52 protein-coding genes and 4 pseudogenes (2 of these 56 cut by a window edge) are annotated in these 56,667 nt (G+C 65.2%); 26 read left to right on the top strand and 30 right to left on the bottom strand.

The features are described 5' to 3' along the window. The 6 genes from BJF89_RS12500 to BJF89_RS12470 form a co-directional block, all read left to right on the top strand. A protein-coding gene (locus tag BJF89_RS12500) for a hypothetical protein (protein WP_139312031.1) crosses the window boundary here: on the top strand, positions 1-149 show its final stretch. Its footprint begins 322 nt before the window's first position; only the last 149 of its 471 coding nucleotides appear in the window; the start codon falls outside the window, past its left edge; it ends in the stop codon at positions 147-149. A 29-nt stretch (positions 150-178) separates the two neighbouring features. Next, positions 179-3,145 (top strand): AAA family ATPase, encoded by a 2,967-nt coding sequence (locus tag BJF89_RS12495; RefSeq protein ID WP_075815275.1) that lies wholly within the window; start codon positions 179-181, stop codon positions 3,143-3,145. Beyond that, positions 3,129-4,313, top strand: a complete 1,185-nt coding sequence (locus BJF89_RS12490; RefSeq protein WP_075815274.1) for an McrC family protein — start codon at positions 3,129-3,131, stop codon at positions 4,311-4,313. The genes BJF89_RS12495 and BJF89_RS12490 overlap by 17 nt, the downstream gene beginning before the upstream one ends. Before the next feature lie 5 nt (positions 4,314-4,318). Then, entirely contained in the window at positions 4,319-4,717 is a 399-nt protein-coding gene (locus BJF89_RS12485) for a (deoxy)nucleoside triphosphate pyrophosphohydrolase (protein WP_075815273.1), read from the top strand. Further along, positions 4,714-7,599 (top strand): DEAD/DEAH box helicase, encoded by a 2,886-nt coding sequence (locus BJF89_RS12480; RefSeq protein ID WP_075815272.1) that lies wholly within the window; start codon positions 4,714-4,716, stop codon positions 7,597-7,599. Before BJF89_RS12485 ends, BJF89_RS12480 begins: the two co-directional genes overlap by 4 nt. A gap of 362 nt (positions 7,600-7,961) precedes the next feature. Next, positions 7,962-9,410: a lamin tail domain-containing protein gene (locus BJF89_RS12470; RefSeq protein ID WP_075815270.1), complete on the top strand. Its 1,449-nt coding sequence runs from the start codon at positions 7,962-7,964 to the stop codon at positions 9,408-9,410. A 132-nt stretch (positions 9,411-9,542) separates the two neighbouring features. Here the strand turns inward: BJF89_RS12470 and BJF89_RS12465 are convergent, their stop codons facing one another. Next, a complete protein-coding gene (locus BJF89_RS12465; RefSeq protein ID WP_255372637.1) occupies positions 9,543-10,358 on the bottom strand; it encodes an NAD(P)-binding domain-containing protein in 816 nt (271 codons plus the stop codon). A gap of 264 nt (positions 10,359-10,622) precedes the next feature. Between BJF89_RS12465 and BJF89_RS12460 the strand changes: the two genes are divergently transcribed. The 3 genes from BJF89_RS12460 (at position 10,623) to BJF89_RS12450 (ending at position 14,273) form a co-directional block, all read left to right on the top strand. Next, complete coding sequence (locus BJF89_RS12460; protein ID WP_083650731.1) at positions 10,623-11,849, top strand: aromatic ring-hydroxylating dioxygenase subunit alpha; 1,227 nt, start codon at positions 10,623-10,625, stop codon at positions 11,847-11,849. Between the two features lie 12 nt (positions 11,850-11,861). After that, positions 11,862-12,815: a PDR/VanB family oxidoreductase gene (locus BJF89_RS12455; RefSeq protein ID WP_075815269.1), complete on the top strand. Its 954-nt coding sequence runs from the start codon at positions 11,862-11,864 to the stop codon at positions 12,813-12,815. A gap of 96 nt (positions 12,816-12,911) precedes the next feature. After that, positions 12,912-14,273: an MFS transporter gene (locus tag BJF89_RS12450; protein WP_222843844.1), complete on the top strand. Its 1,362-nt coding sequence runs from the start codon at positions 12,912-12,914 to the stop codon at positions 14,271-14,273. Between the two features lie 82 nt (positions 14,274-14,355). Here BJF89_RS12450 and BJF89_RS12445 read toward each other — a convergent pair whose 3' ends face one another. From BJF89_RS12445 to BJF89_RS12400, 10 genes and pseudogenes are all read right to left on the bottom strand, one after another. Next, positions 14,356-15,534, bottom strand: a complete 1,179-nt coding sequence (locus BJF89_RS12445; RefSeq protein ID WP_255372636.1) for a hypothetical protein — start codon at positions 15,532-15,534, stop codon at positions 14,356-14,358. A gap of 59 nt (positions 15,535-15,593) precedes the next feature. Beyond that, positions 15,594-16,598 (bottom strand): FAD-dependent oxidoreductase, encoded by a 1,005-nt coding sequence (locus tag BJF89_RS12440; protein WP_075815381.1) that lies wholly within the window; start codon positions 16,596-16,598, stop codon positions 15,594-15,596. A 112-nt stretch (positions 16,599-16,710) separates the two neighbouring features. After that, a complete protein-coding gene (locus BJF89_RS12435; RefSeq protein WP_075815268.1) occupies positions 16,711-18,108 on the bottom strand; it encodes an amidohydrolase family protein in 1,398 nt (465 codons plus the stop codon). Next, positions 18,105-18,677, bottom strand: a complete 573-nt coding sequence (locus BJF89_RS12430) for a pyridoxamine 5'-phosphate oxidase family protein (RefSeq protein WP_075815267.1) — start codon at positions 18,675-18,677, stop codon at positions 18,105-18,107. The genes BJF89_RS12435 and BJF89_RS12430 overlap by 4 nt, the downstream gene beginning before the upstream one ends. A gap of 5 nt (positions 18,678-18,682) precedes the next feature. Beyond that, a complete protein-coding gene (locus tag BJF89_RS12425; protein ID WP_075815266.1) occupies positions 18,683-19,471 on the bottom strand; it encodes a creatininase family protein in 789 nt (262 codons plus the stop codon). Further along, positions 19,468-20,893 (bottom strand): annotated as a pseudogene (locus tag BJF89_RS12420) (FAD-binding oxidoreductase). Before BJF89_RS12420 ends, BJF89_RS12425 begins: the two are co-directional and overlap by 4 nt. Beyond that, positions 20,890-22,098 carry a nitrate ABC transporter substrate-binding protein gene (locus tag BJF89_RS12415; protein WP_075815265.1) on the bottom strand — a complete coding sequence of 403 codons (1,209 nt, stop codon included), beginning with the start codon at positions 22,096-22,098 and terminating at the stop codon, positions 20,890-20,892. Before BJF89_RS12415 ends, BJF89_RS12420 begins: the two are co-directional and overlap by 4 nt. Positions 22,099-22,139: 41 nt before the next feature. Then, positions 22,140-22,916, bottom strand: coding sequence for an ABC transporter permease (locus tag BJF89_RS12410; RefSeq protein WP_255372644.1), 777 nt, complete (start codon positions 22,914-22,916; stop codon positions 22,140-22,142). A 144-nt stretch (positions 22,917-23,060) separates the two neighbouring features. Beyond that, on the bottom strand, positions 23,061-23,789 hold the full coding sequence (locus BJF89_RS12405; RefSeq protein WP_083650767.1) for an ABC transporter ATP-binding protein: 729 nt from the start codon (positions 23,787-23,789) through the stop codon (positions 23,061-23,063). 151 nt (positions 23,790-23,940) lie between these two features. Further along, a complete protein-coding gene (locus tag BJF89_RS12400; RefSeq protein WP_139312027.1) occupies positions 23,941-25,227 on the bottom strand; it encodes an amidohydrolase family protein in 1,287 nt (428 codons plus the stop codon). A gap of 493 nt (positions 25,228-25,720) precedes the next feature. Here BJF89_RS12400 and BJF89_RS12395 point away from each other — a divergent pair, with 493 nt between their 5' ends. Genes BJF89_RS12395 through BJF89_RS12385 form a run of 3 tightly spaced genes read left to right on the top strand, consistent with a single transcriptional unit; the run spans position 25,721 to position 28,988 of the window. Then, complete coding sequence (locus tag BJF89_RS12395) at positions 25,721-26,674, top strand: PDR/VanB family oxidoreductase (RefSeq protein ID WP_083650729.1); 954 nt, start codon at positions 25,721-25,723, stop codon at positions 26,672-26,674. Next, positions 26,671-27,927: an amidohydrolase family protein gene (locus tag BJF89_RS12390; protein ID WP_369803718.1), complete on the top strand. Its 1,257-nt coding sequence runs from the start codon at positions 26,671-26,673 to the stop codon at positions 27,925-27,927. The genes BJF89_RS12395 and BJF89_RS12390 overlap by 4 nt, the downstream gene beginning before the upstream one ends. Further along, positions 27,924-28,988, top strand: a complete 1,065-nt coding sequence (locus tag BJF89_RS12385) for an isopenicillin N synthase family oxygenase (protein WP_075815261.1) — start codon at positions 27,924-27,926, stop codon at positions 28,986-28,988. The genes BJF89_RS12390 and BJF89_RS12385 overlap by 4 nt, the downstream gene beginning before the upstream one ends. Before the next feature lie 68 nt (positions 28,989-29,056). Here the strand turns inward: BJF89_RS12385 and BJF89_RS12380 are convergent, their stop codons facing one another. Continuing rightward, positions 29,057-29,617 (bottom strand): pyridoxamine 5'-phosphate oxidase family protein, encoded by a 561-nt coding sequence (locus BJF89_RS12380; protein ID WP_075815260.1) that lies wholly within the window; start codon positions 29,615-29,617, stop codon positions 29,057-29,059. Beyond that, positions 29,610-30,206 (bottom strand): dihydrofolate reductase family protein, encoded by a 597-nt coding sequence (locus tag BJF89_RS12375; RefSeq protein ID WP_075815258.1) that lies wholly within the window; start codon positions 30,204-30,206, stop codon positions 29,610-29,612. Before BJF89_RS12375 ends, BJF89_RS12380 begins: the two co-directional genes overlap by 8 nt. 156 nt (positions 30,207-30,362) lie before the next feature. Here BJF89_RS12375 and BJF89_RS12370 point away from each other — a divergent pair, with 156 nt between their 5' ends. Continuing rightward, positions 30,363-30,704: a helix-turn-helix domain-containing protein gene (locus BJF89_RS12370; RefSeq protein WP_083650727.1), complete on the top strand. Its 342-nt coding sequence runs from the start codon at positions 30,363-30,365 to the stop codon at positions 30,702-30,704. On the opposite strand, the gene BJF89_RS12365 is transcribed toward BJF89_RS12370, so the two are convergent. From BJF89_RS12365 to BJF89_RS12355, 3 genes are all read right to left on the bottom strand, one after another. After that, positions 30,676-31,281 carry a ClpP family protease gene (locus BJF89_RS12365; RefSeq protein ID WP_075815257.1) on the bottom strand — a complete coding sequence of 202 codons (606 nt, stop codon included), beginning with the start codon at positions 31,279-31,281 and terminating at the stop codon, positions 30,676-30,678. The genes BJF89_RS12370 and BJF89_RS12365 overlap by 29 nt on opposite strands. A 1-nt stretch (position 31,282) precedes the next feature. Next, positions 31,283-31,915, bottom strand: a complete 633-nt coding sequence (locus BJF89_RS12360) for a ClpP family protease (protein ID WP_083650763.1) — start codon at positions 31,913-31,915, stop codon at positions 31,283-31,285. A 76-nt stretch (positions 31,916-31,991) separates the two neighbouring features. Then, on the bottom strand, positions 31,992-32,462 hold the full coding sequence (locus BJF89_RS12355; protein ID WP_369803723.1) for a TetR/AcrR family transcriptional regulator: 471 nt from the start codon (positions 32,460-32,462) through the stop codon (positions 31,992-31,994). Between BJF89_RS12355 and BJF89_RS19670 the strand changes: the two genes are divergently transcribed. Further along, positions 32,364-32,621 (top strand): hypothetical protein, encoded by a 258-nt coding sequence (locus BJF89_RS19670; protein WP_255372634.1) that lies wholly within the window; start codon positions 32,364-32,366, stop codon positions 32,619-32,621. The genes BJF89_RS12355 and BJF89_RS19670 overlap by 99 nt on opposite strands. Before the next feature lie 52 nt (positions 32,622-32,673). Further along, a complete protein-coding gene (locus tag BJF89_RS12350) occupies positions 32,674-33,966 on the top strand; it encodes an MFS transporter (RefSeq protein ID WP_075815256.1) in 1,293 nt (430 codons plus the stop codon). A gap of 5 nt (positions 33,967-33,971) precedes the next feature. Here the strand turns inward: BJF89_RS12350 and BJF89_RS12345 are convergent, their stop codons facing one another. Then, positions 33,972-35,138 carry an MFS transporter gene (locus tag BJF89_RS12345; RefSeq protein ID WP_083650723.1) on the bottom strand — a complete coding sequence of 389 codons (1,167 nt, stop codon included), beginning with the start codon at positions 35,136-35,138 and terminating at the stop codon, positions 33,972-33,974. 244 nt (positions 35,139-35,382) lie between these two features. Here BJF89_RS12345 and BJF89_RS12340 point away from each other — a divergent pair, with 244 nt between their 5' ends. The 4 genes from BJF89_RS12340 to BJF89_RS12325 all read left to right on the top strand — a co-directional run bounded on the left by BJF89_RS12340 (position 35,383) and on the right by BJF89_RS12325 (position 40,346). After that, the gene (locus tag BJF89_RS12340; RefSeq protein WP_075815255.1) at positions 35,383-36,582 is read left to right on the top strand and encodes a TAXI family TRAP transporter solute-binding subunit; all 1,200 of its coding nucleotides are present in this window, start codon (positions 35,383-35,385) and stop codon (positions 36,580-36,582) included. Positions 36,583-36,838: 256 nt separating this feature from the next. Then, positions 36,839-38,641, top strand: a complete 1,803-nt coding sequence (locus tag BJF89_RS12335; protein WP_255372633.1) for a TRAP transporter permease — start codon at positions 36,839-36,841, stop codon at positions 38,639-38,641. Next, positions 38,638-39,477: an enoyl-CoA hydratase/isomerase family protein gene (locus tag BJF89_RS12330; protein WP_075815254.1), complete on the top strand. Its 840-nt coding sequence runs from the start codon at positions 38,638-38,640 to the stop codon at positions 39,475-39,477. Before BJF89_RS12335 ends, BJF89_RS12330 begins: the two co-directional genes overlap by 4 nt. Next, complete coding sequence (locus tag BJF89_RS12325) at positions 39,474-40,346, top strand: 3-hydroxyacyl-CoA dehydrogenase family protein (RefSeq protein WP_255372632.1); 873 nt, start codon at positions 39,474-39,476, stop codon at positions 40,344-40,346. Before BJF89_RS12330 ends, BJF89_RS12325 begins: the two co-directional genes overlap by 4 nt. Here BJF89_RS12325 and BJF89_RS12320 read toward each other — a convergent pair. After that, positions 40,337-41,242 carry a LysR family transcriptional regulator gene (locus BJF89_RS12320; protein ID WP_075815252.1) on the bottom strand — a complete coding sequence of 302 codons (906 nt, stop codon included), beginning with the start codon at positions 41,240-41,242 and terminating at the stop codon, positions 40,337-40,339. The genes BJF89_RS12325 and BJF89_RS12320 overlap by 10 nt on opposite strands. A gap of 134 nt (positions 41,243-41,376) precedes the next feature. Here BJF89_RS12320 and BJF89_RS12315 point away from each other — a divergent pair, with 134 nt between their 5' ends. The 3 genes from BJF89_RS12315 to BJF89_RS12305 are packed head-to-tail and all read left to right on the top strand — an operon-like array spanning position 41,377 to position 44,203. Then, on the top strand, positions 41,377-42,594 hold the full coding sequence (locus BJF89_RS12315; RefSeq protein WP_083650761.1) for a CaiB/BaiF CoA-transferase family protein: 1,218 nt from the start codon (positions 41,377-41,379) through the stop codon (positions 42,592-42,594). Next, positions 42,587-43,015: a thioesterase family protein gene (locus BJF89_RS12310; RefSeq protein WP_075815250.1), complete on the top strand. Its 429-nt coding sequence runs from the start codon at positions 42,587-42,589 to the stop codon at positions 43,013-43,015. Before BJF89_RS12315 ends, BJF89_RS12310 begins: the two co-directional genes overlap by 8 nt. A 30-nt stretch (positions 43,016-43,045) precedes the next feature. Continuing rightward, on the top strand, positions 43,046-44,203 hold the full coding sequence (locus BJF89_RS12305) for an acyl-CoA dehydrogenase family protein (RefSeq protein WP_075815249.1): 1,158 nt from the start codon (positions 43,046-43,048) through the stop codon (positions 44,201-44,203). On the opposite strand, the gene BJF89_RS12300 is transcribed toward BJF89_RS12305, so the two are convergent. From BJF89_RS12300 to BJF89_RS18655, 3 genes and pseudogenes are all read right to left on the bottom strand, one after another. Then, positions 44,184-45,344, bottom strand: coding sequence for an N-acetylglucosamine-6-phosphate deacetylase (locus tag BJF89_RS12300; protein WP_075815248.1), 1,161 nt, complete (start codon positions 45,342-45,344; stop codon positions 44,184-44,186). The genes BJF89_RS12305 and BJF89_RS12300 overlap by 20 nt on opposite strands. Positions 45,345-45,373: 29 nt before the next feature. Beyond that, positions 45,374-45,568, bottom strand: a pseudogene (locus tag BJF89_RS19170) (glucosamine-6-phosphate deaminase); the annotation flags it as partial. Beyond that, a pseudogene (locus BJF89_RS18655) lies at positions 45,553-45,856 on the bottom strand (PTS transporter subunit EIIC); the annotation flags it as partial. The pseudogenes BJF89_RS19170 and BJF89_RS18655, both read right to left, overlap by 16 nt. Positions 45,857-46,124: 268 nt before the next feature. Between BJF89_RS18655 and BJF89_RS12290 the strand changes: the two are divergent. Continuing rightward, positions 46,125-46,820: a GntR family transcriptional regulator gene (locus BJF89_RS12290; RefSeq protein WP_075815247.1), complete on the top strand. Its 696-nt coding sequence runs from the start codon at positions 46,125-46,127 to the stop codon at positions 46,818-46,820. Positions 46,821-46,833: 13 nt separating this feature from the next. Here the strand turns inward: BJF89_RS12290 and BJF89_RS18900 are convergent, their stop codons facing one another. Together BJF89_RS18900 and BJF89_RS12285 are read right to left on the bottom strand one after the other, a co-directional pair. Next, a complete protein-coding gene (locus BJF89_RS18900) occupies positions 46,834-47,010 on the bottom strand; it encodes a hypothetical protein (RefSeq protein WP_158026063.1) in 177 nt (58 codons plus the stop codon). Between the two features lie 34 nt (positions 47,011-47,044). Continuing rightward, positions 47,045-47,722 (bottom strand): TetR/AcrR family transcriptional regulator, encoded by a 678-nt coding sequence (locus BJF89_RS12285; RefSeq protein WP_255372631.1) that lies wholly within the window; start codon positions 47,720-47,722, stop codon positions 47,045-47,047. 83 nt (positions 47,723-47,805) lie between these two features. Between BJF89_RS12285 and BJF89_RS12280 the strand changes: the two genes are divergently transcribed. Both BJF89_RS12280 and BJF89_RS12275 read left to right on the top strand, forming a co-directional pair. Then, complete coding sequence (locus BJF89_RS12280) at positions 47,806-48,561, top strand: SDR family oxidoreductase (protein WP_075815246.1); 756 nt, start codon at positions 47,806-47,808, stop codon at positions 48,559-48,561. Between the two features lie 88 nt (positions 48,562-48,649). Continuing rightward, a complete protein-coding gene (locus BJF89_RS12275) occupies positions 48,650-49,582 on the top strand; it encodes a hypothetical protein (protein ID WP_139312025.1) in 933 nt (310 codons plus the stop codon). 26 nt (positions 49,583-49,608) lie between these two features. On the opposite strand, the gene BJF89_RS19165 is transcribed toward BJF89_RS12275, so the two are convergent. From BJF89_RS19165 to BJF89_RS12255, 5 genes are all read right to left on the bottom strand, one after another. Then, entirely contained in the window at positions 49,609-50,097 is a 489-nt protein-coding gene (locus BJF89_RS19165; protein ID WP_222843843.1) for a hypothetical protein, read from the bottom strand. Beyond that, positions 50,007-51,239, bottom strand: a complete 1,233-nt coding sequence (locus BJF89_RS12270; protein WP_222843842.1) for an OPT/YSL family transporter — start codon at positions 51,237-51,239, stop codon at positions 50,007-50,009. The genes BJF89_RS19165 and BJF89_RS12270 overlap by 91 nt, the downstream gene beginning before the upstream one ends. Positions 51,240-51,303: 64 nt before the next feature. Then, complete coding sequence (locus tag BJF89_RS12265) at positions 51,304-52,248, bottom strand: DUF1177 domain-containing protein (RefSeq protein WP_075815244.1); 945 nt, start codon at positions 52,246-52,248, stop codon at positions 51,304-51,306. Further along, on the bottom strand, positions 52,248-52,976 hold the full coding sequence (pepE, locus tag BJF89_RS12260; RefSeq protein WP_075815243.1) for a dipeptidase PepE: 729 nt from the start codon (positions 52,974-52,976) through the stop codon (positions 52,248-52,250). Before pepE ends, BJF89_RS12265 begins: the two co-directional genes overlap by 1 nt. An 11-nt stretch (positions 52,977-52,987) precedes the next feature. Continuing rightward, positions 52,988-54,184 (bottom strand): aminotransferase class V-fold PLP-dependent enzyme, encoded by a 1,197-nt coding sequence (locus tag BJF89_RS12255; protein ID WP_075815242.1) that lies wholly within the window; start codon positions 54,182-54,184, stop codon positions 52,988-52,990. A gap of 109 nt (positions 54,185-54,293) precedes the next feature. Here BJF89_RS12255 and BJF89_RS12250 point away from each other — a divergent pair, with 109 nt between their 5' ends. After that, positions 54,294-55,046: an IclR family transcriptional regulator gene (locus BJF89_RS12250; RefSeq protein WP_075815241.1), complete on the top strand. Its 753-nt coding sequence runs from the start codon at positions 54,294-54,296 to the stop codon at positions 55,044-55,046. Positions 55,047-55,089: 43 nt separating this feature from the next. Here the strand turns inward: BJF89_RS12250 and BJF89_RS12245 are convergent. After that, positions 55,090-56,495: pseudogene (locus BJF89_RS12245) on the bottom strand (NAD-dependent succinate-semialdehyde dehydrogenase). 27 nt (positions 56,496-56,522) lie between these two features. Beyond that, positions 56,523-56,667: the 3' portion of an amidohydrolase gene (locus BJF89_RS12240; protein WP_075815240.1), read on the bottom strand. 1,517 nt of this gene lie beyond the right edge of the window; the window shows 145 of its 1,662 coding nt (coding positions 1,518-1,662); the start codon falls outside the window, past its right edge — the gene reads right to left on this strand; its stop codon occupies positions 56,523-56,525.

Genomic DNA, 56,667 nt, shown 5'->3' with positions numbered 1-56,667 from the left:
ACAGCTGGCGACGCTCGGCGTTCGAGCAGGGCAATGTGGACACGTTCCTCTCGCGCATCGGCGGTGACGGTTCAGGTGAGGACGCTGACCTTCCAGCCGGGCCAGTGGGTTCCGCCCTGGAAGGGTCGGGGTCGTCGGTGGGGTCGTAGCATCGCCGGATTCTGGCACACTCGACGGCATGTCCACAGTTTGGCTGCTTCGTAATGACAAGCTTGATGATGATCTGGAAAGGCTGGGTATCGTCTCCATCGGATGGGACGGGACACCAGACCTTTCCAGTGTCAACAAGGATGAGCTGAAGTCGATCCTCCGGAAAACCGAGCCGGGGAAGACGCCGAACAGCTATGCGTCAGACGCGGGGGTTCTCCTGCGTTTCTACGGGGAGCTCGCGGTCGGCGACATTGTTGTTGCGCCACGCCAGGACGGAAAGCACCTGAGGATCGGGACCGTCACAGGGCAGTACCGGTTCGATGAGAACGCAGCCACACACCGGCACCGACGTGCGGTGACGTGGAATCGACAGGGGGTTGCACGCCACGACCTGCCGGAGGAAGTCCGACGTGGCCTGAAGAATATCCGGACATTGTCGCTGGTAAATCATGGTGTCGATGAGTTCCGGAAGATGGCGGCCGACCCCGGGTACACGCCGCCGCTCGACGATGTGGCGGCCGAAGATTCTGACACTCCTGCCGTTGACACCGGGATTCACTCTGACCGGCAGCGCGGCTGGGTTGCAGGTCTTCTTCACCGGCGGGAGGAACCGACGACCTTCAGAAACCCGTTGCCCTCCGTGCAGCCGGTATATGCCGCGGCAGAGGCCTGGCGGCAGGCACTGGTCGAGGGGGTTTCACTGTTCAGCGGGCAGCCGATGAACTATGCGGATGCTGCCGCGACCCTGACCCACGATTTCATCGACAGCCCGGACACCGGGACGGATGATTTCCTGACGAAGTGGCAGCGGCAGTTGGAGAACTCCTCCGATGATGCTGTTCAGCTCGCGGCAGAGCTGTTCTTCATCTACTACCTGCCCATGAGTACGTCTTCTTCTTCAGGGAAGCTGAAGGCATCGAGCATCGCGACGGTCGTGAACTGGAGAGAAGCCGTGCGGCCGGTTCCCGAGGAATACAGTGAGGCTCTTCGCGCCGGGATCGCCCGAACCGGCACGGCCTATATGACGCTTCGGTACAAAGTGATCGCCTACCTTGTGAGGATCATCGCCAAATTCTTCACGCTGGAGGGGGGCGAGCGACGTACAGCGCTGACTGACTGGGACTCTTTCCAGAAAGCCCTCGAAGACGTTGATGACCAGGGTGTATGGTCAATGAGAATGCTTCTGGAACACCTGCTGTTTCCGGCCGTCGCCGTTGACACATCCAGTAGGGGAGATAAACCTGAGATGGCTGTACGGCTCGGGGCCGGGGAGCAGGACGCTGCTGAGGCGAATGACCTGCGGTTCTGCTTGGAACCGAACCTGAAATACGGTGATCAGGAGTCTCTGGCCCTGTACCGTCCGCCGTACCGCAATGCCTGGAAGGAACCCACCGAACAGGCTCAACGCTGGGCGAAGTGGGCTGTTCTCGCTTTTGGCGACCTTGCCTCGGATGGCTCGGAAGACGGCATCGAACAGGCTTCCGGTGCGTTCTCGACAACGACGGAAAAGCTTCCCCGTCTACTCGCAGACCTGCTCGGTGAGGATGCGCTGCTGACCCGTCGTGCCGGTGATGATGCGGCAGGGCTGAACAGGCTGCTGCAGGACATTGATGATCTGGGCGTAGCGCTGTTCATTGACAAGGTGGCGGAGTGGAGTGGAGTTTCTGACCTGTCACGAATGTCGGATGCAGATCGCGACGCACTCCTCGAGGACCTGTCCACCCTTCTTCTGGGAAGGCTGCAGGATCTGCCGATCAGGGTCGCCGGGACAGTAAGCCGACTTGAGCGGCTGACGTCGAGGGACAGTCCGTCGGAATCGGCTACCCCGGGTGAGTACTATCTCGCGTACCTGGACCGGATCGATATTCTCCGGGCGGCACTGGAATTGGTGTCCGGCGTGACACCTTCGCGGGTTGAGGTAGCTCAGGCTGCTGATCAGCTGCTCGACATGGATGATGCTGCAATGGTGGCGCTGGGGTGGAGCGATGAGACCAGGAAATCCTTTGTCGCCTGGCGGTCGAACAAGAAGGTCGACCCACCGTCAGAGACGGATGCGCTGGAAGGCTCTGTCGATGAGTCTGACGTGGATGCTGACGACTCATCGGTCATGATGAAGGAAGGTCCGTCGACTCTGGACTTCGAGGAGCTTGCTGAGCGACTCTCTATCGACAGTGACAGAGGTAAAGAGTGGCTAGATGACCTTGTGGCGATGCTGGACGAAAAGAAGCAGGTGATCCTCCAGGGGCCGCCGGGCACAGGAAAGACCTTCATAGCCCGAGCCCTGGCAGAGCATTTCGCTACACCGGATCGCGTCGACGTAGTGCAGTTTCACCCTGGAACAGCGTACGAAGACTTCGTTCAGGGGTTACGCCCTGACCCGGGGAAACCGGGAGCGTTCCACCTCAGTGACGGGCCGCTGGTGCGACTGGCTAACCGTGCCCGCGAGGATCGGGAGAATGTCTATATCCTGATCATCGATGAGATCAACCGGGCAAACCTCCCGGTGGTCTTCGGAGAGCTGTACTTCCTTCTGGAGTACCGCGGGGACGAAGTCACCATGACATACGGTGACCGCTTCGGGCTGCCGGAGAACGTCCTGATCGTCGGCACGATGAATACGGCAGACCGGTCGATTACGGCTGTGGACGCTGCCCTGCGACGACGGTTCTATGTCATTGATGTGCGTCCGGACGATACCCCACTGGATGAGATTCTTCCGGCATGGTTGGAGGTCAATGCCCCGAACCTCACGTGGTTGACGGACCTGTTGATCAGGGCGAACGAAAAGATCGGTGATCCTGACCGGGCTATCGGTCCGAGTCACTTCATGCAGCACCCGTTGACTGAGGAGAAAGCGAAACGGGCCTGGGCCTTCTCGGTGGTGCCCACCTTGCGTGAACTTTTCTACGGGCAGCCGGAACGGGTGGACGACCTCCGATTTGACCAGCTCAAGGCGGTAGTCACGAAGGTTACGGTCGATGCTGACGCTGAATGAGCATCAGCAGAGTGCTCCGGTACAACTCACCGTTGGACAGCAGGAGATGCTCCGGGAGCTGTTTCGTGCGAGCATCTCGCCGGCAGTCGACGGCAATGTTCGGGTGACTCCCGGGGCCAGGGTTGGTGCCGTGGTGCTCGGTGGCGACCACATCGTAGTGGAACCCAAGGTTTCTCTTCCTCGAATCGTCCACATGCTCACCGTCGCTGCTCACCCGATGGACTGGCGGACAGCGGAGGTGAGCGGTCTGCGGGCAAACACCATTGAAGACGCCGTAGTACAGCTTTTCGCCCGGTCGTGCCAGCGGGCTTTTGCCGCTGGTGTGTACCGCTCTTACCGGACCGAGGAGCAACGGTTGTCTTTTGTTCGGGGGCGTATCCGGATGAGTGACTACATCCGGGATCCACGCCCTCTGCCGATTCCGGTGACCGCGACTGTGCACGACGAGGATGTTGCAGAGAATCAGGTGCTTGCTGCGGCAGTGCGGAAGCTACGACTGCTCCCGGGGCTGCCCAGCGGAACACGGTCAGAACTGACCCGGATCTGGCAGGTCGTCGGAGAGACGACTCCGTTGGGGGCAGAAGCTGCGCTGGAACGGTGCCGGCGCATCGTGTGGAGCAGACACAACTCCCACTACCGAGCAGCCGTGCGGTTAGCGGAACTGATTTTGAGCTCTTTGTCGCTGGAGGTGGCTGCGGGGCAGGTGCAGGTGCCGGGGTTCATCCTGGACATGCCGGGCATCGTGGAGCAGTACATCCGGGTGTTGGTACGGGAGGCGTTGGGCGCTTCTGACCAGGACATGCGGGATTCATGGAAAGGTGCGCTGTGGCTCGATGAGGGACACGCAGTGCAGCTGATTCCAGACCTGGGATTGCGTCGTGCAGGACGATGGCACTTCGTCGGAGACGTGAAGTACAAGGTGAATGCCGGAGCAGAGGAAGATGCAGGCTCAGGGCGGCGCGATGACCTATACCAGTTGCTGGCCTATGTGACGGAAACTGGTCTCGACGAAGGCACGTTGATTTACGCAGGGGATCGGGCTGGTGAGGTAGTGCACACGGTGCGGGGGACAGGCGCTCGGTTACGCGTGGTGACCGTCGATTTGAGCTCGGCAGACTGCGACGGTCAGGTGAAGCGGGCGGTCGCGACCTCCCAGTTGTTAGGCTGAACAGCATGAAAAAGCGGATCAACGTCGTCGGTGCTGTCCTTACGCAGGGCACGAAGGTACTTGCAGCACAGCGGGGTGAGGGGATGTCACTCGCAGGAATGTGGGAGTTCCCCGGCGGCAAGATCGAACAGGGGGAGACCCCTCAGGAAGCACTGCGGCGGGAACTCCAAGAGGAGTTGCTCTGCACCGCCGATATTGGCAGGAAGGTTGAGACGACCGAGCACGAGTACGACTTTGGCATCGTCACCCTGACCACCTATTACGGCACGATCGTCGACAAGGAGCCGACGCTCACGGAACACTCTGAAGTGCGCTGGGTTGAGGCGAAAGATCTGGGCAGTCTGACCTGGGCGCCGGCCGATATTCCTGCAGTCGATCGTGTAGTCGCGGAATTCGCAGTATGAGCCTCGATAAGAGCGCCGTCGGCGCTGGAACGGCCTATGGTTTCCTTGACCGGACCACCGACGCGGAGCACCTCTATCATCCCAACCTGATCGCCAACCGAGGCGACAATACGATGATCCGGGCCATTGAGGATGAACTCCGCCGGTCGGAGCAGTTCGACTTCTCCGTTGCCTTCATCACCCCAGGTGCCTTGGGCTTGCTCAAACAAGCCCTTCGGGACTTCAAGGGGGAGGCTCGGATCATCACCTCATCGTATCTCGACTTCAACGAACCAGACATGTTCCGGGAGTTGCTCACCCTGGACAACGTCGAGGTCATGGTCCATCCGGGAACCGATGGAGGTTTCCACGCCAAGGGGTACGTCTTTACTCAGGCTGGGACGCTGTCTGCCATCGTCGGTAGCTCCAACCTGACACGCTATGCACTGACGCGGAATCAGGAATGGAACCTCCGGTTCTCCGCTCTGCCGGAGGGTGACATCACCTACCAGCTGCGCGCGGCGATCGAAGAACAGCGCGCGCAGTCCGCACCTCTGACGCATGAGTGGATCGATGAGTACGAGCGCAACCGTCGGCCACGGGTGGCGCCGGAACTCCAGGACGTTATCGAGGAAGGTGAGGTTCCTGCGGGTCGGATCGTGCCCAATGCCATGCAGAAGAAGGCGTTGGAAGAGATCCGCTCTGTGCGGGAAGCGGGGGAGCAGCGGGCGCTTGTCATCTCTGCCACTGGTACGGGGAAGACAATCCTTGCTGCGCTTGCGGCCCGCGAGTTCGAGCCGCGGCGCATGCTGTTCATCGTGCACCGCGAGCAGATCCTGGATAAAGCAATCACAGAGTTCGCTCGTGTCCTGGAAGTTGAGCGTGACCAGATCGGCCGAGTTGTCGGTAGCGAGAAGGATAGCGACAAGCCGTACGTCTTCGCCATGGTGCAGACGTTGTCGAAGGACTCGTATCTCGAGAGCATTGATACCGCAGCCTTTGATCTCATCATCATCGATGAGGTTCACCGGGCTGGCGCGACAAGCTACGACCGGCTCATCGAGCACTTCAACCCGTCTTTCCTCCTCGGTCTGACGGCGACTCCGGAGCGCACGGATGATGTCAATGTCTTCGAGATCTTCGACCACAATGTTCCTTATGAGATCCGTCTCCAGGAGGCACTCGAAGCGGACATGCTCGCACCCTTCGACTACTACGGAGTGACTGAATACATCGACGATGTGGGCAACATACAGGACGAGACCGCACAGCTGAGCAAGCTTGTCGCTCCCGATCGGGTAGAGTACATCCTCGAGATGCTCCATGCCTATGGCTTCCCGTCAGGCGTCAAAGGCCTGATGTTCTGCTCCGGCAAGCGAGAAGCTCACGAACTATCGGCACTACTGAACGCGAGGGAGCTTAATGGTCGGCTTCTTCGGACGGTGGCGCTTACTGGTGAATCCACGAGCGATGAGCGTGAAGCAGCGATGACTGCGCTGGCGGATGGTCAGCTCGACTACATCCTTACTCGCGACATCTTCAATGAGGGCATTGATATCCCCGCTGTGAACCAGGTGGTCATGCTACGCAACACGGAGTCGAGCATCATCTTCACGCAGCAGCTAGGCCGAGGACTGCGCAAGAGTCCTGGCAAAGATCATCTCCGTGTCATTGACTTTATTGGAAACTACAAGAACAACTTCCTCATCCCGATCGCACTGTTCGGCGACAATAGTCTGAACAAGGACTCCGTCAAGGAGCGGCTGATCAAGGCGCAGTCCGCGGGTGTCATTGCCGGTATATCGAGCGTCAACTTCGATGAGATCTCACGCAATCGAGTTCTCGAGTCGCTCGCAAAGTCGAAGCTCGATAGCGCGCATAACCTCAAGTCGGCGATCCGGGAGCTTCGCAACCGCATTGGACGCGTGCCGATGCTAATCGACTTTGCTCACTACGACACGGTAGATCCCGTCGTCCTGGCGACGAAGAAAAAGTGTTACTGGAACCTCCTCGCCGGCTTCGACAAGAAGATGCAGGGGCCTTCTCTCGAGGAGGCAGCCTATCTCTCCTTACTGGACAGCGAGCTCCTCAACGGAAAGCGTCCGCACGAGTTGCTCCTCATCCAGGTTCTTTTCGCCCAGAGGACGATCACCCGCGATTCCTTCGCAGAACTCCTTGTGCGCCAGGAGTGCGTTGCTGATGATGCGACGATCTCTTCGGTCGAGCGCATCCTGACCTTGGGTTTCTTCACTAAGGAAGAACAGAAGAAGTACGGTCCCAACCCACTGATAGATGCTGAAGACGGAGAGTACCGACTCAACCCGCACTTCCAGCGTCTTTACGACGCAGGCGGCCAGTTCGCGGACCATGTAGATGATGCAGTGAATACCGGGATCTACCTCGCGCGGCACAGTAAGGCTTGGAGGGGACAGATGGTCGCCGGGTATCAGTACACGCGCAAGGACGTGTGTCGGATGCTCAACTTCGAGACGAACCAGTACAGCACGCTCTATGGCTACAAGACTGACTCTTTCTCGAATAGCTGCCCGATCTTCATCACCTACGAGAAGTCCGACGAGATCTCGGCGACGACCCAGTACGAGGATGGGTTCGATGATGAGACCACGATCAACTGGTTCACCAAGAGCAGGACGTCGCTGAACAGCAAGCGAGAGAAGGACATCGCAGACAATGCCCTCCCTCTTCACGTCTTCGTCAAAAAGGATGATGTCGAAGGTAGTGACTTTTTCTACTTGGGCTCCGCCATGGCTCGAGGAGCGCATGACACGCACATCAAGGATCAGCATGGCAAGGACGTGCCCATCGTTAATATGAAGCTTGACCTGGACAATCCCGTTGATCCGGGACTCTACGGCTACCTGACTGCGCCGTCACTGAGGTAGCTCTGCTGGTGCTACTTCATTGTGAGGAACGCTTCCCACAATATGGCAGCGGCGACAGGGTCGCACCGCCACACACGTTGAGTGCGAAGCTCTTCGTACGCCTGGACTGCATCGCAGTGGTTGAGAAGAGTATGTGCTCGGATTGTCTCGTCGGCCTCGCTTATCCACTCGGCGCGGTCTTTGGGAGTGAGCTCGTCCATGGTGTTCCTCTCGAGTTAGTGGTGTGGATCAAACTATCTGGCAGGATGGCAACGAGGATGCCCCCGGCGAACATGCGGTCGAGTCTTCTCGGGCGTGAAGTTCACCCTGAGGTCGATTGACCGTCATCTGACGTCCACGCGCATCACTTATGGTTCTGTAACGTGAAGCATCTCCATAAAACCGTTGCCGCAGCCGCCCTGACCGCTGTGACCACCCTTCCACTGGTCATGACGGCTGTGCCCACCTCCGTAGCTGCGCCGGTGACAGCCGCCGACTCCGTCGTCATCAACGAAGTCGAGTCCAACGGTGACCCGGAGGGGGACTGGGTCGAACTCGCCAACACCGACCCGAACAACTCCGTCGACATCTCCGGCTGGGGCATCATCGATGACGATGAGTCCCACGACCGCGTCATCTTCCCTGAAGGCACCGAGATCGAGTCCGGCGGCTACCTTGCGGTCTACACCGAACCGTCTTTCGGTCTCGGCAGCAACGACTCCGTGACCCTCTCCGATGCTGGCGGCACCGTCGTCGACGAGACCACCTGGTCCGGACATGCCGCTACCACCTGGGGACGCGTCCCCGACATGACCGGTGACTTCACTGTCACCGGCGAACCCACCCGCGGCCTGCGCAATGTCGCGGAAGGAGTGACCCCAGGCAGCCCCGGCGGTCCAACCGATGCCTGGCCTTACGACCCGCAGGACATCAGCGCCGTCGCTCTCACCGACGACCACGGTGGTGACCTCGTCAGCGACTTCGCCGAGGAGGACATGTCCGGCGTCGACTTCGGACCGGACGGCAGAGCCTACATCGTCAATAACGACGAGGGCACCCTCTACGTCCTCTCTCCGCAGGACGGCAACGGTTACCACATCGACAGTCGCCACCAGCTGCGTTATGTCGACGGCACCGGTCTTCCCGACGCCGAGGGCGTCACCGTCGGCCCAGACGGCGCGGTCTTTGTCGCTACCGAGCGGGACAACAGCGGCAAGGGCACCTCCCGGCCTTCCGTCCTACGCTTCGAGCTCGGGGACGCCGAGGATGCTGGCGCGACCGATGGCGAGTTGAACGCCACGGACGAATGGAATCTCGCCGAGTTCACCGGCGAGATCGGCGCCAACGGTGGTCTGGAATCCATCGCCTGGATCTCCGGTGCCGACCGCCCCGCACTCTTCGCCATCGGAGTCGAAGAGACCGGCGACGTCCTCTTCGTCGACCTCTCGGGTTCCGACGCCAAGCTCGTACAGCGATACGACTCGCCTTTCGAGGGGATCATGGCCAGCGACTATGACGCCAGCACCGGTGAACTGACCATCCTGTGCGACGAGGCCTGCGACGGTGCGTCCCAGGTCCTCGTCGCCGGCGAGGAGGACTTCGGCCCCGCCGGCGAGAGCATCCATGCCCGCCCTGAGAGCATGGGCAACCTGGCGAACGAAGGCTACGCCCGCCACGTCGGCACCGATGGCACCGAGCGGTTCCTCTGGGCCGACGACGCGGCCACCGACGGTGTCGGCCTACGCGGCGCGGTGCGTCCGGCCACTGAACTGCCTGGCGGTTCCCCCGGTTCGAGCAGTTTCCTGGGAGCGCACAGCAGCGTGAATCAATGACCCGTGTCCGTGGCAGAACGTCGACCAGACGGGGCGCATCCAGGACACCCCGGGTTTATGCCGGTCTTGACGGCCTACGACCGACACAGTCCTGGGGTGCGATGCGCGGTGAGCGCAGCCAGACCAGCCGGCTCACCCCTCCGACGCCCGGCGCCAGGTACCGTCCAACGCCTCATGGAACTGAGCGGTCGTGGCAGCGTCGAAGAACGTGGTGCGCAGCTGCTCATTGAGCCCGCCTGGGGTCTCATGGGACCGGATGACCTGGTCCATCGGCGTCTCCGTGTCCGTCAGCGACGGTGCGAGACTCGCCGCCATGCCACGGATGAACGGCTCGGCGACGTCCTGTGACAGACCATGGTCGACACTCCAGTCGACCAGCGAGGAGATGTACTGCAACAGCCCCGTGCAGGCACCGGTTGCTGCCGAGAGAACCGCCATCTGTGACTCATCCGGTACGACGAGCGCACCGCCGATCCGGTTAAACAGCTCGACGGCGGTGGGAATCCCTGGGGTGACGGGCACGTTGACGCCGTGTTCCGCGACAGGTGGCAGTGGAATGGCTCGTGCCACAGGGATGCCGTCCCTGCCGACGGCGCGTCGTACCGCATCGATGCTCACTCCGGCGAGCACGCTGACCACCGTCTGGCCATCGCGGAAAGGAGCGTCGGCCAGTGCGTCGTCGAGCTGGTCGGGACGCACCGCCACGACGATCAGATCGGACTTCTCCACGACGTCTGCGTTGGACGCCGCGACGGTGATCTGCGGGAACTTTTCGCGCAGCCGGTCGACGTTGGCTGCACCCCGCGGTGAGAGGACGACGGGCGGGGGACCGGAACCGTCGCCCGTACTGTCGAGGAGGCCCTCGACCATGGAGACGGCGATGGATCCGACGCCGACGAAACCTACGGTGCCGAGCGCGCCGCCGTTGCTGTTCATGGAGTTGTTCATGATGCTCACCGTGCCAGGAATCCACCGTCGACGACAACGTCGGATTGCCGTCGCCACTCGATGCCCGCAGTAGTCAACGGTTTTACGGCCACGACACCGCGCGGAAACACCGCCCCGGCACAGTGGATCCCATGACTTCTTCACCGCGCGCAGCCGTCACGCTGGCTCACCACACCGGATGGAACCGGGGGCAGATCGCCCACGGTTCCATCCGGGGCTGACTGTCCCTAAGCCCCGCCCCGCTGCGCCGAAGAGGAAGAACCCATGACCATCACTGCACCGGCCAATCCGGCCACCCCTACGTTTCAGCCCGACGTCTCGCGCGTCACCGATGCCCCGGCGACTCCGGGGGCCCGCGTCACCCGCAACCCCCACGCAGGACGCCCGGCTCCGGGCCCCGCGTCCCCGTCCCACACCCCGGGCCCCGGCGACCTCCCACTCCCGCGCAAGCTCACCTTCGACCCGGACGACTGGCAGATCATCGCCCGCTTCTGGCATCCGGTCGCCTACAGTTCCGAGGTCACCGAAGGCCCCCTCGGTGTTACCCTGTTGGACAAGCCACTGGTGGTCTATCGGGTGAATGGTGAGATCACCGTCGCCGACAACCTCTGCACCCACCGTGGCATGATGCTCAGCCTTGGCGAGGACCAGCACGACGGTAAAGGCATCAAGTGCCCGTACCACGGCCTGCGCTTCGGCAAAGCCGGCCGGTGCACCGAGATCCCGGCCCACCCCTCCAGCCGCATCCCGAACCGCATGCACCTGCCGGCCTACGGCGCCGTCGAACGCTACGGCCTGGTGTGGGCGAATCTGGCGGCGAACCCCGGTGACGTCCCCGGCGTCGACACCGACTCCGGCATTCCACCGGTCCCGCACTGGGATGAGGACGGCTACCAGCAGATCAACTGTCCCGGCATCGACGTCGCCGCCTTCGCCGGACGTCAGGTCGAGGGATTCCTCGATGTCGCCCACTTCGCCTTCGTCCATGACAGGTCTTTCGCCCTCGCCGACCAGCCGGAGGTCCCGGACTACACCCCGCAGGTCACCGCGGACGGTTTCGAGACCGAGTACTGGTCGACCATGCCGAACATCCCGCACGATGCCTCCGACGAGGTGAAGGCCGCTGTGCCCGACGGGTTCCGGTGGTTGCGCCACTTCCGGCTGCACGTCCCCTTCACCGCCACCCTCGACGTCCACTTCCCGGACGGTAAGCACCTGGCGATGATGAACACGGCCTGCCCGGTCTCCGCCACACAGACCCGCCTGTTCGACGCCCGTGTGCGCAACTTCGACACCGACCAGCCCGTGCAGGACGTCTACGACTTCAACCTGCAGGTCTTCGAGGAGGACCGGGCGATGGTGGAGGCACAGAAGCCGGAGAACCTTCCGCTCGACCCGTCGTTGGAGGTCCACATCCCGGCCGACCGCTCGTCCATCGCCTACCGTCGAGCACTGCGCGGGCTGGGCCTGTCCCAGTTCTTCACGGCGTAAGGAGACGGACAGATGCCCCTTGCGACCGTCCATTCCATGACCAGGGCGGGACGCGACGTCCTGCTCATCGAGCTGCGTCCCACCGGCACAGACTTTCCGTCGGTGACGGCCGGCGCCCACATCGACCTGCATCTCGGTCCTGTTGTCCGGCAGTATTCGCTGCTGGGGGATCCCCGCGACGCCGGCCGGTGGCTCATCGCCGTCAAACGCGAGGACGACGGACGTGGTGGCTCGGACGTGATCCACACCCAGCTCCGCGTCGGACACACCATCGAGGTCTCCGGACCGCGCAACCACTTTCCGCTGAGACACACCGCCGACCAGGGAGGACGGACCGTCCTGCTCGCCGGTGGAATCGGGGTCACTCCGCTGATCGCGATGGCCGAACAGTGTGCCGCCACCGGACGCGACGTCACCCTGCACTGCTACGCCACAGTGCAGGACGAGCTGCCACTGCGCGAGTATCTGGCGTCCCGTCCATGGTCCCCGAACACCGTGGAGCACCTCAGCAGTGGCGGAGACTCATTGCGCACCGCTGAGGCAGTGCCGCATTCCTACTCGGGCGGCGACGACCTTTACATCTGCGGTCCCACCGGCTTCATCGACCGCGCCGTCCACCTGGCGGAGGCAGGCGGATGGCCCGCCGACGTCGTCCACGTCGAACGTTTCGCCCCGACCGAGCCACCCGAGCTCACCGGCGACGCCTTCACCGTCACCGTCGCCTCGACCGGGGCGTCCTACGCGGTCGCCGAGGACGACACCATCGCCGAGGTCCTCGCCGCCCACGGCGTGGCGGTGGAGCTGTCGTGCGAACAGGGGATCTGCGGGGCGTGCCTCACGGGTGTCGTGGACGGGGTTCCCGACCACCGCGACGAGGTACAGTCACCGGCCGAGCACGCGGCGAACACCCGGGTGGCCCTGTGCTGCTCGAGGTCGAGGACCGCCAACCTCACCCTCGCGCTCTGACCTTCACGCTCTGGTCCTCCGCGGGGACGGTTCCGTCGGCTACGGTTGTAGATCCACGTCGGCTCTCTCCGCCGCACCGACAGACAGGCCGGACCCGTGAACGCACCGTCGCCGACCCAGCCCAACCCCGCAGCGCCCACCGTCCCGCCGGACGGTTTCCGTATCTTCCTCAACGTCCTCGTCAACACGGCCGTCGCGAACATCACCACCAGCTTCCTGTGGTTCGCCCTGACCTTCTGGATCTACGCCGAGACCCGCAACGTCATCGCCACCGGCGTCATCGGTGCGTCCTACATGCTGTTCGTCTCCGTGTTCAGCATGCTCTTCGGCACCCTCGTCGACCGCTTCCGCAAGAAGGACGTGATGGTGTGGGCCACACTGACCGCGCTGACGGTGATCCTCCTGGACATCGTGTTCTTCTTCATCGTCGGCGAGGGGCGGATCGCCGACCTCGGCACACCGTGGTTCTGGGTGTTCGCCGTCGTCCTGCTCGCCGGGGCCGTCGTTGAACAGCTCCGCAACATCGCCCTGTCCACCACCGTCACCCTGCTGGTCCCCGAGGAGCGGCGGGCCAACGCCAACGGTCTTGTCGGCACCGTCCAAGGCATGGCGATGCTGGTCACCAGTGTCTTCAGTGGTCTCTCCGTCGGTTTCCTCGGCATGGGCTGGACACTGCTCATCGGGGTGGCCGTCATGGCGCTGACCCTGCTGCACCTGGTTACGGTGCGCATCCCAGAGCACGAGGTCCTGCAGTCGGACGACGCGACGGGGTGGGTCGACATCCGTGGCGGCTGGCTCGCCGTGATCGCCGTCCCCGGGCTCCTCGCGCTGGTCCTGTTCACCACGCTCAACAATCTCTTCGGTGGTGTGCAGATGGCGCTGATGGACCCGTACGGCATCGACCTCTTCGGCGTCCAGGGGTGGGGGATCTGGTTCGCCGTGGCTTCTACCGGACTGTTCGTGGGTGGTGGTGTCATCGCGAAGTGGGGACTGGGCGGCAACCCGATCCGCACCATGCTGCTCTTCGCCGGCGGGATCGGTGTGGTCGGTGCCCTGATGACGCTGCGCGAGTGGGGCTGGTTGTTCGTCGTCGGCATCTGGCTGATGATGGCGTTCATCCCCGCCGTCGAAGCGGCGGAGCAGACGGTCATCCAGAAGGTGGTGCTACGGGAAACAGGGCAGGGTGTTCGGCTTCGCCATGACTTTCGAGGCCGCTACCGCCCCGGTGACCGCGCTGCTGGTTGCGCCGCTGGCGGAGTGGTGGGTGATTCCGCACCTCGACACGGAGCAGGGCGCCCGGCAGTGGGAATGGTTGCTGGGGACGGGCGACTCCCGGGGCATCGCACTGATTCTCGTCGCCGCCGGGGTCTTCTGTGTGGTGCTGGCAGTGGCGGCGATGTGCACGCCGCAGTATCGGCGGCTGTCGCGGAGTTACGTCGGTTCCACGGATACTGCTGACTCCACCAGCGGGGACGTGGCTTAGGACATCTGAGTCACCGCACAGAACGAATCTGATCTCACGATCGTTCTGTGCGGTGACTCAGATGTCGGGGTTCGGCAGAAGAGGAGGATCCGCGCGATCAATGGCGCGCCCCACCGCCTCGTCGACATCCTCCATCATCTGAGGTACGTCCGAAAGAAGCCGCGCGTCAATCCGCGCGAACTCCCATCGCAACGCCTGAAGCCGGTGAACTTGCTCGAAGTCGATGCCTCGCCTCTCCTCGGCACGGTGGTACGCACCGTCGTAGAACAGAGCGACCTTCAACTCCTCACAGGCCAGATCTGCCACCAGGTGTTTCCATGGTCGGCCCTTCGGATCAAGCTGTACGGTGACCTGTGACGCCCAGGAGAAGCCCTCAGGCAGGACGTCACGGGTGTACAGCCGCAGGAGTGTCTCCCGTGGAGACTGTGCCCCGATGTCCGACAACGCCAGCAGTTTGTCGACGGTCCTCCGATCCACGTAGTTGCGCGATCCGCGCCGGATGTTCTCAGCGGTGAGCCACGTGCACTGGTAGAAGGCGTCGATGAACTGGATGGAACGGACTTCCCTGTCCGTCAGGCCGGGGACAGGCGGAACGTCCCAGCCGTGCGATCCCTTCAGAATCGAGTGGAGGCACTGGCCTGCGGCGACATCGGCGCTGACGGCCCGGAGGTCCGGGAACTCCGGGTCCGGGCGCACCACCGGAGTCCCTGTACGGTGGCGCCGGAACACCGGCACCCGCGGCGTGGTGGCGGCAACCCAGGACCGGGCGTCGCCCCGTGGCGAGCCATCGCGCAGCAGTACCACTGGCGCATCGTCGCACCAGAACGGCAGACCGTGGAATGCCGCCGCTGCCCAGAACCCGATGACGCTGCCGACACTGAGCATCCAGTGAGCGCGGGCGCGGGTGACGATGTCGATGCCGAAGCCGCCGCAATCGTCCGGGAGAACGCGGAACTCCTCCGGCATGTCCTCGGTGGACAGATCAACCACCACTCCGCGAGTGAGGTCACGGAACCGTTGCCGGACCGTGGTCTGCGTGGCGCGTCCCGACGCCAGTACCTCGGCCCGACGCTCCGGGACGGGGCGTGGCAGCACTCTGATGGAGTGCTCCAGGCCCCTGCCGTCCGGAATCCGCCCCGCGCGGCGTGCTGCCGCCAGCCATCGACGCCGGCGCCGTTTCTCCTCACGGAACTCGCGACGCCGCTGCTCGGTTGTTTTTCCTGTCCTCGCCCCCATGACACCAGTGAAGCCGAGAGGGCACGCCAGCGAAAGGGTGTGGAAGAGCCTGTGGAGAACTACAGCTCGCCGACGAGTTCCACGACACGCTCGGCGGTGCCCCAGGACAGTGTCACGCCCGCGCCGCCGTGCCCGTACGCGGCGATGACCGGCAGGTCGTACCCGTCGACATGCTCGATCCGCACCGTCTCGCGTGCCGGACGTAGCCCCGCGCCGTGGCCGATGACCGGCAACTCCGTGAGCTCGGGGACCAGAGCCTCCGCCCGGGCCAGGATGGCCTCGGCCGTGGCCTGGTCCGGGGTCTCGTCCCACGAGCCTGGCTCAGACGTCCCGCCGACGGCGATATCATCTTCACGGGGGAAGACGTACGTCATGCGTGACGGGTCGTCGGAGTCCACGACCCAGTCGGTCAGCAGCGGGCCGTCCTCCCCGCCGTCACCGTTGGCGAAGAGCATCAGCTGTCCACGCACCGGGGTGACCGCGTCGTCCCCACCGAGAAGCTCGCCGCCGCGTAAACCGCCGGCGATGACGACCGCATCCGTCGTCCCCATGAGCTCCTCCAGCGAGGCAACCGTGCGCCACTGGAAGGCCACGCCGTTCATCCGGCAGGTATCCATCAGCCAGGCGAGGTAACGCGAGGTCATGATCATCGGCAGGGTGGCACGCACGCCGCCGTCGACCGGCTGGACCGCGTCGTCGCCGAGCACCTCCACCACCGGCGCGACCCAGGAGCGGTCCGGCGGATCAAGTCGCTCATGCAGGACACCGGTGCGCATCTGCACCGGTGGTACGTCGTCGGTGAAGTCATCGGTGGCGGTGTCGGCGCTGGTGTCTCCGAGGGCGGCCAACTCCACGAACCGTCGCAGCGACCGTTCGACTACCTGTTCCGTGCCTGCTGCGTGGTACGGGAACCACAGTGCTCCTGCCAGCGCGGACACTGTGTCGCCGGGGCCATGGTCAGCGATGACGGTGACCTCGTGACCGGCTTCGGCGAGTTCATAAGCGCAGGACAGGCCGATCACGCCGGCGCCGATGACGGTGATTCGCAAGTGCTTCGATGGCATGGCGACCATTGTTTCATGTGCCTCCCCCTGCGGTGAGCATCTGAGTCACCGCCCAGAACGATCCGGAGCCGTGAACCGTTGTGGGCGGTGACTCAGATGCTGCCGTTCACCCTTACAACGCCGGGGTGAACCCGCCGGCTGCGGCGGAGCGGACCATGCCCTCGTCCGCCAGGCGGTTGACCTCCGCAGCATCGACACCCGAGGGTGCGGACGCAGACGGGCCGTACACCACCTCGCCGCCGACGTACACCGTCCTCAGGTGGCGCAGCCCGCAGGCCAGTACGTATGTCGCCACCGGGTCCCACACCGGCCCGGTCGCCGGATCGCGGGGATCCACGACCACCAGGTCGGCAAACTTGCCGACCTCCAACGAGCCCACCTTGTCATCCACTCCCACGGACCGGGCTGAGCCGAGGGTGTGCAGGTGCAGAACGTCGTCCACGGCCATGATCGATGCATCGGAGTGGACGGCACGCTGGGTGAACAGTCCGGTGCGCATGTTCTCGAAGGGGTCGGAGGTGTCGGTGCAGGACTGGTCGTCCACGCCCATGCCCACGGTCACGCCGCGACCCAGCAGGGACACGATGTCGGCGATGCCGGAGCCCAGGCGCCCGTTGGACATCGCCTGCCACACCACCGAGGCGCCTGATTCGACCACGCGGTCCACCATGCGTTCGGTGGGGTGGACGAAGTGGCCGAAGGCGAAATTGCTTCCGAGAACCCCGGCCTCGTCGTACCAGTCGAACTTGGACTGCTGGACGTCGATCTGCTCGGCGGTCTCCACGAAGTGTGCCTGGTTGGTGATGCCCCACTTCTCCATGAGGGTCTTCTCCCGCTCGGCGGTGACGGCGGCGGAGGCCCACTGCACGGCGCCGTACACCGAGCCGCCCAGGTTCAACGCCGGGTCGATCTCGTCGAGGTGGGTCATCGCCACCCCGAAGGCGTCGAACGCGTCCTGCTCGGGGAGCTGTTCGTCGTCGACGCGCACCGACGTGACGAAGCGGATGCCGGCATCGGCCACGCCGTCGATCTGCCGGGTCACGAAGTCCGGCTCGTGGACCTTCACGGCCTTCAGGGTGGAGGTGTCGTAGTCGAAGCGGCAGATCACCCGGGACTGGGTGAAGTTGTACACCGAGGTGATACCGGACGCGAGGTGATCCAACCCGCCGGCCCGGGAGAGCCAGTACATGGTCTCCGGGTCGGCGTTGGCCAGCATCGCACTGTTCTGCGTGACCCACCTGTACAGCGGGGAGGAGTGCTCCACCCCGCGCATGCCACCGGTGTAGATGTGGCTGTGCGCGGAGACGAACCCCGGGGCGAGGAAGGCGCCGTCGAGGTCGACGACCGTGGTGTCCGGGGACGACGTCGCGACGGTCTGCGGTGGGGTGCCGTCACCGAGGCCGTCGATGCGGCCGTCGTCGCCGACGGAGAGCCAGCCACTGAACCACCGGGGTTGCGCGGGATCGACCGGGATGATGACGGCGTTGGTGAACAGGGTGGGGGTGTTCATCCGGGGAGAACCTCCTGGGTCCAGTGAGAATCAGTGGTGGTACGCGTGTACCGCACGCGACGGGACGGCCCGGCGGCGTCTGCGGACCAGAACAGGTACTCGCGCGGGACGACCGCGAAGCCGATCCACGTCTCCGGAGGGGCCTGCTCCGCGAGGTCCGGGTGGGCATGGTCGAACTCGGCCCAGAGGCGGTGGCGCTCCTCCGCCGGCTTCGCGGCGAGGTCGGCGTCGTTGAGCCATGCGAGCAGTTGCAGGTAGCGGGACCGCCGGGTGAAGGCGGTGCGTTCACCGGCCCGGGTGTCGGGGACGACGTCGCCGATGACGGTGACCTGCCATGCCCCTTCCGCAGACAGCACCGTCAGCGACGCCTTCGGGCATGCTGCGAGGTCCCGGACCTTCTGCGACCTGGCGTCGGTGTGGAAGCACACGCGGCCGTCCTCACCGACCCCGGACACCATCACGGTGCGCGTCCGCGGGTAGCCGTCCGTGCCCACCGTCGCCAGTGTCATCAGGGTCGGGACGGACGGCGACTCCTCGAGGTGGTCGAGGAACAGGCGCGACGGAGTCATCGCCGTCAATGCCGGCCTCCCGGGGTGAAGGACGCGATCTCGGGCAGGGCGGCGACGATCTCGTCGACGCGCTGCGTGAACAGCCGCCTACCGACCTCGGAGGACGCCCCGGTGGGATCGCCGACGACTCCGGACTCCGACAGGTCGGTGGACAACCACCCGAAGGTCACCGCGCGACCCGGGGCGCCGAAGCCGATGTGTGAGCAGTCGGCGACGGTGTCGGCGACCTGCGGGCCCAGGACGTTGGCGGCGGACATGTCCACCAGGTCCGGGGCGATGTGCAGCATCATGGAGGTCTCCGCCCAGCCGGCGTGCACCCCGATACCGCGTTCGGTCTCCCCGGGCAGGGCAGGGCCGGACATCAGGAAGGTGTGCAGGTCGAAGCGTCTGCGCAGTTCCCGCAGCGCCACGCCCAGCAGCGCGGAGTTCCCGCCGTGGCAGTTGACGAACAACAGTCGCCTGGCCGGGGTCGCGGCGATGGACCGCCCGAGGTCGACCACCGTCTGGAAGAAGGTCTCGGGACGCAGCCACATCGTGCCGGGAAGCAGCGCATGTTCGTCGGACTTGGTGTACGCCAGTGGTGGCAGCAGCCAGACGTCGGTGCCGGAGGCGGCGGCCTGCGTCACCGCCTCGGACGCGACAGCGTCAGCGACGGTCAGGTCGGTCGACACGGGCAGGTGCGGGCCGTGGGGTTCGATCGCCCCGGTCGGCAGCACCAGCACGCTGTCCTCCGAGAGAACGGCGGGGACCTCGGCGGTCGTCAGGTCGGCGAAGCGCCGGGACGCGCTGATCACATCCACCTCCCGGGGTTGAGGATGCCGTGCGGGTCGGAGGTGTCGGCCAGCACCCGTACACGCTCGGGTTCCAGGTCGATGTACCACTGGTGCGGGGAATGCACGCCCACGCCGAGGGAGGTCAGCTCCGGCACACCGGTGAGGATCCGGTCCTTGAGGTCGTCCACGCTCTCGTCCTCACCGAGCCGTCCGTTGAGCATGCCGAACATCATGTTGTTGCCGACCTCCAGGTGGAACAGGCCATCGCCGTCCGGTGTCGAGAACACCGCCTCGACCTCCTCGAGCCGGTCGACCACGGCGTTGCCTGGCACTCCATGTGGAACCAGCGCCCGGGCTGGTTCTTCTGCAGCCACCACGTCGGGTGGTTGTAGGAGATCGTGGACAGACGCACGGACTCGGTGATGCCCTCGCGGACGTCCTCGATCCGGCCTCCATGGGACTCCACGATCGCGACGACGTCCTCCGCCTCTCCCGCGTCGACGATGCCGCGTAGGCTGGCCCGGCCACGCACGAGCGCAGGATCGTCCGGTAGCGCGTCGACGATCTCCGCGCCGTCGGCGGACATCAGCCGCGGCTGCAACCGGGCGTCCAGCACTGCGCGGGCGCGTCGAAGGCGGACCGGGTCGATCCGAAGGACGCGTACACGCACCGCCAGTCCTGCAGCTGTTCGACGCGTACGGTGGCGCGCACGATGATCCCGGCGACGCCGTAGGTGTGCACGAACGGTTGGGCGTCGTCGTCCTCCAGGTGGATGATCCGGGCGTCCGCGGTGGCGGGGACGATGTCCACGGCGGTGACGAAGCCCTGGTGGTTGCGTCCGTGCACGATGGTGCCGGTACCGGCCGAACCGCCGCCGAGGAAGCCCCCGAGGGTGGACTGCACGGTGGACGGGTACATCCACAGCTGGTGGTCGTGCTCCCAGGCGTACTGCTCGAGAGCGAGCATCCTCGCCCCGGCGTCGGCGGTGATCGTGCCGGACTCCGGATCCAGCCCGTGGATCCTGGTCAATGAGGTCATGTCGAGCACCAGACCACCGAAACGGGGCAGCACCTGGCCGTAGTTGCCGGTGCCTTTGCCGCGGGTGGTGACCGGTACACCGCGTCGGACGGCGGCGCGCATGATCTCGGGTACCTCGTCGACGCGCCGGGGGTAGCAGACCACGTCCGGGGTACCGATTTCCCCGGCGGCGAGCTGGGCGGACAGGACCGGGCTCATGCCGGAGCCGTCGCGGGATGCCCGGGCGATCGCGCGGGGCAGCTGGCTGACCCCGCGTGGTCCGAGGACGGCGATGAGGTCGTCAACCAGGGCGTCGATGTCGTCTGCGGTGAAGTCGGGGCGTCCGTCCGGTGTGGCGGTGGCGAAGACATGGTCGGTGTCGGTCTCGACGCGTACACCGAGCTGTGGTGTCGTGGATGCGCTCATGAGAGCGAGACGCTCTCGTCGAGGAACTCGTTGGTGGCCAGCTCGTCGGTGGTCACACCGTCCTTCACCGGGGTGTTCTGTTCATCGAAGATCGGGGTGACGATGTCGAGCACCTCGTTGACGCGGCCCTCGTCGAAGGAGCCGAGCACACCGTCGGAGCCATCGGCAACGAGCTCCTCGTCCAGCATCTTCTGGTGGCCGTACCCGGCGTTGCCGTCGCCGTACACCCACTCGGCGTTGAAATCCCCGACGGCTTTGACGATCAGCTCGTTGGTGGCCGCGGGGTCCTCCATGTAGGACTTCACGCCGCGTTGCAGGACCGGGACCAGTTCGGAGAGGCAGTCGGTCGTCGCGGCGTCTTCCAGGTCAGCTGTCTTCGCGGCGAGGGCGGACTTGTAGGTCGGGAACCCGGCGTCGTGGATGAGCTGGTAGTCCACCGGCTTCATCCAGCCCTGCACCTCGTTCTCGTAGTTGTAGGGCTCGGAGGAGGAGTAGCCCTGCTGGGCGTCGGCACCGTCGGCGGCGACGAAGGTGGCCGGGGAGCCGTCGTAGCTCTCGTCGATCTGGGACCCGTCGAGGATGCCGGCACCGGTGAGGTACTTGATGTAGGACATGTTCGAGAAGGTCAGGACGGTCGCGTCCTCACCCTTGAGGTCGGCGATCTCGTCGACGTCCGGGTAGGTCCCCGGATCCCACATGATCATCTGCGGACTCTTGTCCAGGGTGGTCATCACCCCGGTGGTGGGCATGCTGTCGGAGTTCTGGATGGACTGGTCGGTGTCGACGTAGCCGAGCAGGATGTCCGGATCCTGGTACATCTGTGAGGTCACGTTCTGGTTGCCGATCGCCGGGCCGCCGGAGCGGATCTCCAGATCCACCCCGGTATAGCCGTTCTCGCCGTCGAAGAGGGGGCCGCTGACGACCTTGCCCTCGGCGTCGACGGTGACCGCGTCACGTCCCTCGCCGCCGTAGTTGAGCTGCTCGTAGAGGTGGCCGTGTTCGGCCTCGGGGAACCAGTCGGTCTGGACGACGACGGTGGACGGGCAGACCGACGAGAGGTCAGTGGTGCCGACCTCACCGTCGTAACCGGAGGCTGTGGACGAGTCGCTGTCGTCACCACAGGCGGTGAGGGCGAAGGTAGTGACCACGGCGACGGTGCCGGCGGTCACGGTGGAGACGGTGGAGACGGTACGGGTGGTTTTCATGCGGATTCTCCGGTTCTCGAATGTTCAGGAAGGTCGGGAAATTACTTGCTGTACCAGCGACCGACGACGCGGTTGCCGATCCAGCCGAAGATGAGGAACACGACGACGCCGAGCAGGGAGGCGAGGATGATGGCGGCGAACAGTTCGGGCGACTGCAGGCGGGAGCGGTAGTTGTCGAGCAACACCCCGATGCCGGGTGTGCCCTGCTTGAAGAAGAAGTCGCCGACGATCGCACCGACGACCGACAGTCCTGCGGAGGTCCGCAGTCCGACGAAGATCGACGGCATGGCGGCAGGCAGTTCGAGTTTGCGCAGGACCGTCAGACGGGACGGGTGGTGCAGGGCGAAGAGATCGCGCATGCCCGGCTCCACGGACTTCAGGCCGAAGAGCGTGTTGGACACCAGCGGGAACAGTGCGATCAGTACACACACGAAGACGCGGGCGGAGAAACCGAACCCGAACCAGAACCCCACCAGCGGCACCAGGGCCAGCACCGGGATGCACTGGAGGAATACGGCGTAGGGGAACAGGGCGGTCTCGGCACGCCGGGACTGGGACATCACGACCGCCCAGGTGACGCCGATCACCACGGCGATGAGCAGACCGGTCAGGGCGACGGTGGTGGTCTGGCCGAGCCCCTGCCACATTTCGTCGGCAGACGGTCCGAACAGTCCCTCGGTGATCACCTCGTGGGGTGGCGGCATCAGGAAGCGTCGGGACTCGTCGAGCAGCAGGTAGCTCACCGCGTACCAGGCGGCGATGACCACACCGAAGACGGCGAGGGGCAGGATGATGCCGGCGAAGGGGATCGAGCGCAGCGTCCGGCGCGGTGACGGTGAGGCAGTGGGGGAGGAGGCGGACGCGGCAGCTTGCGCTGATGATGCAGACGAAGCAGACTTCGCCGCCTCTGCGGCAGATCCGGTCGGCGCGTCCTGGGTCTTTTTTCTCGGTGGCAGGTGCGGTCATGAGTGGGCCTCCATCAGTGAGTTCGATACGCGTTCGGTGAGTGCGGTGAACTCCGGGGAAAACCGGAGTTTCGGGTCGCGGGGGAAGTCGAAGGGGACGTCCACCTCGTCGACGATGGTTCCGGGGCGTCCGGACATCACGGCCACCTTCGTGGAGATGAACACCGCCTCATTGACCGAGTGGGTGATGAACAGGCCACCGAAGCGCTTCTCGGCGAACAGTTGGGTGAGTTCGACACCGAGCCGTTCACGGGTGATTTCGTCGAGCGCGGCGAAAGGTTCGTCGAAGAGGAAGAGCTCCGGTTCGATGGTGAGGGCGCGTGCCAGGGAGACACGCATGCGCATACCACCGGAGAGCTGGTGGGGGAGGTGCCCCTCGAAGCCCTCGAGACCGACGGTGGCCAGTGACTCGGAGCACCGCCGCTCGCGGTCGGCCTTCGACAGTCCGTCGAGTTCACCGAGCAGCATCACGTTCTCCCCGACGGTGCGCCAGGGAAGCAGCGTGGCGTCCTGGAAGACGTAGGCGACACGGTCGGTGGAGGTGGTCATCACTCCTTCGGTGGAGGTCTCGAGCCCGGAGGCGAGGCGGAGCAGCGTGGACTTGCCGCAGCCGGACGGGCCGACGACGCTGATGAACTCGCCGGGTGCGACGTCGAGGGACACCCTGTGCAGGGCGGTCGTCGCGTCGCTGCCGGAGCTGCCGGAGGTGCCGGAGGTGAAAGTCATGCCGGTGTTGTCGAAACTGACCAGCGGTACGGATGTGGTGGGGGGCGGGGTGGGCGAAGCGGTCACGGTGTTCTCCTTTTTCGCGGGATGCGGGGCTGTCAGTCCGGGTCGGGTACCGGTCAGACGGACGGCCGGAGGTGGGGGTAGGTGGTCACGGAGGTGATACGGGCGACGAGTCGTCCGGCCGAGAAGACGACCCGGTCAGACGGTGCCGAGGCGATGAGCGGGACGGCTGAGTCTGTCGAGTCTGTCCGCCGGTCGTCCGGGGTGCGGAGACACAGCAGGTCGGCCGTCGCACCGGGTACCGGGCCGGCGGGCGGCAGGCCCATCGCAGCGCGGGCGCGGCGGTGACCAGGTCGAGTGCCTGGTCCGGGGTCTGGTGGGCGGCGGTGATGAGCAGGGCGGCGGTCTCCAGGGCGTCGGCGCGGCCGGTGGGGTTGAACGGGTCGGCGACGTTGTCGCCGCCCGCGGCCACCCGCACGCCCTTCTCACGCAGGGCGGTCAAGGGCGCGATGCCGCGGGAACCGGATGCCTGGAGGTAGAGGTTGGTGGCGGGGAGGGCGATGACGGGCATGTGTGCGGCACGGAGTTCGACGGCGGTGGTGTCGAGTTCTGACGCGGTCATGCCGGACAGTCGGCAGCAGTGCCCGGCCGCCCGGTCGCGGCCTTCCGGCCATCCGGTGACGCGTTCGGCGTAGTGGTGGATGGTCTGGACACGGGGCGCACCAAAGCCGGTCGGGTCGATCTCCGTGAACTCGTCGATGTGCAGGTCACAGCCTACGGCGTGGGCCTCGGCGGCGTCGATGAGTGCATCGGTCTGGGCGATCGGCTCCTCAGCGAGGTGCGGGGCACCTCCGACGAGGTCGGCACCGGCGTCCAATGCGCCGGTGACCACCCGGGATATGTCGAGGTTCGGGGTGGAGGCGGGGATGAGGGCCACGATCTGCAGCGTCATCACCCCGTCCAGTTCCTGGCGCAGCTGGTTGACGGCCCGGATACCGCGGAAGGGGTCTGTGCCGGTCACAGTGTCGGCAACGGGGTGAGTGTAGACGTCGACGTGGCTGCGTACCGCGGTGGTTCCGGCGGCGAGCATGCTCAGTGCCGTGCCGCGCGCCCGCGCCAGGATGTCGTCCTGTGAGAAGCGCGCCGCGGCCATCGACCAGGCGTCCACTGCGCCGGGGAGATCTCCGACGGGTGGGTTGACCAGATCCCAGGAACGGGACTTGTCGAGGTGCGCGTGGGGGTCTGCGGTGGCCGGGAGGATGCTGTATCCGCACAGGTCGAGCAAGCCCTCGGAGGCGCCGGGATTGTGGGGGCGGACGGTGCCGACAAGGGGGCCGTCGAAGGTGATGTCGACGGACCTCCCGGCGAGCCGGACTCCCGAGACACCGGTCAGTCCGGTGACGTCGGTGATGCCGGGTATCTCAGTTGCGGTCATCGGGGGACTCCTCTCCGGCTCAGGTCAGGGTGTGACTGCCGCAGAGGGGAGGTCATCGCCGGCTGCAGCAGTCGAAAAAACAGTGATGTGTCTGGTTTCGACATGCAGGACAGAAACTGACGGTGTCGGACGGTGTCGGACGGTGTCTGTCAGTCGGCGGTGTGCAGGAGTGCTCTGTCGTGTCCTGGTCCTGTACCGCGCCGGGCTGGGGCCGGGTAGGGGCAGGGACATCGGTGGTGCACCGCGTGTGGATTCGTCATGCAGTTACGCAGACTATGGGGCGGGTGTTTCGCCGCTGTTTCCCTCCCGGATCACTTCAGTGACGCCCGTCGACGCGGAATGCCGGGGCGCCGGCACGATGTTTCGGTGTGGTGAAACTTTCGGTTAATTCCCCGGTGTACGCCACCTGGAGCTGCGCGGAACCCTGCGCGCCGGGCTACTGTGGTCCGCGTACGTGCCGGGCTGGGGTACTCAGACTTCATGGAGGTACCCCGTGACCACCGACGTGACCACCGCTACCGTCACCGCCCGACGCACCCTCACTCCGCGGGTCGACGAGTTCACTCTCGCGCTCCCCGGCAACGTCCCGCCGCCGAGGTGGACAGCCGGTTCGCACCTCGACATCCATCTGCCCGGCTCAGCCGTCACCCGCCAGTACTCGCTGTGCTTGTCGGGTTCCCCCGACAGCTACGTCATCGCCGTCGACCGGTGCTCCGAGCAGGACGGCGGACGCGGCGGTTCGGCTGCGCTGCACCGGGATGCCGTCGTCGGAGCATCGGTGGAGGTCGGGGAGCCGAGGAACCACTTCCCACTGGCCCGGGCACTGAACTATGTCTTCGTCGCCGGTGGGGTCGGGGTCACCCCGATGCTCTCCCTCGCGGCCGAGGCGGAGAGGTCCGGACGGCCATGGCGGATGCTGTGCCTGGCGCGGACGTCCGCCGACATGCCGTACCTCCCCGAGCTCCGGGAGGGATACGGGGAGCGAGTCTCTTTCCACGGCTCATCGACGGGACGCCTCGATCTCGGTACCGCGTTGGCCGGTCTGCCGCGTGGTACGGCCGTATATGTCTGTGGGCCCGGAACGCTCGCCGACGACATCACCGCCACCGTCGGGGACCAGCCCGCCGCGGACGTATTCGTCGAACAGTTCACCGCACCAGACCTCCGGGACGGAGAGGTCACGTCTTTCGACGTCACCCTCGCCACCAGTGGCGAGACCTTCACCGTCCCACCGGATATCTCCCTGCTGGATACCCTGGAGCGCGAGGGGAAGGTGCTGGCCTCGTCCTGCCGCGAGGGGGTCTGCGGCACCTGCGAGGTCGGAGTGGTGTCCGGGGAGGTCGACCACCGGGACAGCGTCCTGACCCCGGAGGAGCGCAGTGAGAATGAGTCGATGATGGTCTGCGTCTCCCGCTGCAGGTCCGGACGGCTGGTGCTGGACCTGTGAACGCCGTCCTGTTGAAAGATCCGCTGACGGGGCCGGACATCGTGGTGCGGGACGGAGTGCTCGGCGGCTCCGGGGACGGTGCGGAGGTGGTCGACGCCTCCGGCTGTCTCATCACACCGGGCCTGGTCAACGCCCACCACCACCTGCTCCAGTCCGCTTTCCGCACCCTGCCGGGGACGCGTGGCGTCCCGATGGCGGAATGGCTGGCGGTGATGGCGCAGGCGTACCGCGACTACGCGGTGGATCCTGCCCTCACCAGGGCCGCGGCTGCCGTGGGCCTCGCTGAGTCCCTGCTCTGTGGTGTGACCACCGTCGCCGACCATCATCTGACCTGGCCGTCCGGTATTGACCCCGTGGAGATGGCTCTGGCTGCTGCGGACGCCGCCGTGGAACTCGGGGCGCGGTTGTGCTTCGTGAGGGGCAGCGCCGGGGATGTGGCGGACACCGCGGCAGAATCCGTCCGGGACATCCACCGCGCCTTCGCCGGATTCGACCCGGACATGTTGCAGCTCGCCGTCGGCCCGTCCGGCGTGCACACCGACGGGCCTGATACTTTCGCCGCCCTCGCCGAGGTGGCCCGGGACCTCGGCCTGCTGCGGCGCACCCAGGCCAATGAACAGGTCGACGTCGCCGTCGCCGCCGACAAGTACGGACGACGTCCCCTGGAACTGCTCGACGACTGGGGGTGGATCGAACCGGGTGTGGCCCTCGCGCACCTCTGCGACCTCACCCCGGACGAGATCGCCCTCGTCGCAGAGTCCGGGGTCGCCGTCACCCATGCACCGGGTTGTGATGTCCCCATGGGCTGGGGCGTCGCCCCGGTCGCCGACCTGCTGCGTCGGGGTGTGACCGTGGGGTTGGGGACGTCCGGCGGCGGAAGCAACGACGGTGGTCACCTCCTCGCTGACGCCCGGCTCGCCGTGCAAGTCTCCGGGCTGACCGGATCCCCGGTCAGCGCGTCCGACGCCCTGGCGATGGCCACCTCAGGTTCGGCAGCTGGACTGGGACGTCCCGAGCTCGGCGGTCTGAATTCCGGGACACCGGCTGACCTGTGCATCTGGGACATGGGCGACGTCGCTGACGCGGGTGTCCATGATCCCGACGCCGGACTGCTGTGGGCCAGACCCGGACGGCGCCCCCGGGACGTCATGGTCGCCGGACGCTGGGTCGTCCGCGACGGCGTCCTGCTCACCGCGGACTCCCGCAGACTCGCAACACACCTGAACACCATGATCAAGGAGAGAACAGCATGATCCACGTCCCCGTCATTGACATCGCACCCTATACCGTCGGCGGTACGGCCCGGGAGCGTGAGACCGTCGCCCGCCAGGTCGACGCCGCCGCCCGGGAGGTCGGCTTCATACAGCTCACCGGCCACGGCGTCGACCCGGGTACCTGGGACGGCCTTGCTGACGCTCTCGATGCCTTCTTCCTGCGCGAGCTCGACGTGAAGAAGCGCACCGTCACTCCTCCCGAGATCAACCGCGGCTACTCGCCACCGAAGTCCGAACGGTTGTCCCTGTCACTCGGGGTGGAGTCTGCGACCGGGATGAATGACTTCTTCGAGGCGTTCAATATCGGTGCCCAGGCCAGTGACTTCGCCGGCGTCCCCGGCCTCTCCCTGCCCGCGGCCGACTATCCGGAGAATGTGTGGCCGACCGAGACCGACGGCGCCATGGCGGATTTCCGGGCCAACCTGGAACGCTGGTTCACCGCGGCCCAGCATGTCGCCGAGACACTCACCATCGTTTTCGAGGATGCACTCGACGTGCCCCGTGGCACGATCACTTCGTTGACGGACCACTCCATCGACGTACTGCGCACCATCAACTACGCGCTGGATCCCGGCCAGACCGTGGAGCTCGACGGGGAGCTGACAGGTATGGGTGAGCACACCGACTACGGCATCGTCACCGTCCTGTGGGCCGACCGGGTCGCCGGCCTGCAGGTCCTCGGAGAGGACGGAACGTGGAACGACGTGCTGCCCGAACCCGGCGCCCTGTTGGTCAATCTCGGTGACGTCACCGCCAGGCTGACCAACGACCAGTGGAAGTCGACGCTGCACCGCGTGCGTCCGCCGGTGGTCGACGGGACGATCATGCGTCGCCGGTCCGCGGCCTTCTTCCACGACGGCAATGTCGATGCCGTCGTCGGGCCGTTGCCCGGCATGGTCGACGATGAGCATCCCGCGCGCTATGAGCCGATGACCGTGGGCGAGCATGTGGCCCGCAAACTCGGCGGTTCACGCTCGCTGGAGAGCAACTCCTCCGACACCGCCCGTGAGTCGGAGCGGGTGCTTGCATCGAGACGGTGACCGTGCCCGGCCGGTATCCGCCCCGACCAGATCGGGGCCGCAGCGACCACGATCAAGAGGCCCCGCGGTCAGCCAGGGAGAATCTCCGTCTCCCAGCCGTCACTGGTACGGGTGTACCGCACCCGGCGTGACGGCCCCTCGTCGTCCCCCTCCCAGAACAGGTACTCACGGGGGACCACCGCGAAGACGGCCCAGGTCGACGGCGGATCCTGCTCAGCCAGGTCCGGGTTGTCACGGTCGAACTGAGCCCACCGCCGACGCCTCTCCGTCCGGTCCTCCTGCGCCAGGCCGCGGTCATTCAGCCAGGCGAGCAACTGCAGGTAGCGGGGCTGGCCGGCATAGACGGTACGTTCAGTCTCCTCGTCTGCGCGGGCCACATCACCGATCACGGTGACCTGGCGGGATGAGTCGGTGGTCAGCACCGTCAGAGAGGCCTTGCCACCGGCATCGATGTCACGCACCTTCCGTGACCGCGCGTCCGTGTGGAACAGCACGCCGCCGTCGTCCCGGACACCGTTGACGTTGACGGTTCGGGTGCGTGGGTATCCGTCCTCGCCCACCGTGGCCAGGGTCATCAGGGTGGGGGAGTCGTCGAGATGGTCTGTGAAGAGTCGGGCAGGGTCAGTCATGGAGCCTCTCGTTGTCTGTGTCTTCGGTGTCTTCGGTGCTTTTCACGTCGTACTTCAGCTGCACCATCCCGTTGCTGAAGCTCTGGGTGGAGCGCAGTGACAGGGACAGTGCCAGGTCAGGCAGCATGGACAGACCTCCTCCGACGGTGACGGGGCAGACCAGCATGTGGATCTGGTCGACGAGTCCGAGCCGCAGCGCCTCGGCAGCGAGAGTCGGGCCGTCCACGGTCAGGTCGCCGTCAGCCTCCCTGAGCTGGCGAATGTCGGCAGCGCGGAACTCGCGTTCCAGGCGTGTGTGCCGCGTCCACACCTCTGGCAGTGTGGTGGAGTAGACGATTTTCTCCGCCTCACACCAGATCTTCGCCCATTCGGCGGATTCATCCGACTGGGCGGCGGCGTCTGGATCGGTCTCCCAGACGTGCATCATCTCGTACATGCGGCGACCGTACAGGTAGGTGCGTACATCGGCGGTGTCGGCGTTGATGACGGAGAGCACCTCTTCATCCGGTACAGCCCAGTCGAAGTTCCCGTCCCGGTCGGCCACATAGCCGTCGGCCGAGACGAGCATTGAATAGATCAGCTGACCCATGGTGTGCCTCTCTGGTGTGGTGTGCCCATAGCCTACGTCCGATCCTGGGGTGGGTTACCGGATCCGATGTTCGCCGACCGCGGAGGGCAGATTCGGTAACCACCCCAGGATCGCGCAGGTGCGGCGGCGGGAGAGGGCCCGCCGTAGGATGGCTCCATGGGCGCCGAGCACAACACCGACAACAACGACAACAACGACAACACCAACACCACCGACGGCACAGTCATCCCGTTCCGGTCGCGCCGTGTCCCCGCGACGCTCTGGCGTGAGGTGCTAGGGGACGAGATCCGGCGCCAGCGCACCGCCCGGCATGACCGGCTCAGGGACACCGCGGAGCGGGCCGGGATCTCCCCGCAGTACCTCTCGGAGCTGGAACGGGGCATGAAGGACCCGTCCTCCGAGGTGCTGGAGGCCGTCGCGGGGGCACTGGGGAAGTCGTCGTTCGAACTGGTGAGGTCGGCGGCGGCTCCTAGAGGGCCGGTGCTTCTCGCTGCGTGAGGATCCGGTCGACCACGCCGTAGTCGACTGCGGCGTCCGGGGTGAGGACGAGTTGGCGTTCGGTGTCGGTGCGGACCTGTTCCGGAGTCCGACCGCAGTGCCGTGCGAGGATGCTCTCCTGCAGCCGCCGGATCCGTTCCATTTCCTCGGCCTCGATGATCAGGTCGGGGATGGTGCCGCGGCCACCTTCGGCCGCCGGTGAGCTGAGGACGACCCGGCCGTTGTGCAGGATCGACCGGTGTCCCGGGGCGCCGCCGGCGAGGAGCAGTGCCGCGGAGGCGACGGCCTGTCCGACGCAGGTGGTCTCCACCCGGGGGCGGATGAACTGCATGCAGTCGTAGATCGCCATCGTCGCGGACTGTGATCCGCCGGGGGAGTTGATGTACAGGGAGACGGGTGCGTCGGGGTTGTCGCTTTCCAGGTGGAGCAGCTGGGCGATGACCGTGTTGGAGACGCCGTCGTCGACCGGTGTGCCGAGGTAGATGATGCGTTCGTCGAGCAACCGGCTGTAGATGTCGACGGTCTTTTCGCCGCTCGGCGTCGACGTGGTGACGTAGGGGATCGGGTAGCTGGTCATGTCAGTTCACCCCCAGACCGAGTGTCGTGCGCCGGGTCGTCAGTCCGTCCGGGCCGGTGATCAGGTTGAGGTCGTCGATGACCCGGTCGATGAAACCGTAGTCCTTCGCTTCCTCGGCGGTGAACCAGCGGTCGCGCAGGGAGTCGCGGGTGACTTTGTTGAGGGGTTGACCGGTGTCGTCGGCGATGCAGGTCAGGACGGTGTCGCGGGTGTGCCGCATGTCGGCGGCCTGGATCTCGATGTCCTGCGCGGAGCCGCCGATGCCGCCGGAGCCCTGGTGCAGCAGCACCTTGGCGTGCGGTAGGGCGAAACGTTTACCGGGGGTTCCGGCGGAGAGCAGGAACTGGCCGGCACTGTAGGCCATGCCGATGTTCACGGTGGCGACGTCATTGGGGATGCCGCGCATGGTGTCGCGGATGGCGAGCATGCCGGGGACGGAGCCGCCGGGGGAGTTGATGAGCAGGATGATGTCCGCCATGGCGTCGCGGGAGGCGAGGAGTAGCAGGGAGGTGCACAGGCGGTTGGAGGTGTCCTGCTCCAGGGCGTCGCCGAGGACGATGATGCGACGTTCGTAGAGGTCGCGGTAGATCTCCTGGTCGAGGATGCGGGTGGGGTCGGGGTTGTTCTCTGACATGGTGACCACACTGCGCACGACCATCGCGTCGGGCAATGGCCTGCTGCCGACAGCGGATCCGCTGTGAGCGGATTGCTCAGTGACCGGCGAGGTAGCTCTCCCAGCCGGGGGTGAGCAGGTCGAAGGCGGCATCGGTGGTGTCGGCGTCCAGTCCGTCCTGGACGTTGATGAGCTGGACCTGCAGGACGAAGCGGCAGAATGCCCGGACTGTCGCATCCGGCACGGCCATTCCCAGTTCGGCGGCGATGGTGTCGGCGAGGGCGTCCTCGTGCCGCAGCCACATCTTCTGCGCGTACTCGCTCAGTGAGGGCGAGTCGTCGATGAGCTTGGTGAAGCGCTGGTGGGAGCCTTCGGGTGCGTCGGCGTGCCAGGCGTCCTCGCGGTAGAACTGTCGGAGGGCGTCAGGGATGCTGACACCGTCCGGTCGGTCGGAGACCGCGGCGGTGAGGTGTTCGCGCATCTCGTCGTCCTCGTCGACGGCGATGGCTTCTTTGCAGGGGAAGTGGGCGAAGACCGTGGTGGGGGAGACGTCGGCGGCGTCGGCTATTTCGCGGACGCTGACATTGTCGAAGCCGCGCTCCAGGAAGAGTTCCAGGGCGGCGTCGCGATCGCACGCCGGGTCGCCGCCTTCTTGCGTTCGCGGCGGGTGGGGTTCCTGGTCGTCGTGTCGGCTGCCATGCGCACCACACTAGCGAGAAAAATGTAATTGGTACAACAGTGGATTGACTTCGAAAGTGTACCGAGTACAGTTTCGAACCATGACAAGCAATGAATCTGAGGTGACCTCACGCTGGGCCTGGCCCATGCTCGTCACCATCACTCTCCTCAACGTGATCGGCATGACCATCGTTCTGCCGATCCTTCCCTTCGTCGTCCGCGACACGATGCCCTCCGTCGGTACCCTCGCCCTGTGGGTAGGGCTGCTTGAAGCGGTCAACGCACTCTGCGCCTTTCTCGCCGCACCGGTCCTCGGTGGCATCTCTGACCGGTGGGGACGGCGTCCGGTGATCGTGATCGGAGCATTCGGTGCCGCTGCGGGTTTCCTGATCTTCGCGCTCGGAGGTTTCCTCGCGGGGAGTCTCAGCGGTGCGATCTGGCTGCTGCTTCTCGGGCGGATCATCCAGGGCATCACCGCCGGTGACATGCCCGCGCTGTTCGCCTACGTCGCCGACATCACCCCCGCCGAACAGCGGGCGAAGCGCTACGGCATGCTCGGGGCGCTCTCCGGTATCGGTTTCATGATCGGCCCGGCACTCGGCGGTCTTCTCGCCGCGCACAGTATCGACCTGCCGGTCCTCGCCACCGCGGCCGTCGCGTTGACCGTCGGCGTGCTCGCCCTGGTTGCCCTGCCGGAAAGTCACGCGCCGGAGAACCGGACGGCCAGGCTCGCCGTCGAGCACATCCACCCGCTGACCGTCTTCCGGGACGCCTTCGCCCGGCCGTCGCTGCGGATGCTGTTGGCCGGGCTTCTGCTGGTGGTGATCCCCTTCAGTTTCTTCGTCAACAACTACAGCGTGCTGGCCATGGACACGGTCAACTGGTCACCGACCCAGATCGGCCTGTTGAACTCCTGTATCGGAGTCCTCGACATCCTGATCCAGGGCGTCCTGTTGGGCATCCTGCTCAGATGGGTCGGCGAACGGGGCGTGATCCTCGGTGGTCTCGCCGTCCAGACGGCAGGCGTGCTGGCGCTGGCTGTCCTGGCCTCGGCGGTGCACCAACCCTGGCTGCTGATCACCGGCACCCTCATGCTCGGTGCCGGGGAGGGGCCGATGACCGCAACTCTCAACGGAGTGCTCTCCACGTCGGTGGGCGACGACGAGCAGGGATGGCTCGCCGGTGTCACCCAGGGAATGCAGAACGCTGTCGGCGTCGTCGTTCCTCTGGCCGTCGGTGTGCTCTACGGCATCGGCATCGCCGTGCCGTACTGGATCGCCCTGGTGTTGCTGTGCGCTGCATTCGTCGTCCTGTCCCGGGCGACCTTCAACAGTCCGTCGCGGGTGGTCAAGGCTCCCGTTGAGGACGAAGGCCGGGTCGTGACCGTCGTGTGACAGATTCACCGTCGGCCACGGAGGCTCTGGAACGCCAGCAGCCCCTGGAGTACGAGGGCGGTAGCCGTGACCGCTGCAGGGATCCAGAACGCCCAGTTCGCGGACCACCCGTAGACCGGGAAAAGCACCATCGGGGTGACTGACGACCCGTAGAAACGGAAGGCCTGGACCGTCGACAGCAGCGAGGCACCACGAGGCGCACGCAGGATCAGCAGGTTGATGCTCAGCTGAACACCCTGCGCGCTGAGGACCGCCATCGCCCAGCACACCGCCACAGCCCACGGTGCCGGAACGGTCGGCATAAGGACCAGAACCACCACGGACACGGACATGCTGCCAAGGAGGACCCGGGTGGGGCCGACCGTGTCGGCGAGTCTGCCGAGGAGACTGGCGAACGCGAACGCCGCCAGACCGCCGCACATCACCACCAGCCCGCGTCCTACGGCGTCGAGGCTGAAGGCGTCCTCCAGATGCACGGAGGTGACCGCGGAGAGTCCGAAGATGCCGAACCCGATCACCAGGCTGGTGGCGGTGTGGACCAGGGTGGGGGCCCACCGGACCCGGCCGGGGGCGGTCGCGGTCCGTGCCGGTGGAGGGGTGTCGGGCACACCGGCGACGAGGATCCACAGTGCGGCCGCCAGAACGACGAGGTAGACCAACTGCCAGTCCACGGTTGAGGCCACTCCGGAGACCAGCGGTGCCGACAGCAGCCCGAGGGACTGCATCGCCACATAGGTGCCCATCGCCGAACCGAACCTCGCCGACGGCACGCAGTTCTTCAGGACGAGCTGCAGCACAGGAAGGGTGAAGGCATTCGCCAGCCCCAGGACCAGGAAGCCGGTGAGAAAGACGGTCCAGGAACTCGTGACCATGCATGTCACTGCGCCGGCACAGGTCACCGCATAGGCGCAACGGATGATCCTGCGGGGAGGTAAGCGCCTCACCACGTGGGTGGACACCAGCATCATGGTGGCGAAAGGGAGGAGGTAGACGAGCACCGCGACCGCGGACTGCTCCAGGGTGATGGAGAACGTCTCCGCCACATCAGGCAGTACGACCGCCACGGACTGTGCGGCGAAGGGGCCGATGAATCCGCCGAGGTAGATCGTGAACAGTTGCAGCCGTCGCGGTGCACGCCTCTTGTCGGCGGCGGTTATGGCGTGACGGGGCATGGCGGGGCACTGTCCTTGGTCGGGTGTATGCAGGGTAAGCCGAGGATATTATGCCTCTTCATCATCCTCGGCGGGGCGTCGGATGTGGCCGTCCTCCGGACATCAGTGCGAATCCCGACCGCGATCATTGCCACTGTGTCATTAATCGCCGCAGGATGTTTCCCTCTCGGAACAAGAGTGTCAGGATGATTCAGGTCACTTCACAGAACGGTGGGAGATGACCATCACACATCCAGGAGGCGCCATGTCTGTCCCCCTCTCGCGGTCCCGACCACGGTCGCTGACACGTCGTGATCTCTTCAAAGGTTTGGGGCTGCTCGGCCTGACCGCCACACTCGCGAGTTGCTCGCGACCTGCGGCGGTGTCGGTCGACGGGCTTCCGTCGCAGACGGTGTGGGCCACCTACCCCACAGGCACGGGCACCTACAACGATGTCGCCGCCATCGCGAACATGGTCACCAACCGGAGCGGTTCGAAGGTCCGCATCATGGCAGGAGACACGGGCATCGCCCGCATCGGCCCGCTGATCTCCGGCACGGCGCAGTATTCCCGTGCGGGGGACGAGTACTACTACGCATTCGAAGGCGAGGACGAGTACACCTCGGAGAACTGGGGACCGCAACCGATCCGGCAGATCTGGGCACCACCGGGAAACTACGGTGTTCTCGTCCGGCGGGATTCCGGGATCGAGACAGTCAGTGATCTCCGGGGCAAGCGGTTTCCCCGACTTCTGGCATCGACGTCGATCAACTACAAGCTGAAGGCGATTCTCGACTTCGGCGGGCTCACCCTCGACGACGTCCGGCTGGTCGACATCGCCTACAGTGAGCAGGCCGAAGCCGTGAAAGCGGGCCATCTGGACGTGATGTACCAGAACGTGGTGGGTGCCACCGTGGAGGAACTCGCGTCGCAGTACCCGGTCAGGTGGCTCGACCTGTCCGGCGGTAGCCCCGAGCAGTACCGGACCTGGGAGGAACTTGCCCCCATGGTCCTGCTCGGTGAGGCCCGGGGTGCTGCAGGTATGGCGGAGGGGGAGTCTGTGGTCAACATGCAGTACTCCATCCCTCTCACCACCACGAGGGACCGTCCTGAAGAGGAGGTCCGGGCGATGCTGGACCTCCTCCATGACAACTTCGACGACTTCAAGGATTCGACGCCGGACGCGGTGGCGTTCGCAGCCGACAAGGTACTGCTCGCTCCCACCGTCCCGTTCCATGAGGGGGCGGTCGGATTCTTCCGGGACATCGGCCGGTGGACCCCCCAACTCCAGGAGCGCAACGAAGCGCTCGTCGAACGGGAGAAACTGATGCAGGACCACTGGCCCGACTTCTGGGACCAGCACTCCGGCAGCGGAGATGCGGTCCGGTTGTGGAAAGAATGGAAGGCGGCGAATCTCCCCGCCCTGGCCCCCATCTCCGAGATCACTGACACGGAGAGGTCGTGACGAGAACCATGACAAGCCCATCTCTCGACCGGGAGACAACTCGGGAGCGCACCACGTCCGCCGCAGAGCCGGTCATCGACGAGAACGCCGGTGAACCCACGAACCCCCGGCTCACCCTCACCTGGAAAGTCGTTGTGGTCGTCCTGACCCTCACCGGCGTCGCCGTGACGATGAACCAGGTGTTCTTCTGGAACCTGTTCGGTATCGCGCTTCCGACCAACTCATTCCTCTACCTCTCTCAGCCTGTTTCCTGCCGATGGTCCTCATCTTCACCCCGGCATCGAAGAAGAAGCCGACGACAGACAGCCACACCGAGGTTCGGCGGGGAGTGCCGTGGTACGACGTGGGACTCATCGCGTTGTTCATCGCCTGTGCACTCTGGTTCTGTTCCCACGGGACGGAGATCGCCGAGTACGGCTGGGCGCTCGTCGCCCCGACCTCGGCGTCCGTCCTGAGCTTCGTCTACTGGGGACTGGTCGTGGAGATCCTGCGCCGGGCTGCAGGGCTCATCGTGGCCGGGCTGGCGCTTGCCGTCTCCCTGTACCCGCTGGTCGCCGACATCATCCCCGTCGGTTTCCTGCAGGGAATCACCTATGACCCGGTCACCCTGGCCCAGACACACGTCATGGGTTCGGACTCCATCAACGGTCTCCCGCTGGACACTGCGGCGACAATCCTCGTCGGTTTCATGCTGTTCGGCATCGTTCTCCAACACACCGGGGGTGCGGCGTTCTTCAATGACCTCGCCATGTCGATCTTCGGCAAGTACCGGGGCGGCTCCGCGAAAGTTTCTGTCGGCAGTTCCGCGGCGATGGGCATGATGTCAGGGTCGGCGGTGTCCAACGTCCTGACCACGGGGCCGATGACGATTCCCGCGATGATCAAGTCCGGATTCAGCCCGAAGACCGCGGGAGCGGTGGAGGCGACGGCATCCTCCGGCGGTTCGATCACTCCGCCTGTCATGGGTACGGCCGCCTTCCTGATGGTCTCGTTCATCGGGGTCCCCTACACCGAGGTCCTCATCGCTGCGGCGCTCCCGGCGTTCCTCTACTTCCTGGGGATCTTCCTGCAGGTGGACGGGTACGCTGCGCGGCGGAACCTCACCGGTACGCCGAAAGACCAGCTTCCGCGCTTCCGGCAGGCGTTGGTCGAGGGGTGGCCCTACATCACCGCCATTGTGCTGCTGACCCTGATGCTCGTGCTGACACCGTCGGAGGCGCAGGTCCCGTACTGGATCACGGCGTTGCTGATCGGTATCGCGATTGTGCGCCCCTCCATCCCGTTCGGGCCGAGGCAGATCGTCGACATGATTCTCGCCGCCGGGAAGTCCCTGGGGCAGATCATCGGCATCATCGCCGGAGTCGGCCTGATCCTCGGCGGTCTGTCCGCGACCGGTGTCGCCCTGTCCCTCTCCCGCGACCTCATTGTGCTGGTGGGGGAGAACCTGATCCTGATTCTCATTGCCGGCGCACTGGCCTGCTTCATCCTGGGTATGGGGCTGACCATCTCGGCGGCCTACGTCTTCCTGGCTATCGTCATGGCGCCGGCGGTCACTGCTCTCGGCGTGGAGCCGATCGCCGCACACCTGTTCATCATCTACTGGGCGTCGGTCTCCTACATCACCCCGCCGGTCGGTCTCGCTGCCTTCGCGGCCGCGAGTATCTCGAAGGCGTCCCCGATGGGTACCTGCTTCCACGCCATGAAATTCGGCGCCGTGAAGTACGTGGTTCCTTTCGGGTTCGTCCTGAACCCGGCGATCGTCGCCCAGGGCACCGTGACGGAGATCGTCGTCGCCGCACTGGCATCCGTTGTCGCGGTGTTCGCCCTGTCCGCGGCATTCTCCGGATACCTCCAGTTCGTGGAGACACAGCTGGCGGTGCCGGTCAGGATCCTGTTGGCGGTCGGTGGTTTCCTCGTCTTCCTTCCACAGTGGACAGTCACACTGACCGGGCTCGCGATCGTGGTGCTCGCCGTGATCGGGGTGAAGATCCTGGCCGGACGGGGAGCAGGCACGCGTACTGGAAGCACCATCAACAATGACGAGGAGAGTATCCGATGAAGCACGACAACGACCTTGTCGTCCGCGAAGACCGGGACGGCACAGCGGTCCTCACCGTGAACCGGCCTGAGTCGCACAATGCACTGAACCGCGGAGTCCAGAGCGTGATGCGTTGGCACCTTGAGGAGATCGCTGACGACCCAGGTGTGGGCGCGGTGGTGTTCACCGGTGCCGGGGACGACGCCTTCGTCGCCGGCGCCGACATCAACGAGCTGGCGGTGCGGACGCCGGTGGACGGCCTCGCCGGCCCGTTGCAACGACTGTTCGAGACCATCGCGACGTTCACTAAACCTACTGTCGCCGCGGTCAACGGCTACGCGTTCGGTGGTGGTCATGAACTGGCTCTGGCCTGCGACATCCGGATCGGGTCCACTGACGCCCAGTTCGCGTTCCCGGAGACCGGACTCGGAATCATCCCGTCCGCCGGCGGGACACAACGTCTGGCTGAAGTTGTCGGGCAGGGGGTCGCCCTGGACATGATTCTCACCGGTCGGAAACTCGCCGCCGACGAGGCACTCCGGATGAACCTCATCACCTACCTCGTCGACCCGGCCGACCTGCTGGACACGGCGATGACGGTGGCACGCCGTATCCGGAGGAAAGGGCCGTTGGCCACGGAGTTGGCGCGCGACCTCGTCAAGCGGTCGGGGGCCATCGACCGTGACAGTGGACTGCTCCTGGAACGTCTGGCGCAGGCGGTCATCTACTCCACCGAGGAGAAGAACGAAGGGACCACGGCTTTCCGGGAGAAACGGCGGCCGGACTTCGACCTGGTCCGGCACGACCGGCATGACCGGCATGACCGGCACGACAACGAGAGGAATGCACAGCAGTGACTACACGAACGTCGACCATCAGCCATGTCACGGTGATTGGTTCCGGGACAATGGGCGCCCAGATCGGCATGGTCTCCGCCCTGTCCGGGTTCCGTACGTCCATCGTGGACATCGCCCAGGAGTCCCTGGACCGGGCGCAGGAGATGCTCCGCGCCAGGATGGACCGGGACGTGGAGAAGGGTCGTCGGACAGCCGGGGACGTGGAGGCAGCGTTCGACCGTCTCGAGTTCTCCCTGGAACGCGACACGGTCGTCGCGCAGACCGATCTCGTCATCGAGGCCGCGGTCGAGGACATCGAGGTCAAGCGCACGCTGTTCCGCGACCTCGACGCGCTGGTGCCGGAGCACACGATCCTCACCACGAACTCCTCGAACATCGTCTCGTCCCGGCTGGCTGACGCGGTGTCCCGCCCGGGGAAGGTGTGCAACATGCACTTCTTCAACCCGGCACTCATCATGGAGTGCGTGGAGGTTGTACCGCACGACCACACTGATCCGGAGACCGTGGACGCGGTCGTCCAGCTCGCCCAGTCGTTCGGCAAGCAGCCCGTGCTGCTGCGCAAGGAGGTTCCGGGGTTCGTCGCCAACAGGCTGCTCAACGCTCTCCGCCGGGAGGCACTGGAGCTCTACGAGAGCGGCGTCGCCGACTTCAGGGACATCGACGTCGCTGCACGGACCGCCCTGCGCCATCCGATGGGGCCCTTCGAGCTGATGGACATGACCGGCATCGACGTCGTCTACATGATCCGTATGGCGGAGTACGAGCAGACCGGTGACCGTGCGTCTCTCCCCGCCCCGTCGGTGACGGAACTCTACGAGAAGAGGCAGTTCGGCCGAAAGACGGGGAAAGGCTGGTACGACTACACCTGAGTCCGGGGATCCGGCAGCATCTCGCGCACGGTCTTGAGGACGGGGCGCAGCGCAGGGTTGCGGTTGGTCCTCTTCCAGATGAGTTTGACGTCGAGCCGGGCGTCGAGTCCGCGGACGGGCCGGAACACCACATTGGATGAGGCGACGTTGTTCCGCACCGAGTCGAGTGTGAGCGCACAACCCATCTCAGCGCCCACCAGGGCGATCTGGGTCCAGGAGTCGGGTGTCTCCTCCAGGATCTTCGGTACGAAGCCCGCCGCCATGCCGATGGAGTTCAGCCGGTTATGCAGGATGGACCCTGCCCCGCCTGGCAGGACCAGCCAGGACTCGTCGGCCAGATCAGTCATCGACACCTGGGGTGCTGCGCTCGCCGGATGAGAGGCAGGCAGTGCGACCAGGAGTTCCTCGACACCCACGACGATGGACGCCACTTCCGCGGGCAGGAAGTCCCACCGTCCGATGTTCGCATCCAACGTTCCCTCGAGGACCCGTGCCAGGCCCTGGTTGGAGAACTGCGCCGAGTGCAGCTGGAGTGAGACACCGGGCGTGTTCCGGCGCACCCGGCGCGAGATCTCGCCGACACTCTCGTGGGTCGAGGCGCCGGCGAATCCGAGACGTACGGTGCCGGTGACGCCGTTGACGGTCTCCCGGACGACTCGACGTACTGATTCCGACGCCGCGACGAGCTGCCTGGCGGGTTCCATGACCGCTTCGCCGGCAACGGTGAGGTTGACCCGTCGTGTGCTGCGTTCGAAGAGCTCGGTGTGTAGGGACTGTTCGATCTGCTTGATCATGCGGCTCAGGTGCGGCTGTGTCACCCGCAGGCGTTCCGCCGCCTGACCGAAGTGCAGTTCCTCTGCCACGGCGAGGAAGGCCCTGGCCTGCTGCACCTCCATGTGCGTACCTCCTGTGCGGTCGATTGGTGCGTCAGAGGTATGGATGTCCCACCAATTAAGTATTGGACAGATCACAATGCCGCTGGTTTCATGATTTATACCACCGAGTATTTGTGAACGAAAGGTAACGCGTGATCCCCCACCTCAGCTCCGGTCCCCTGGACGGTCTTGTCGTCGCCGACTTCTCCCGGGTGCTTGCCGGACCCTACGCCACCATGCTGCTCGCCGACCTGGGGGCCACCGTCATCAAGGTCGAGGCGCCACAGGGCGACGACACCCGGTACTGGACCCCTCCTAGCAGGGACGGTGTGAGCACCTACTACCTGTCGGTCAACCGCAACAAGGACTCGGTGGTCCTCGACCTCACTGACCCGGCGGACCTCGACACCGCCTACCGGATCATCGACCGTGCTGATGTCTTCGTCGAGAACTTCAAGGTCGGAGGCCTCGCCAGGTTCGGGCTCGACCCGGAGTCCGTGGCGCGCCGGTGGCCGGAGCTGATCCATGCCTCCATCACCGGCTTCGGGATGGAGGGTGGGGCGGACATGCCCGGCTACGACCTGCTCGTGCAGGCCATGTCCGGCATGATGCATGTCACCGGCAGCCAGGACGGCCCGCCCCAACGCACCGGCGTGGCGATCTTCGACGTCGTCACCGGTATGCACGCCGTCGTCGGGATCCTGGCGGCAGTGCATGAGCGGGCAACGTCCGGTCAGGGGCAGCACGTCGTCCTCGACCTGTTCTCGTCCGCGTTGTCGAGTCTGGTCAACCAGACGACCGGTTACGCCGCCTGCGGAAACGAACCCATGCGGATGGGGAATGAACACCCGAGCCTGTTCCCGTACGGTCCGTTCAGGGCACGCGACCGGGACATCGTCATCTGCTGCGGGAACAACAGTCAGTTCACCCGGCTGGTCACGGAGCTGGGGGCTGAATGGGCCGCCAGCGACCCACGGTTCGCCACAGTGCACGAACGCAACGTCTACCGGGGGCCCTTGCGTGCTCTCATCGAGGACGGGCTGAGCTCACGGGACGCCGAGGAGTGGTTCGACATCCTGCAGGCAGTCAAGGTTCCCTGTGCACCGATCCTGAGCATCGGTGAAGGTGTCGAGTTCGCCCGGGGACTGGGTCTTGCGCCGGTCGTCGACGTCGGGGAGGGGGACAGTGCCGTTCCGCTGATCAAGAACCCGATCTCCTACTCGCGCACCGGGGTGACCTACCGCAAGGCACCGCCGCCCCTCGGTAGCGACCAGCAGGACGTTCTGGACTGGATCAGCCGGACCCCTGCGCGGACGGTGGCGACGGTGGCCGCCGCACCGGCGTCCGACACCGCAGCCGGACACCATGAATAGCGACCGGGACCGGGCCTCGACGCCTTTCACCGTGGAAATGTACTTCCGGTGGTCGGACCAGGACCCGAACGGTCACATCAACAACGCCCGGGCGGTCACCCAGATGGAGGAGGCACGTGTCCGGGCGACGCGGACATGGCTGGGTCCCGGCATCTACGCGGACTCGTCCCGGGTGGTGCGGGCACTGAACGCGGTCTTCGACAAGGAGCTCGTCTACGGGCCGGTCACCGGCAGGGTGTGGGTGTCCCGGATCGGACGGACCTCCTACACCGTGAGCCATGAACTCCTGCAGGACGGGGAGGTTCGCGCGTACGGCGATGCCGTCATCGTGGTCCTCGACCCGGAATCACGGCGACCGGCACCACTGACCGGGAGCATCCGCGCGGCGCTGGAACAGGCCCGCCTCAACGACGAACGGTAGTCGGACACCGACTCCACGAAAGGACACGCCATGGGTGCAGTAGACGCCGATGACTTCAAGGACATTCTCGACGCGGTGCGCGACTTCGTCCACGACCGGGTCATCCCCCTGGAAGAGCAGATCGAGCAGGACGACCGGATACCCGACGAACTCATCGCCGACTCCCGTCAGATGGGCCTGTTCGGCTGGGCCATCCCTGAGGAGTACGGCGGGCTCGGTCTCGACCCGGTGCAGGACGTGCAGCTGGCCATGGAGCTCGGATACACCACCCCGGCGTTCCGCTCCCTCTTCGGCACGAACAACGGCATCGCCGGCCAGGTGCTGGTCAACTACGGTACCGAGGAGCAGAAGCAGGCGTGGCTGCCGAAGCTCGCCTCCGGCGAGGTCGTCGCCTCCTTCGCCCTGACCGAGGACGGTGCGGGATCCGACCCGGGCGGGATGCGCACCACCGCGGTGAAGGAAGGCTCGACCTACCGGATCAACGGGTCGAAACGCTTCATCACGAACGCTCAGTTGTCGCAGGTGCTGGTCGTCTTCGCCCGGACGGACCCGTCCGCCAGCGGGACAAAAGGGATCTCGGCGTTCCTCGTGGACACCGACGCGCCCGGTGTGACCGTGGGCCCGCATGACCGGAAGATGGGCCAGGAGGGTGCCTGGACCAGTGAGCTGTTCTTCGACGACGTCGTGGTCGACGCCGACCGACTGATCGGTGGGCAGGAGGAGGGCGGATTCCGGGCGGCGATGGCGTCCCTGGCGAAGGGCCGGCTGCACATCTCCGCGATCTGTGTGGGCCAGGCCCAGCGCATTCTCGACGAATCGGTGCAGCATGCTGCGACCGCCACCCAGGGTGGGCAGCCCATCGGAACATTCCAGCTGGTCCAGGGGATGATCGGGGAGTCCTACGCCGAACTCCGTGCCGCCCGGGCACTCGCCCTGGACGCCGCCCGCGACTACCGCGACGGCACCGACCGCAAGCTCGGCCCGTCGGCGTCGAAGCTCTACGCCAGTGAGATGCTCGGTCGGGTCGCCGACCGGGGCGTCCAGATCCACGGCGGCATGGGGTACATGCGCACCGTGCCGGTGGAACGGTTCTACCGGGCCGCCCGCCTGTTCCGGATCTACGAGGGAACCAGTGAGGTCCAGAAGCTGGTGCTGGCCCGCCAGCTGCTCAAGAACGCGGGGAAATGACCTCTCCACCCCGGAGAACGGTGGTGACCTGCAGACCGGCGTCCAGGACGACCACGTCCGCGCGTCCCCCGACACGCAGGCCCACGGTGGGGAAGCCCACTGTCCGTGCCGGGTTCACCGAGGTCTGGCGGACCGCCTGCAGCAGTGCTGCGTCGGGACCCGCGCAACTGTGGCGGACGGCGAACCGGAAGAGCTGGTCCATGGTGGCGGTACTGCCGGCGATCGTGTCGGTGCCCGCCACGTGCGCGACGCCGCCGGACACGTCGACGCCGAGTGTGCCGAGCCGGTAGCTGCCGTCGGGCATGCCGGCGGCGGCCATGGCATCGGTGACGAGAGTGACACGGTCTGGTCCGGCGAGGTCACAGACACCACGGTAGAGCGAGGGGTGCAGGTGCACCCCGTCACCGATCATCTCCACGGTGACCCGCGGGTCTTCGACCAGGGCGGTGACGGGCCCGGGCTCGCGGTGGTGGACGGGACGCATCGCATTGAACAGGTGGGTCCCCACCCGTGCGCCGGCGTCGATGGCGGAGAGCGTCTGCTCGTAGGAGGCGTCGGTGTGTCCGACGGCGGCGACCGCACCGGCGTCGACGACCTGCCGGACAGCGTCCAGGGCCCCGTCCAGTTCCGGGGCGAGGGTGACCATGCGTACCGTGCCGCGGGCGGTGTCGAGGACCCGGCTGAGCTCCCCGGCGTCCGGGTGCCCGGGCTGACGCAGTGCCGTGGGGTCGTGTGCACCCTTCTTCGACGGTGCCAGCCACGGCCCTTCGAGGTGGATACCGCCGACCAGACCGTCGCGGACGTGCCCGGACAGCACGTCGACCTCGCGGAGCAGTTCACCGGGGTGGGCGGAGACCAGGGAGGCCATGATGGTGGTCGTCCCGTGGGCGGCGTGCATCGCCACGGCGGTCGCGGTCTCCTCGTCGGTGGCGACGGGGAATGCGCCGCCACCTCCACCGTGGACGTGCATGTCGACGAACCCGGGGACGACGGTTGCCGCGCCGAACGCCAGGTCACCGTCTGTGGTGGGCCGCGGCGGCTCGCCCCGGCCGAGAGCGGCGACGGTGCCGCCGGTGATCTCCATCCAACCGGGACGCAGCACCTCCTCGCCGGTGACCAGGACGTCTGCGGTGACGAGCATGGTCGCGGGCGACGCTGGGGTCGCGGGGGTCACAGTCCCTGCCAGACGGGCTTGGCGGCGTAGGTCTGGCGGTAGTAGTTCGCCAGTTGGAGACGTCCTGCGGCCGCCTCGTCGACCAGTACGGAGACGTGCGGGTGGTGCTGCAGGATCGTCGCCGGCCACAGGGCGCTGACGCCACCTTCTGCCAGCTGGTGGACGGCTTCGGCCTTGTTCTGCCCGGCCGCATCCTCGACACCTTCGAGGACGACCGGGGACATGTTCTCGAACACGGCCGCCATGACCAGGTAACCGGCGACGGCTGCGAGTGCGGTGGAGCCGTCGGCCTTCTTCGCGAAGCCGATGGCGACACCCACGGCGAAGAGAATGGCGAGGTTCGCGAAGAGGGCGTCGCCGGCGGCGCTCATCGTGTCGAAGAACGGCCCGATGACCGGGATGTCGGTGCCGCCGAGCATGTCGTCCTGCCCGAGGCGGAGCAGGATTCCGGCTGCCGGGAGCAGTGCGATGGGCAGCATGAGGCTCTTGCCGAGCCGTTGCAGTTGGGCGAATCCGGGAATGCGCACGCCCTTGCGCTTCTTCCCGGCGGCAGGTCCTGCCGGATCGGGAGCTGATGTGGTGGCTGGGGTGGTCACGGGAGACTCCTCGCGTCAGGGGATGTCCGGGGCTGTGGAGGGGCAGCTCTGGACCAGTACCGATAATATTGGACTAGACCAATTAACTGTGTCAAGGGTCACGTCGGACCGGTGATTGTTTGGTCTACACCAATACAGCTACGGTGTACCCATGAAGGTGCCCAAGTACTACCTGGTCAAGAACCAGATCCTCGAGCTCATCGCCGGTCTTGAACCCGGGGCCGCGGTACCCACCGAGCGTGAACTCGCCGGGCATTTCTCCACGTCGCGGACGACTGTGCGGCAGGCGATCGCTGAACTTGTCGCTGACGGACGGCTTGAGCGGACACAGGGGCGCGGAACCTTCGTGACCTCCCCGAAAATGCTGCTGCTCCCTCAGGTGTCGTTCTCCAGCAATGCGGTGTCCCAGGGGTGGCGGCCGGGACGGGTGGTCGTGTCCGCACGCTGCGAGGAGGCGTCCGAGACCGTGCGGGAGAACCTGCAGCTTGACGCAGGCTCCGTGATCACCCGTTTCGAGGTGCTGCGCACGGTGGACGGCGAACCGCTGGCGCACGAGACTGTGCATCTGCCGGGTGACCTCACGGAGCTGACGGAACGACTGGAGGCCCAGGACTCGCTGTACCGGATGATGGCCGACGAGTACGGCATGGGGATCGTGGAGGTCGAGGACGTGGTGGAGACGATCCCATGCAACCCGGTGCGTGCAGACCTGCTGGGGGTCACGACCGGCCTGCCTCTGCTCCTGGTCCATCGCACCGGGTTCGGTGAGGGGGGCCGCCCGGTGGAGTGGACCGAGTCGGCGTTCCGCGGTGACCGGTACCGGTTCGTCTCGCGGCGGAGGCTGTAGGGCGACCGGAGTGTCAGTCCTTCCGGGTCATCCGGTTGGCCCGGAGTTTGGCGAAAATGCCGAGGACCATCAGCAGTAGACCGGCGGCGAGAAACCGGTCGGGCAGGACGCTGAGGACTCCGAGCAGGACGATGACCAGTCCAACGAGCTCGGCAGTCCAGGCTATGATATTCATGGTGCCGGGGTTCACGGGGTTCCTCCTCGGGTGGTGGGGACGTTCTCTTTCAGGCGCTGAAGCCATTCCTGCAGCAACCGGGTTTCGGCGGTGCCGAGGACACCCGGGTGAGCGGCGGCAAGTTCCGCTGCCGTGGAAAGGGCGTGGCTGTCCAGGTTGTCACCTCGGGTGCGGTACCGGTGATTGCACTGATGACTCCCTCGCGGACAGACGCCGAGAGAGACGGGTTCGGAACGCCCTGGATGATCTGACGGAGGGTGACGCCGATGTTCGTCGCCAGGATGTGTGCCTTGGCCTGTTCCGGAGAAACAATCAGTCGTCCTTGTTCTGCAGCCTGTGTTGTCAGTCCAAGTAGGATCTCGTCGGGGCGGGACTGGGCCGCCGGCGCGTGGCCGGGCTGGACTTTGCCGTACATCAGGGCATAGAAGCCTGGATTCGCCAGGCCGAAGTCGACGTGAGCGTCCCATCCGGTGCGGATGTCCTGGATCGGATCACCGGACCATTCCATGGCCTGTTTCTCGGAGATGTACATGTCGAAGCCGTGCTCGACGACGGCATCGACGAGTCCCTGCTTGGAACCGAAGAAATGGTACGCGGTCGGAAGTTTGACGCCTACGACCTCGCACACCGCCCGCAATGAGAAGTCTTCGCCGGGGGAGCGGGCGATCATGTCCGCGGCTGCGGCGATCAACTTTTCCCTCGTACCTGTCGACATGTCCTTGCCCATGCTGCTACGGTAGCGCACATATCACCGATATATGAACACATGTCGGCGATATGTAAGCTCTGTACACGACATAGGAAGGCGCCATGACTGAACGCACACTCAAGGGAAAGAACGTCCTGATCGCCGGTGGTGGTAAGAACCTCGGAGGCCTGGTGGCACGCCAGTCCGCAGCTGCAGGTGCGAACGTGGTGATCCACTACAACTCCGACAGCTCCCGTGGAGAGGCCGAGACCACCCTCGCGGCCGTTGAGGCCGAAGGTGTCCAGGGGGCGGTCCTGCAGGCGGACCTCACCTCCCCGGAGAATGTCGCCGCGCTCTTCGAGAAAGCGGAAAAGGCAGTCGGGAGGATCGATGTCGCAGTGAACACTGCCGGGAAGGTCCTGCGGAAACCTATTGTCGACACCACTGAGGACGAGTACGACTCGATGCTCGACATCAACGCCAAGGCCGCCTACTTTTTCCTCAAGGAGGCCGGCCGCCACCTCGCTGACGACGGCAAGATCATCACCGTGGTCACTGCCCTGTTGGCCGCCTTCACCGACGGGTACTCCACCTATGCAGGTGGAAAGGCCCCGGTGGAGCACTTCACCCGTGCGGCCTCCAAGGAGTTCGCCGACCGCGGTATCTCGGTGAACGCCGTCGCGCCGGGACCGATGGACACGCCGTTCTTCTACGGTCAGGAGACGCCGGAACGGGTTGAGTTCCATAAATCCCAGGCCATGGGGAACCAGCTCACCCAGATCGAGGACATCGCACCGATCATCAGGTTCCTGGCGACTGAAGGTTGGTGGATCACCGGTCAGACGATCTTCGCCAACGGTGGCTACACCACACGGTGACAGCGCCGGGATCACCGGTTTTTATAGCTCGCGGTGATTCTGTAACACCGATATGGCGCTTACGCTGCTCGCCGTAAGAATGGGAACCATGATTCACCTCAAGGTTCTCCGTCGGGCCGCCGCGCTGGCCCTCACCGGGATCATCGCATTCTCTGCGACCGCCTACGCGGCCGACTACCCGGGCTACTCTGGCGGCGGCAACTACAGTGTCGCCGAATACGGCGAATGGGCTCCCCCGCCATTCGGGCCGGGCGGAGTGCCCGTGCTCCAATTCGGCCACCGGGACTACGTTCCCCGGTCGTCGAATCCGGATCAGAAATTCCCGTTCGTGCTGATGACCGCCGGTGTGGGAGGAGACGGACGGTTCTTCGGTGAGACCTACGCCAAGAAGCTCGCCTCGCGGGGCTATACCGTCCGTATCGGATACGGGGCGGCGAACCTCACCTTCGCCACCCCGGAGGCGCACCTCAGCAGTATCGGTCTGGAGATCACCCAGGGGCGCCCGGGACCGCTCGCGCAAAAGGCAGATTTCTCGCGCAGCGCACTCGTCGGCTATTCCGCCGGCGCCGGTGCATCGCTGTGGGCGTCGGCGACACAGGGTGGGGTGGGGGTTCTCGGTGCGAAGATTCCCGGGTTCCGCCTGGCAGGAGCGGTCAACATGGGGCTGCCTGCGAACTACTATGCAGCGGAGCCCCTGGTCCCTGACAACCTTCCTGTTCTGATCATGTACGGGGAGAAAGACCCCTACGGTCTCGGTGGTGTCTCCCACCAGGCGATGCATGCGTTGGCAGAACACAAGCACCAGACGATCGTCGGTGTACGTGGAGCCGATCATCTCGGTCCTGTGACCACGGGACCGGTGGACTACCAAGGTCGTTACTTCACCCTCATGACGGCGTGGCTCGACGGGCAGCTGCGCGACGACCAAGGGGCGCGTGAGGGCTTCCGGGTCGGTGATCGCGGCCTGGTTCGCCCTGACTACTACATCGTCTACGACCAGACTGCGCGAGCGCGGCGGTAGAGACGGCCCCAGCCGCGTCCGGGGAGTTACTGTGCGACCTTGGCGACGTTGAACACACTGTCGCCGGCGATGATTCCAGCGCCGACCAGGGCGAGGGTGGTGTCCTGTTCTCCGCGGTACCTGCGCCAGATGACACGGGTTGCAAGGGCGATGAGGACGAGGACGCCCGCGTGTGGCGTGGACACCAGGAGACCGGTGGCGAAGAGAACTCCCATCTGCCGGGTGGAACCCCCCACGAGTTGGATGAGAGCTCCGGGGATCGCCCACAGCGCCATGGTGGCGGCCACGTGAGGATCGGAGACTCCTGCGGTGATGGTCTCAGCGAAGACGTGTGACGATGGGGGGATGTTTCCCTGGCTGAACAGTCCCTGCCATGAGACGGCCACGACGCCTATCGCGACCACGATGGCGATGACCGAAGCTTTCAGCTGCTCCCGGCGCCCGGCCAGTTCATAGGAACGCCAGGGACGTACCTCGCGGCGGAGGATCCAACCTGCCTTGTAGTCGTATCCCATGTCGGCGAAAGCCGGACCGGTGCTGAGCAGTATGCCACGAGGATAACCAGCGGTGTGGTGGGAATATTGAGGAAGAGACCGATGATCAGGAAGATGAGCGTCACGGCGAAGGCGGGGAACCAGCCGGCGTGCATTGCGGCCAGGCCGACGATCAACTCGTGGATCATCGCGGCGACGCCCGCGAAGAGGATGAAGCCGAGTATTCCCAACAGAGAGAGGTCCGACGCCGCGCCGCCGATCAGGGCGATCAGCAGGGCTCCGAGAACAAACAGGACGTAGCCGGTGCCGATCGCCCGGCCCAGGCCGGTGTCGGTGATGGTGTATCCCAGGGTCTCGTCCTTCGCGACATGGTCGAGCCGGTCGGCTTCCGAGCGCTTCCCGGATGCGGTGCGGGACTTGACGATGATCCAGACCACCTGGAGCAGCGCGACCAGACCGGCTCCGATCATGAAGCCGTGTGCGACGTAGAGTTCGCTGAGGTTGATGTCCCAGAGAATCGGAGCGTACTGGGAGATGAGGAGTCCGATCGCGAACATCAGCAGGGCCCAGACATTGCCGATGAGGGCGACACCGGCCGCGGACATCGGGAGGGAGAGCAGTGACCCGGCGACGCCGACGACGGCACCTCCGACCAGTATGAAGACCCTTTTTCCTCCAACGACACCGGCGCGGATCGTCTCCGCTGACGCGACGCCGGGCGGCCACGGGGCTGACGCCGGGAGGAATCGGGACCCGAACGCCCGGAAGAGGACGAAAATGTCGACGGCGACACCGAAGGAACAACCGAGCAGCATCGGCCAGACGAGGTCGGGCTGGCCGAGGGCGTACGGGATCGCGATGGGAGCCAGGAGCCCGTTGGCTGCGGCGAATGTAGCCGTCGAGATTGCGGTCTGCAGGAGGTTCTGGCGGTGTGGGTTCCTGAACTTCGTCAGCCCGAAGTAGGATGCCCGGCCGATCAGCATGGCGATGACGGCTCCGATGACGCTGGTGTTCGCGGAGATGCCGAGGGTGGTGATCAGGTGGACGCCGATGACGGCTCCGAGAAGGCTGAGCAGGACGCAGAGTATGAGGACGCCGGGTTCGAAGGCCCGGGGATGGTAGTATGTTGTAGTGGTGTCATCCGCTACGGGAGTCTTATCCATGATGACTCTTTCTCAGAGGAGGAGCGGAGACCGGGCACGTGTGTGGTCACGTGCCACGGCGTCCCTATTTTTGAAATCGGTCCATGCTGCCGTAGCGATCGGTGAGGATGTCGACTTCATCGGTACTGACGAAGCTGAGCTCACCCCGGCCGAACTGCTTGGCTGCCTGCACGGCGAATCTGGTGGCATCGAAGAGGGCGGATTCGTAACTGGCTCCTGTGGCGGATCCGGGAACGACGGCTCTGGCGGTGAGCGCGACACCGACGACCGGAGCCTGCGTGGCGACCGTCGGTTGCATGATCGAGTTGAAGTGCCGCAGTCCGTTGTCATAGGGGGTGATGTCCTGCTGTGCCAACGGGAATGTCCTGGCGGGCTCGCCGGTCGCGTATTCGAGCAGCGTGACCAGGTCATCGGCGACCGGGAGGAGATAGCCGGCCTGGGCCGTCGGTGAAATTGCCACGCCACGGTGATTGATCAGCCGGTTGCCCTTGGAGGTGTCGAAGGACAGGATCGCGTCCATCGCGGGGTCGACCTCGAAGGCGTTCATGAGGTCAGAGCTGACCGGTGTCCCCATGAAATCGACCGGTTTCCGTGGCGTGATGCTCACGCGGGTCGCCACATGTGTGGTGACGATGACGTCGCCGTCGAGTTGACCGCCGGCGGTGGCCAGACGGATGAGCCGAAGGGCAGCGGCCAGGGCAACGATCGAGCCGTCGGCGTCCGAGACGTAGCCGGTTCTCTCCGGTTGCGCCTGTTGCGCACCGAGACGCCCTACAAGGCCGAGCGTCGGGGCATCGCCGCCGGCCCGGGCACCGTCGGCCCCCGGGATCACGACCTTGATGAAGTCACAGGTGGCCGAGGTGTCTTCGGGTTCTGCGTAGGCGACACTCTTGATCTCCACCTGCACACCGAGAGCGTCCGGTGCCCGCAGCAGGGCAGCGACGCGTTCACCGGACAGCCTCGGGTCGTCCATGAGGTCGCAGACGTCCATGATTTCGCGCAGTGACATCAGTTCACCGGTCCTTTCAGGTCAGACAGGGCGAAGCTGGTCTGACGGTCGATGGTGTGGGGGTCGGCGCCGTGGGAGAACACGAGCGCGTCCTTTTCGCCGAGGACGGTGGCGTCGCTGCCGTTGACGTACAGGGCACCGCCCTCGTAGAGCGCGAGGACGTCCTCGGTCGGGTTGATCGTTGTGAACTCCTGCAGGCGTTCTTCGCGGCTCTCTCCGTTGTGGCCTACAGGTTTGCCGGGAATGAAGTGCGGGTTGATCTGGAACGGGACAAGCCCGATCGAGGACAGCGTCGGTGGCTCGATGATCGGCATGTCGTTGGTGGTCCGGATGCTCGGCGTCGCCACATTCGTCCCGGCGCTCCATCCGATGTAGGACGCCTGACCCGTCTGTACCCGTTCCCGGATCCTGTCGACCAGGGCGGCGTCGTACAGTCGTTTCAGGAGGGCGAAGCTGTTCCCGCCGCCGACGGCGATGACATCGGCATTCTCGACGGCTGACGCCGGATCGTTGTAGCGGTGGATGGACGTCAGTTCGGCGCCCGCAGCGCTGAAGGCCGGGGAGGCGAGGTCTTCGTAGACGTCGTAGGAGAAGGAGACGGCGGCGTAGGGGATGAACAGGACCTTACGGCTCGTTCCATCCAGGATGGTCCGGAGTTGGGGGTCGGCGTGCTCGAGGTAGCCTAGGTTGTCTTTGCGGGAACTGCTCATGAGTAGTGCACGTGTCATGCTGTGTGTCTTTACCTGTCGGCCGCAGCCGTGCTGCGGGCGTCGTTGACGGCGTCGATGAGACGGTCTATTTCTTCGTGGGTGTTGAAGTAGTTGAGTGAGATCCGAGCCATTCTCTCGATGCCGTAACCCGCCAGAATCGGTCCTGCCATGAAGTGACCGGACTCGATGATGATCCCCCGCTCTTCCAGCGTGGTGGTGAGCGTGTCCGAATCGACCGTAGTGAGGTTGAACGGGATGATTCCCAGTCGGCGGGAGTCGTCCTCGGGGCCGTAGATGTCCACCTCGGGGATGGCGCGGAGGCCGGTGGCGGCGTAGGTGGTCAGTTCGTGGACGGTGGCTTCAATGTGGCCGATGCCCGCGTCCAACGCTGACTCGAGCGCACCGCCTAAGGCGAGGACGGCGGGGATGTTGGGTGACCCCGCCTCCAACCGCCGGGCGGTCGAAGGGAAGGTTACCTCACCTGTGGAGGCGTCGATGCTGGCGTTCCACCACCCGGCGAGGGTAGGCGTCAGGTCGTTGACCAGGTGTTTCCTCACCGCGAGGATGCCGGAGCCTTCGATGCCGCGCAGCCCCTTTCTGGTGCAGGCGGAGATGAAGTCGCAGCCCCAGTCGTTGAATCCGGAGGGCATTATTCCTACTGACTGTGCGGCATCGACGTGGCTGAGCACTCCGCGGGCGGCGGCCACCTCGCAGATCTCGCGGACAGGTTGGACTACGCCGGTCACGTTAGACAGGGAGGTGAACGTCACGAGACGTGTCCGCTCGGTGATTGCGTCGTTGATTTTTGTGGCGTCGAGAACGCCGGTGGAGTCGGCTGCGACGGTAACGACGGTGACCCCGACTTCTTTCTCGAGCATCCTCCAGATGGCGATGTTGCTCAGCATTTCGGTGTCGGGGACGATGATTTCGTCACCGTCGTGCCAGTGCAGTCCGCGGGCAACCAAGCAGATGGCTTCGGTGCCGTTGCGGGTGAAGGCGATTTCCTCCGGACGGGCCTGGAGCAGTGTTGCGGTGTCAGCCCGGATCTCCTCTACCCGGTCGTAGATGTCGGCGCGGAATGACGGAAGGTAGGGGCCGACATCTCCGGTTGTCCGGAGGTAGTTGACGGCCGCTTCCACGGCCTTGTCGACCGGTGGGGCTGCTGCTGCGGTATCGAAATAGGCATAGCGTGTGCCGCCGCATGCGTCGTGTGGTGCGTCTGTCACGGGGTGGTCCTTCGCTCTGAGGTCGGGTTGTGGTGATGGGACGACTCTCAGCGTCTTGTACTGACCCGCGCAGATCAATAGTTTTCCCGCTATACGGTATCCTCGTTACATGTCCGACACACTGCGCAGCGCCGAAAGGGCACTTGGCGCGCTTCTGTTGTTTGACGGGGAGCGTCGGGAGATCGGGGTGACTGAGCTGGCGCGATGCCTGGATTGTTCGACGTCCACCGCCATGAGGACGATAGAGACGCTTACGGCGATGGACTTTTTGCGTCGGGATCCGCACCGGCGTACATACCGGCTCAGTGGGCGAGCACTCGGGCTGGCCAGGACGTGGCACGGCATGGCATCACTGGCGAACGTCACGAGGCCGATCGTGGCCAAGTTGGCGGAGGGGACGGGGCTGACGGCGACGTTCGCCGTCGCTGATCATGCTCACATGCGCGCTGTCGTCGCGGTCGATGGTGTCGATGGTCCGTTGCGGAACTATCCGATGACAGGCGAACTGTTTCCCGCGCACGTCGGCGCGATCTCTAAGGCATACTATGCGTTCCTGCCGAAGATCATGCGTGACCAGCTCACAGGCAGTCGACCGATGGCACAGTACACCGAACGTACCCGTACCGGTGTGTCTGATATCGAGGAGCAGTTCTCTGAGATTCGACAGGCGGGATACTGTACGACGAAAGGGGAGTATGACGCAGACGTGTCTGCTCTAGCCATGCCCATACGTGCGACGAAAGACCCGCTCGGATCGGTGTCCGTCGCAACGAAAGGGAACCTGGAGATCACTCAGCAACTACTCGATCAGGTAGCTGCTGCAACCAAGGACATCGGTCTCATGTTGGGAAGACGCCAGTAGCGGACAGCCTGTACGGCGGTCTCGGGCGGCGTTGGTTCCGTTGCTACTTCTTCACGGAGAACAGGCGCTTGTTGACGAATTCGTCCATGCCCAGCGGTCCGAGTTCACGGCCGTAACCGGAACGCTTCACCCCGCCGAACGGCATCTCCTCGGTCTCGGGCGGGGCCTGGTTCACGCCCACCATCCCGGCCTGCAGGCCTCGGCGAACTTCTCGGCACGACCCTCCTCAACGGCGTAGACAGAGGACCCCAGACCGTACTGGGTGTCATTGGCCAGCTGCAGCGCCTCCTCATCGGAGGAGACCTTGTACACCTGTACCACCGGGCCGAAGAACTCCTCGTAGTAGATGTCCGAACCGACCTTGAAGTCGGTGATCACCGCGGGCGACACGAAGAACCCGTCGGCATGCTCACCACCGAGCCGCTCACCACCGGTGCGCAGCGTCGCACCGGAGTCCACGGCTGCGGCGATCTGCGAGACGATCTTGTCTGCCGCACCCTCAGAGGACATCGGGCCGAATGACTCAAGCACGTTGTCCACCTTCGTGGGGTCCGACGGCTTCAACGCGCCGATGATGTGCACGGCCTCGTCGACGAACTCATCGTAGATGTCCTCATGCACGATGATGCGCTTGTTGGAGTTGCACGCCTGGCCGGTGTTCTCCAGACGGATCTCCAGCGCGTTACGGGCCGCGGCCCGGATGTCGTCGCTGGACAGGATCACGTACGGATCCGAGCCACCCAACTCCAGCACGGCCTTCTTCAACGCCGCGCCGGCCTGGGCGGCGATCGCGGCACCGGCACGCTCGGAACCGGTGAGCGAGACACCCTGGACCCGGGGATCCTCGATAATGGTGGAGACCTGGTCATGGGTGGCGAAGATATTGGTGTACACCCCCTCAGGCACACCGGCTTGCTCCATGATCTTCGCGATGGCCAGGGCAGACTCCGGCACGCTCTCGGCGTGCTTGAGCAGGATGGTGTTGCCCAGCATCAGGTTCGGCGCGGCGAACCGGGCGACCTGGTAGTAGGGGTAGTTCCACGGCATGATGCCCAGCAGGGCACCGACCGGGCGGCGTTGCACGACCGAGCGGGACTCGGCGGTGTCCTCGATCACGAGGTCTTCGGTGAGCTCGGCCGCATGGTCAGCGTAGTAGCGGAAGATATCGCCGCTGAACTCCGCTTCACCGGGGGCCTCGGCGACCGGCTTGCCCATCTCGCGGGTGATGATCGCGCCGAGTTCGTCCTGGCGTTCGGCGAACAGGTCGGCGACACGTCGGACGATCTCCGCGCGCTCCTCGATGCTGGTGGCACCCCAGGAGGCTGCGGCATTGTGCGCCTTGTCCAGGGCGGCGCTGATCTCGGCGTCGGTGGCGTGATCGTGGTCGGACAGGACGGTGCCTGTCGCGACATCAATACTGCGGTAGGCGGGGGCGGTGGACTCAGACATGGTGTTCTCCTTGAAAGTTCGGGGAAGTCAGTTCTTGTCGGTGTGGTCAGCTGTCGAGGAGTACGCGCATTCCCCGAGAACGTAGGTGGCAAGGACCTCAGCTCCGAGGACATCCCGGGGATCGACGTCGAGGGGGTTGACGTCCACCTCGATGAAGTTCGCCCGGAACCCG

The organism is Corynebacterium sp. CNJ-954, from assembly GCF_001942345.1.
Taxonomy (GTDB): domain Bacteria; phylum Actinomycetota; class Actinomycetes; order Mycobacteriales; family Mycobacteriaceae; genus Corynebacterium.
The sequence above is the reverse complement of the archived record's forward strand: the minus strand, read 5'-3'. Positions and strand labels throughout refer to the sequence as shown.

Excerpts from the sequence above, each read along its gene's own strand:
- BJF89_RS12495 (WP_075815275.1), top strand. The coding sequence starts at position 179 with ATGTCCACAGTTTGGCTGCTTCGTAATGACAAGCTTGATGATGATCTG.
- BJF89_RS12490 (WP_075815274.1), top strand. The coding sequence starts at position 3,129 with ATGCTGACGCTGAATGAGCATCAGCAGAGTGCTCCGGTACAACTCACC.
- BJF89_RS12485 (WP_075815273.1), top strand. The coding sequence starts at position 4,319 with ATGAAAAAGCGGATCAACGTCGTCGGTGCTGTCCTTACGCAGGGCACG.
- BJF89_RS12480 (WP_075815272.1), top strand. The coding sequence starts at position 4,714 with ATGAGCCTCGATAAGAGCGCCGTCGGCGCTGGAACGGCCTATGGTTTC.
- BJF89_RS12465 (WP_255372637.1), bottom strand. The coding sequence starts at position 10,358 with ATGAACAACTCCATGAACAGCAACGGCGGCGCGCTCGGCACCGTAGGT.
- BJF89_RS12460 (WP_083650731.1), top strand. The coding sequence starts at position 10,623 with ATGACCATCACTGCACCGGCCAATCCGGCCACCCCTACGTTTCAGCCC.
- BJF89_RS12455 (WP_075815269.1), top strand. The coding sequence starts at position 11,862 with ATGCCCCTTGCGACCGTCCATTCCATGACCAGGGCGGGACGCGACGTC.
- BJF89_RS12445 (WP_255372636.1), bottom strand. The coding sequence starts at position 15,534 with ATGGGGGCGAGGACAGGAAAAACAACCGAGCAGCGGCGTCGCGAGTTC.
- BJF89_RS12440 (WP_075815381.1), bottom strand. The coding sequence starts at position 16,598 with ATGCCATCGAAGCACTTGCGAATCACCGTCATCGGCGCCGGCGTGATC.
- BJF89_RS12435 (WP_075815268.1), bottom strand. The coding sequence starts at position 18,108 with ATGAACACCCCCACCCTGTTCACCAACGCCGTCATCATCCCGGTCGAT.
- BJF89_RS12430 (WP_075815267.1), bottom strand. The coding sequence starts at position 18,677 with ATGACTCCGTCGCGCCTGTTCCTCGACCACCTCGAGGAGTCGCCGTCC.
- BJF89_RS12415 (WP_075815265.1), bottom strand. The coding sequence starts at position 22,098 with ATGAAAACCACCCGTACCGTCTCCACCGTCTCCACCGTGACCGCCGGC.
- BJF89_RS12405 (WP_083650767.1), bottom strand. The coding sequence starts at position 23,789 with ATGACTTTCACCTCCGGCACCTCCGGCAGCTCCGGCAGCGACGCGACG.
- BJF89_RS12400 (WP_139312027.1), bottom strand. The coding sequence starts at position 25,227 with ATGACCGCAACTGAGATACCCGGCATCACCGACGTCACCGGACTGACC.
- BJF89_RS12385 (WP_075815261.1), top strand. The coding sequence starts at position 27,924 with ATGATCCACGTCCCCGTCATTGACATCGCACCCTATACCGTCGGCGGT.
- BJF89_RS12380 (WP_075815260.1), bottom strand. The coding sequence starts at position 29,617 with ATGACTGACCCTGCCCGACTCTTCACAGACCATCTCGACGACTCCCCC.
- BJF89_RS12375 (WP_075815258.1), bottom strand. The coding sequence starts at position 30,206 with ATGGGTCAGCTGATCTATTCAATGCTCGTCTCGGCCGACGGCTATGTG.
- BJF89_RS12370 (WP_083650727.1), top strand. The coding sequence starts at position 30,363 with ATGGGCGCCGAGCACAACACCGACAACAACGACAACAACGACAACACC.
- BJF89_RS12365 (WP_075815257.1), bottom strand. The coding sequence starts at position 31,281 with ATGACCAGCTACCCGATCCCCTACGTCACCACGTCGACGCCGAGCGGC.
- BJF89_RS12360 (WP_083650763.1), bottom strand. The coding sequence starts at position 31,915 with ATGTCAGAGAACAACCCCGACCCCACCCGCATCCTCGACCAGGAGATC.
- BJF89_RS12350 (WP_075815256.1), top strand. The coding sequence starts at position 32,674 with ATGACAAGCAATGAATCTGAGGTGACCTCACGCTGGGCCTGGCCCATG.
- BJF89_RS12345 (WP_083650723.1), bottom strand. The coding sequence starts at position 35,138 with ATGCCCCGTCACGCCATAACCGCCGCCGACAAGAGGCGTGCACCGCGA.
- BJF89_RS12340 (WP_075815255.1), top strand. The coding sequence starts at position 35,383 with ATGTCTGTCCCCCTCTCGCGGTCCCGACCACGGTCGCTGACACGTCGT.
- BJF89_RS12335 (WP_255372633.1), top strand. The coding sequence starts at position 36,839 with ATGGTCCTCATCTTCACCCCGGCATCGAAGAAGAAGCCGACGACAGAC.
- BJF89_RS12330 (WP_075815254.1), top strand. The coding sequence starts at position 38,638 with ATGAAGCACGACAACGACCTTGTCGTCCGCGAAGACCGGGACGGCACA.
- BJF89_RS12320 (WP_075815252.1), bottom strand. The coding sequence starts at position 41,242 with ATGGAGGTGCAGCAGGCCAGGGCCTTCCTCGCCGTGGCAGAGGAACTG.
- BJF89_RS12310 (WP_075815250.1), top strand. The coding sequence starts at position 42,587 with ATGAATAGCGACCGGGACCGGGCCTCGACGCCTTTCACCGTGGAAATG.
- BJF89_RS12305 (WP_075815249.1), top strand. The coding sequence starts at position 43,046 with ATGGGTGCAGTAGACGCCGATGACTTCAAGGACATTCTCGACGCGGTG.
- BJF89_RS12300 (WP_075815248.1), bottom strand. The coding sequence starts at position 45,344 with ATGCTCGTCACCGCAGACGTCCTGGTCACCGGCGAGGAGGTGCTGCGT.
- BJF89_RS12290 (WP_075815247.1), top strand. The coding sequence starts at position 46,125 with ATGAAGGTGCCCAAGTACTACCTGGTCAAGAACCAGATCCTCGAGCTC.
- BJF89_RS12285 (WP_255372631.1), bottom strand. The coding sequence starts at position 47,722 with ATGGGCAAGGACATGTCGACAGGTACGAGGGAAAAGTTGATCGCCGCA.
- BJF89_RS12280 (WP_075815246.1), top strand. The coding sequence starts at position 47,806 with ATGACTGAACGCACACTCAAGGGAAAGAACGTCCTGATCGCCGGTGGT.
- BJF89_RS12275 (WP_139312025.1), top strand. The coding sequence starts at position 48,650 with ATGATTCACCTCAAGGTTCTCCGTCGGGCCGCCGCGCTGGCCCTCACC.
- BJF89_RS19165 (WP_222843843.1), bottom strand. The coding sequence starts at position 50,097 with ATGGGATACGACTACAAGGCAGGTTGGATCCTCCGCCGCGAGGTACGT.
- BJF89_RS12270 (WP_222843842.1), bottom strand. The coding sequence starts at position 51,239 with ATGGATAAGACTCCCGTAGCGGATGACACCACTACAACATACTACCAT.
- BJF89_RS12265 (WP_075815244.1), bottom strand. The coding sequence starts at position 52,248 with ATGTCACTGCGCGAAATCATGGACGTCTGCGACCTCATGGACGACCCG.
- pepE (WP_075815243.1), bottom strand. The coding sequence starts at position 52,976 with ATGACACGTGCACTACTCATGAGCAGTTCCCGCAAAGACAACCTAGGC.
- BJF89_RS12250 (WP_075815241.1), top strand. The coding sequence starts at position 54,294 with ATGTCCGACACACTGCGCAGCGCCGAAAGGGCACTTGGCGCGCTTCTG.